Raw genomic sequence first — 49,616 nt, 5'->3', positions numbered from 1 at the left:
GTGTGGCGACGTTGGAGCGGATACCACCGCCGAAGTCGTGTCGAAACGAAACCTCTCGGGATCATGCCGCGCATAACCCTGCCGGTCAGCGGATGCATTGTATGAAACTGCTCGGCCAATCTGTGATCGCAAGGGACTTCGAAAGGCAGGTCGCGGAAATCCAAATCCGCATCGCCGTGCTGAACCGTTACACTGCTCTTGGCATACCTATCACTGAGCCCGTAGGCAAAATCCGTCTGGGGTGAGGGGAAGCACGACCATTAGACGGTTTGTGCAAAAAAGCCGCTCGGTGCTGCAAACGCGGCGAACGGCCGCTTGGTGGCCTCCATGTTCGTAGACAGCGCTACACCGAAAGTCAGCTATCCCGATCCAGCCTTCGAGCCGTTAAGCCCTCTTTGGGCTGACCTCGGACATGTGAAGCGCCTCAAGCCTGTCTCAACGCTGAAAACAGTTTGCTGCAACTATCTGTGTTCCAAATTGAAAAAATCTGTATCGCGCGACAATCAGCACAACTGACCTTTCTCAGGTTGCAATAGTTCTGTAAGAATCACGAAATAAACAGCCGTTCAATTCATTATCACTTGGATCATCACCGGGGAGAAGGCAGCACATGGATTTCGCGCTTACAGAGGAACAGACCGCCATTTTCGATATGGCCTATCAGTTCGGCCAAGAGCACATCGCGCCCTTTGCTCGCCAGTGGGAAGCCGAAGGTACCATCCCGAAGGAACTGTGGCCTCAGGTCGGCGAACTGGGCCTTGGTGGGCTTTACGTATCCGAGGACGCTGGTGGTTCCGGCCTGACCCGTCTGGACGCGACCCTGGTGTTCGAGGCGCTTAGTATGGCCTGCCCGTCTGTCGCGGCCTTCCTGTCGATACACAACATGTGTGCCAAGATGCTCGACAGCTTTGGCGATGAGGCCCTGAAAGAGCGGATCATGCCCGACGTCCTGAGCCTCAACACCGTGCTTAGTTATTGCTTGACGGAACCGGGGTCAGGTTCGGACGCCGCCGCGTTGAAAACGCGCGCAGAACGAACCAACGAGGGGTATACACTCAACGGCACCAAGGCATTCATTTCGGGCGGCGGTTATTCCGACGCCTATGTTTGCATGGTGCGCACGGGTGAGGATGGGCCAAAGGGAGTGTCGACGGTCTATGTCGAAGATGGCACTGACGGCCTCAGCTTTGGTGCGCTAGAGGATAAGATGGGCTGGAAAAGCCAGCCAACCGCGCAGGTGCAATTTGACGATTGTAAAATCCCGTCGGGCAATCTGGTCGGGACCGAAGGCGACGGGTTTAAATACGCGATGATGGGTCTGGATGGTGGGCGTTTGAACATCGCCTCCTGCTCACTTGGTGCGGCGCAGACCGCGATGAACATGACCCTGCAATACATGTCCGAGCGCAAGGCATTCGGCAAATCCATCGACCAGTTCCAAGGCCTGCAATTCCGTCTGGCCGACATGGAGATCGAGCTGCAAGCCGCCCGAGTCTTCCTGCGGCAGGCCGCATGGAAGCTGGACCAGGGCGTGCCGGATGCCTCCAAACATTGCGCCATGGCCAAAAAATTCGTGACCGAGGCTGGGTCAAAGATCGTCGATCAATGCCTGCAACTGCACGGCGGCTATGGCTATCTGGCCGATTACGGGATCGAAAAGCTGGTGCGCGATCTGCGTGTTCACCAGATCCTGGAAGGCACCAACGAGATCATGCGCGTCATCACCGCCCGCCACATGCTGGCCAACCGCTGAAAGACTTGACATGAGCGACATCGACATCCGCGTCACTGGCCGTGCGGGCCGGATCACCCTGACCCGGCCTCAGGCCCTGAATGCGATGAGCTATGACATGTGCATGGCCATTGAAGCCGCCCTGCGCAACTGGCGCGAGGATGATGCAGTTGATCTGGTGATCTTTGATGCCGAGGGAGACAAAGCGTTCTGCGCGGGTGGCGATATTGCCGAGCTTTATGACACCGGCACCAAAGGCAATTTCGATTATGGCCGCACCTTCTGGCGTGATGAATACCGGATGAATGCGGTGCTGTTCGAATACCCCAAGCCGATCGTCAGCTTTCTGCAGGGCTTTACCATGGGCGGCGGGGTCGGCATCGGCTGCCATGGCTCGCACCGGGTTGTTTGTGAAAGTTCCAAGATCGCCATGCCGGAAAATGGCATCGGTCTGGTCCCGGATGTGGGCGGAACATTGATGTTGGCCTTGGCACCGGGCCGTTTGGGTGAATATTTGGGCCTGACTGCTGGTCGTATGGGTCCGGGTGATGCGATCTTTGCCGGGTTTGCCGACCACTATATCCCGCGCGAAAGCTGGGGCGATCTGATCGAGATGCTTGAGGCCTCGGGCGATGCGGCCCACGTCGAAAGCCACGCACAGCCTGCCCCGGACAGCACGCTTGAGGCGATGATGCCGCAGATTGACGAGGCGTTTGGCGGCGAAAGCCTGATCGACATTATTAACACGCTCAAGACGCTAGAGAGCGGTTTTGCCACCGATACGCTCAAAACGATGTCGCGCATCTCTCCACTCTCGATGGCCTGCACGGTTGAAATGCTGCATCGTTTGCGCGGGCCGACATTGACCATCCGCAAGGCGCTGGAACTGGAGTATCGCTTCACCTACCGCGCGATGGAACATGGCGATTTTCTTGAGGGCATTCGCGCGCAGATTATCGACAAAGACCGCAACCCGGCTTGGCAATTTGCCGATCAGAATGTGCCCGTTGCGGCAGTGTCGAAAATGCTGCAGCCGTTGGGCCAAGACGCATTGTCTTTCGAGGAGGAGAAACAGGGTATGAAAATCGGGTTCATTGGACTTGGAAACATGGGTGGTCCCATGGCCGCCAACCTGGCCAAGGCAGGTCACGAGGTCATTGGCTTTGATATGGCCGATGTCACAATAGAGGGCGTCAACATGGCAGACAGCGCAACCGCTGCTGCGGCTGGTGCAGACGTGGTTATCACCATGCTGCCCAACGGCCAGATCTTGCGCGCCGTTGCCGCAGACGTGATCCCGGCCATGGCCTCAGGCGCGGCTCTGGTGGATTGCTCGACCGTTGATGTGGACAGCGCCCGCGCCGTAGATGCGGATGCGGCGGCGGCTGGCCTGCTTTTTGTCGATGCGCCGGTTTCGGGCGGCATTGGGGGCGCGGCTGGCGGCACGCTTACCTTTATGGCGGGCGGCAGTGCGGATGCCTTTGCCAAGGCCGCGCCTTTGTTCGACATCATGGGCCAGAAGGCTGTGCATTGTGGTGATGCAGGTGCCGGACAGGCGGCCAAGATTTGCAACAACATGATCCTTGGCGTCACCATGATCGCCACATGCGAGGCCTTTGCCCTGGCGGACAAACTGGGGCTGGACCGGCAAAAGATGTTCGATGTGGTCTCGACCTCGTCGGGCTACAGCTGGACCATGAACGCATATTGCCCCGCACCCGGCGTCGGCCCGCAAAGCCCCGCCGACAACGACTACACCCCCGGTTTTGCTGCGGATCTGATGCTCAAGGACCTGCGCCTGTCGCAACAAGCTGCGGAAAGCGCGGATGCGGACACGCCGATGGGTCAACTGGCGCAGGCGCTCTATGCGCAATTTGTCGAGGATGAAGACGGCGCGGGCAAAGACTTCAGCGCCATGCTGCCACGCTTCGAGAAACGGACGCGAGACTAACGTCTCTCTACGTGGCCTGGCACCGTCGAGCCGCGCCCGCCCTCCCCCAAGGGAGGGCGCTTTGCACCCACCCAAGGTCGCGCACCGCTCTTTGGGGTGAGCTCTCACACTCTCATGTCACTATCCCGATAATTGCGGGTCTGAGAGTCAGATCGACCAGACCATTTTGTGTCGCAAACAGACAAAGACTCTGACGCCGCCCCCTCTAGGCTCGGTCCAAACGACCGGAGTCCCAGATGCCCACATTCGACCGTTTCGCCGCTGACCTGACCTTCGCTGACCTGTCCGAGCCGGTCCTGCAGGTCCTGCGCCGCAGTTTCCTGGACACCATGGGCGTCGCCGCTGTCGGTTCGACCACACCGCTTGCCGCAATCGCGCGCCAAGGCGCCACAGCGCTGTTTGGCGTGACTAATGCAGGGCCTGCGCGGATGATGATGGATGGCACCCCTGTCAGCCCCGCGGGGGCTGCCATGGCCGGAGCATTCACCATCGACAGCATCGACGCGCATGACGGGACCTCTCCGTGCAAAGGCCACGCAGGATCGGCGATCTTTCCTGCCCTCATGGCTGTTGCAGACGCACAACGCGGCCAAGGCCAGCCTGTCACAGGCGCTGACTTCGCCACCCTGCTCGCCGTCGCTTATGAGGTCAGCTATCGTGCCGGCCTTGCCCAGCACGCGACCTGCGCCGATTACCACACCTCTGGTGCATGGACGGCCGTTGGCGTTGCTGCGGCAGTGGCTCGGCAATTGGGCGCGGACGCAGACACCATCCGCCACGCGGCTGGGGTTGGCGAATATCACGGTCCCCGTAGCCAAATGATGCGCTGCATCGACCACCCCACCATGGTCCGCGACGGTGTCGGTTGGGGCGCGCCTTCGGGTGTGACTGCGGCCTATTTGGCCACCATGGGCTTTACCGGTGCCCCTGCCCTGACGTGCGAGGGAGAAGACGCCGCCGAATTTTGGTCGGATCTTGGTGACAAGTGGCGGCTGGTAGAGGACACGCACTACAAACCCTACCCTTGCTGCCGGTGGGCCCATCCTGCGTTGGACGCCGCGACCGAATTGATGACCACGCACGATCTGACCCACGACCAAGTTGTCGAGATCGAAATCCGCACCTTTCACAATGCCACGCGATTGGCGGGCCATGAACCCGCCACGCCAGACGAGTTCGCCTATTCCATCGCCTTCCCCGTTGCGACGCAGATTGTGCGCGATCAGGTTGGTGTGCCCGAACTAGCTGCTGAAACCCTGACCGACCCCGACATCCTGCGCCTGAGCCGGGCAACGACCCTGATCGACGATCCACACTTCACCAAGATCAGTGTCGGCAAACGATGGGCGCAAGTCACACTGATCCTACAGGACGGCACCCGTCTGACATCGCAACCCCGTACCCCACGCGGTGACGCTGATCTGCCGCTTAGCGATCATGATATTTCCGAAAAGTTCCACCTGTTTGCCGATCCTGTTCTAGGTCGGACCCGAGCAGACGAAATCGAGGATTTGACGGGCCGGTTCGACACGCTTTCGGCACAGGACTTCTCGCGCCTGCTGGACCTGTGCTTAAGCAGCCCCAGCTAGGGCCAAAAGAGTGGCCCTGGTCTGATCATCGGCAGGAAACATCAGTTCGACCTTAAGCTCAGACATCGCCAGATCCCCCGTCGTGCCAAACTGTGCGATGGTGGAAAAGAACGACAGAACTTGATCGCCCAACCGATAGCGCGCGGGAATGACCGCTGGCAGAACCCCGTCATCGGCATCTTTCCGCACCCTTGCCTGTAAGCCCTCGACCGCCTTCTCAATCACCGCGTCACGACCAAAGTGAGAGAGCTCCGTCCTGAGCCGCGCCAACGTATGACGCTCGACCTCTTCCAAATTATCCAAGGACCGGCGCAAGGCCTCATTGTTCGCCAACGCCTCGATCAGATTGTCCCCCAATTGCAACCCTGTCGCGCCAAGCATCATTGCTGCCGGACCATTCATCGCGTCGAGCTGCCAATGCCGGTTCAATGCCATCGCGGGATATGGCGCATGGTTGTCCAACATCCACGTTACCGCCTCTTTCAACGGTTTCAGTTCTTCAGCATCCGGCGATCGAGAGGCATAGGCCGGGGCCATGCCCGCAGCCGTCAACAAGTGGTTGCGGCCCGCATTGGGCACGCTCAACTCATCACACAGCCGCAGAACCATCCCCCGGCTAGGCCGCGCGCGTCCGGTTTCCAGAAAGGAAAGATGGCGCGCCGAGACGCCTGCCGAAAAGGCCAGATCCATCTGGCTCATCCGACGCGTTGTCCGCCATTCCTTTAGCGTGGGTCCAAAATTTGCCATGCGGTACCTCCGTTGCTCAGTTTACCGGGGCCGCGCCGAAATGCACTTACCTCAGAGGTAATTGATTTACTTATGTGGCGGCGATCAGGGTTGAGGAGACAAAACAGGAGACCCTGACATGACCCACATCAAAACAGCCCAATGGCTCAAATCCGCATCCGTATTTTGCATCATCATCGGTCTGGCAATGGCCATGGCCCCATTCACTTTTCTGATACCAGCCCTGAATATTTTTCTCGATCTCGCCCATCTACCCTTGGACGGCACCCAACAGATCGACTCAGACACAGAGGCGTTGCTAAGCGCGATCAGCGGCGGGCTGTTGTGTGGCTTGGGTGTCGCTGTTTGGCTGATCACCGAACATTTCTATGTCCGCGACCCTGCCCTGGCACGGCGTGTGATCGGTACAATTCTGTTGGCTTGGTATATCCCTGACAGCCTTGGCTCGCTGGCGGCTGGCGCCTGGTTCAACGTGGTGATGAACTCTGGCTTTCTGGCATTGTTCCTGGTGCCCATCCTGATGGCGAGCAAAACTCAAAGGGCGGCGGCCTGACCAGCCCTTTCATTCTGTCCAATACTCTCCGGAGTGAATGCTCCAGTGGACGCAGAGGGGCAACGTCCCTCTGCACACATCATTCTGCCGCGACCCGTTCCGGGTTCAGCATCGGTTTCAGGTAGTGCCCGGTGTGGCTGCCCTCACATTCGGCCACCTGCTCCGGCGTACCTTTGGCCACGATCCGACCTCCGCCATCGCCCCCTTCGGGGCCGATATCTATGATGTGGTCGGCTGTTTTCACCACATCCAGGTTGTGTTCGATGACCACCACCGTATTGCCTTGATCGACCAGTTCATGCAGCACTTCCAACAACTTGCGCACATCTTCAAAGTGCAGACCCGTGGTCGGCTCGTCCAGGATATAGAGCGTTCGGCCCGTGGACCGTTTCGACAGTTCTTTGGACAGTTTCACCCGCTGCGCCTCGCCCCCTGACAGCGTCGTGGCCTGCTGGCCGACCTTGATATAGCCCAATCCCACACGTGCCAGAGCATCCATCTTATCCCGGATCGAGGGCACCGCCTTGAAAAAGTCCTGCGCGTCTTCGACCGTCATGTCGAGCACGTCGGCGATAGATTTACCCTTGAACTTGATCTCAAGCGTTTCGCGGTTGTAGCGCGCGCCCTTGCAGGTCTCACACGTTACATAGACGTCCGGCAGAAAGTGCATTTCGATCTTGATCACGCCGTCGCCCTGGCAGGCCTCGCACCGGCCGCCCTTGACGTTGAAGCTGAAACGACCGGGCTTGTAGCCGCGCGCCTTGGCCTCGGGAAGGCCCGCAAACCAGTCGCGGATCGGCGTGAAGGCGCCAGTGTAAGTCGCTGGATTTGAACGTGGAGTTCGCCCGATGGCGCGCTGGTCGATGTCGATGACCTTATCGAGATGCTCCAGCCCTTTGATCGTCTCACAGGGTGCAGGCGTCTGCCGCGCGCCGTTCAGCCGCATCGACGCAGTCTTGAACAAAGTCTCGATCGTAAGCGTGGATTTGCCCCCTCCAGACACGCCGGTCACACACACGAACTTGCCCAAGGGGAAATCCGCCGTGACCTTTTTCAGGTTGTTACCAGTCGCCTTGACCACAGTGAGCGTCTTGCCGTTGCCTGTCCGTCGCTCGGCGGGAACAGCGATCTCTCGCACACCAGACAAATATTGCCCAGTGATCGAAGCCGCATCCGCCGTGATTTCGGAAGGCGTCCCGTGGCTGACCACTTGCCCACCGTGCACCCCAGCACCTGGACCAATGTCAAAGACATAGTCGGCTTCGCGAATGGCCTCTTCGTCGTGTTCGACCACGATCACGGTATTGCCTTGATCGCGCAGGTTCTTGAGCGTACCAAGCAGCCGGTCGTTGTCGCGTTGATGCAGGCCGATGGACGGCTCGTCGAGAACGTACAGAACCCCGGTCAAGCCCGAACCAATCTGACTGGCCAAACGAATACGTTGGCTTTCGCCCCCTGACAGCGTACCACTTGAACGTGACAGCGTAAGGTATTCCAAACCCACGTTATTCAGGAAACCCAACCGCTCGCGTATTTCTTTCAGAATGGCCCGCGCGATCTCATTCTTTTGCTGGCTCATGTGCTCGGGCGCACTGCCGACCCAGGCCAGTGCCTCGCGGATCGACATTTGCACCACGTTGCCCACGTGCAGACCCGCAATCTTGACGGCCAGCGCCTCTTCGCGCAGGCGGTATCCCCGGCAAGACCCACAGGGACGGTTGTTTTGATAACGCTCGAATTCCTCACGAATCCAGTTCGAATCCGTCTCGCGGTATCGCCGCTCCATGTTGGGAATGACGCCTTCGAACACACGCGTCACCTGATAAACGCGGCCGCCCTCGTCATAGCGGAATTCGATCTCTTCCTCGCCCGAACCATAGAGGAACACCTGCTGTACATTCTTAGGCAGGTCTTTCCACGGGATGTTCTTATCAAACTCGAAATGCTTGGCGATCGCCTCGATCGTCTGCAGGAAATAGGGGGATTTGCCCTTGCGCCACGGAGCCAGTGCGCCGTCATAGACTTTCAGCGTTTGATCCGGCACCACCAGGCGTTCGTCAAAGAACAGCTCGACCCCCAACCCATCACAATCCGGACAAGCGCCAAAGGGTGCGTTGAACGAAAACAAGCGCGGTTCGATCTCGGGGATGGTGAAACCACTGACGGGACAGGCGAAATTCTCAGAAAACGTAATCCGCTCTGGATCGCCCTCTTTGGGCGCGGTCTCAAGGATCGCAATGCCCTCAGCCAGATCAAGCGCGGTACGCAGACTGTCGGCCAGGCGGGTTTCCATTCCCTCGCGCACCACCAGACGGTCAACCACAACGTCAATGTCATGTCGGTACTTCTTGTCCAGCTTCGGCGGTTCGTCCAGTTCATAGAACTCCCCGTCGACCTTGACCCGCTGAAAACCTTGTTTGCGCAGCTCCAGGAACTCTTTTTTGTATTCGCCTTTGCGGTCGCGCACGATGGGGGCCAACAGATAGCCGCGCGTGCCATCGTCCATTTTCATGATCCGGTCGACCATATCCTGCACTTGCTGCGCTTCGATCGGCTGTCCGGTGGCCGGGCTGTAAGGAGTGCCGGCTCGGGCAAACAGCAGACGCATATAGTCATAGATTTCTGTCACAGTACCGACGGTTGAACGCGGATTTTTGGACGTCGTCTTCTGCTCGATTGAGATGGCCGGGCTAAGCCCGCTGATGTGGTCCACATCAGGTTTTTCCATCATATCAAGGAATTGGCGGGCGTAAGCCGACAGACTTTCCACGTAGCGCCGTTGCCCTTCGGCGTAAATCGTATCGAACGCAAGCGAGGATTTTCCCGAGCCTGAAAGACCGGTGATCACAACCAGCTGATCCCGCGGGATGTCAACGTCGATGCCTTTGAGGTTGTGTTCGCGCGCGCCACGCACCTCGATATTCTTCAGCTCAGCCATTCGGGCCCCCTGCACTCAAGTGGTTAAGAGATAGTGGAGCGTGGCTGAGTCTCCAACCCAAAAGTGCGAACAAAATGTGAACAAGCGAACTTTTGCATCGGCGGAAATGCCTGTTGTGCGGCATTTTCAAGCCCCGGCACCACTTTGGTCGCCGTCTTTTCCCCTTTGGATTTTGCAAAACGCGGATACACTGTTCGAATAAATCATTTTTGACACTGAATTTTTGAGCATAAGAGAACTGGAGGTAATCATGCGCCTGCCTTTGTTTTTCACCTGTATTCTGGCACTCGGAGCAGCGCCCGTATTGGCCCAAGAGCGCCCTTCCGCAATTCTGGTGCTGGACGGCTCCGGGTCCATGTGGGGGCAGATTGATGGCACCGCCAAGATTACCATCGCTCAGGATGTGGTTCAGGAATTGCTGACGACCCTGCCCGCTGAACAGGCTCTTGGGCTGACTGTCTATGGCCATCGGCGCAAGGGGGATTGCACGGACATCGAAACATTGGTGACGCCTGGCGCAGGAACGCGTGAACAGATCGCGGGTGCGGTGCGTGGCCTCAAACCCAAGGGTAAGACGCCGATGGCCGATGCCGTGGTCGCCGCGGCAAAAGCCCTGCGCCACACCGAAGAATCGGCAACCGTCATTTTGGTGTCGGACGGGATTGAAACCTGCGCGCCGGATGTCTGCGCTGTTGCTCGAACGCTCGAAGAGACCGGGGTGAATTTCACCGCGCATGTGGTGGGCTTCGACGTCTCGGACCCCGAAGCCTTGGCGCAGATGCAGTGTCTGGCAGATGAAACCGGGGGCAGCTTTCGCAGTGCTGCCAACGCGTCGGAACTGGCCGCAGCCCTGACCACAGTGGCAGCCGCCCCGCCAGAGCCCGAACCGGTGCCGATCCAAACAACGTTCCGTGCGGTTGAAGGCGACAGTGCCGAGGCGTTCGATGACCCGGTTCTGTGGTCCCTGACTGGCCAGTCCGGTGCCGTTTTCGACGAGATTCAGGGCAACCCGATAGAGCAGGAATTGGCAGAGGGTTCGTATACGGTGACCGCCTACCGGCTGAGCGCCGAGGCGGAGCTCAGACGCCAATTTGCGGCTGTAGGGGAGGGTCCGATTGACGTGGTGATCAGTTTCCCCAAGGCGCTGCCCAAAGCCCGGATCGTGGCCCCCGACAGCGCGGCGGCCGGGTCGACGCTTTCGGTTGGCTGGAATGGCCCCGACGAGGCCAACGACAACATTCAGATCGGACCTGCGGGAGAGGACCGCTATCGCAGTTACACCTATACCAGCGATGGCAATCCGCTGAACCTGATCCTGCCAGCCCAACCCGGTGCCTATGAACTGCGCTATGTCTTGAATGACAGGCAGGTGATCGCAACGCGCCCCATCACCCTGACCCCGCCCGAACTGGTGTTGCGACACCCGCAATCAGTTCCCGCCGGATCAAGCTTTCAAGTGGACTGGAAAGGGCCGGACCAAAACAGCGACAACATTCAAATCGGGCCTGCCGGTACAGACAGCTACACAAACTATCAATACACCAACAAGGGCACTCCCGTGACATTGATCGCCCCTGCGGAGCCGGGCGAATATGAAATCCGCTACAGCTTTCGTGACCGCGAAAACATCTTGCGCACCCCTATCACGGTGACCGCGGCGGCATTGAACCTAGAGTTTCCAACCGAGGTTCAGGCAGGTCAAAACTTTGATGTCACTTGGACCGGACCTGATCAAGATAGCGACAACATTCAGATCGGGCCGGCAGGTTCGAACAGTTACACCGGCTATCAATACACTAGAAACGGGAATCCGGTCACTTTGATCGCCCCGGCGGAACCCGGTGACTACGAAGTTCGCTACAGTTTCCGCGACCGCGAAAATATCCTGCGGATGCCGCTCACGGTGACGGCCATGGCCCTTAGCCTGAAGTTCCCGGCGACGGTCCAAGGGGGCCAAAACATCCCGGTCACATGGACCGGCCCCAACCAAGGCAGTGACAACATCCAAATCGGGCCAGCGGGCACAGACAAGTACACGCATTATGTCTATACGCGCGACGGCAGCACCGTGAACCTGGTGGCCCCGATCCAACCCGGTGCCTACGAGATCCGTTACAGTTTTCAGGACAGAGAGAACATTTTGCGCATGCCAGTCACGGTAACTGCACCCGATATCTCGCTTGTCGCACCCGACAGTGTCGAGGCCGGAGCGCAGTTTCAGGTCGAATGGAAAGGCCCCGACCAAAGTGGCGACAACATCCAAATCGGACCGAAGGGGACAGAGAGATACACCAACTATGCCTATACCCGCGGTCAATCTCCGGTGACTCTCACCGCGCCGGACACTCCTGGCACTTATGAGCTGCGCTACAAATTCCGCGACCGCGAAACAGCTCTGCGTCAAACCATCATCGTAAAGTAACAAAAAAGGGGGCCAGTCTGGCCCCCTTGTCATCTGCGTCGCTAGCCGCGCAATTTACATGTGAATGACGCGGTCATAGGCGTCGAGCACGCTCTCGTGCATCATTTCGCTCAAGGTCGGATGCGGGAAGACCGTGTTCATCAGATCCTCTTCGGTGGTTTCCAGTTGGCGGCCAACAACATAACCCTGAATCATCTCGGTCACTTCGGCGCCAACCATATGGGCGCCCAGCAACTCGCCGGTTTTGGCATCAAAGATGGTTTTCACCATACCTTCGGCCTCGCCCAATGCGATGGCCTTGCCATTGCCGATGAACGGGAAACGGCCGACCTTGATGTCATAGCCCAGCTCTTTGGCCTTGGCTTCGGTATAGCCGACGCTGGCCACCTGCGGATGGCAATAAGTGCAACCCGCGATGCTTTCTGGTTTTACCGGATGCGCGTGCTTGCCTGCGATCAGATCGGCAACCATGACGCCTTCGTGGGATGCTTTGTGTGCCAGCCAGGGTGCACCTGCGATGTCGCCAATGGCATAAAGACCCTCAATCCCGGTGCGGCAGAATTCATCAGTCACGACGTGGGTGCGGTCTACCTTGACACCCAAAGCCTCAAGCCCCAGCCCTTCGACGTTGCCGACGATACCAACGGCCGAGATCACGGTGTCAAACTCCTGCTTCTGGATCTTGCCGCCCACTTCGATATGCGCGGTGACCTTGCCCTTGCCACGATCCAGCTGCTTGACCATGGCTTTTTCCATGATCTTCATACCCTGTTTGGTGAACGACTTTTTGGCAAACGCGCTGATTTCGGCATCTTCAACCGGCAGCACACGATCCATCACTTCGACCACGGTCGTATCCGCGCCAAGCGTGTTGTAAAAGCTGGCAAATTCGATGCCGATAGCACCCGAACCGATCACCAGCAGTTTCTTGGGCATGCGCACAGGATCAAGGGCGTGCTTGTAGGTCCAGACCAGATCGCCGTCCGCCTCAAGCCCGGGCAGCTCGCGCGCCCGCGCGCCCGTGGCCACGATGATGTTCTTTGCCGTCAGCTCCTCAGAGCCTTTGTCGGTCTTGACGCTTACCTTGCCCTTGGCAGGGATCGTCGCCTGTCCCATCACAACGGTAACTTTGTTCTTTTTCAACAGGTGGCCGATGCCGCCCGACAATTGCCCAGCCACCCCGCGCGAACGTTTGACGACGGCATCCAGGTCATAACCGATGTTCTCGGCTTTTAGGCCAAAGTCTTTGGCGCGCTCCATCAGATGAAACACCTCGGACGAGCGCAACAGCGCCTTGGTTGGGATACAGCCCCAGTTCAAACAGATACCGCCCAGGTGTTCACGCTCGACCACGGCCACCTTCAGGCCCAGTTGTGCGCCGCGGATCGCAGCAACATAGCCGCCGGGACCGGCACCAATAACAATCAGATCAAAGGATTTCGCAGCCATGGTCACTCCTCGCCGAAGGCGTTTTCGAAAACTAGTTTACCGTTAAACTATTTTTTAAAACACATCAATCCCTGCCTCCTGCGACATGTGTGACGCAAGGGAAGGACAAGGTTAGATGTGCAAAAAACAGCCTATACCCCTATTTGCCAAAACGCTAGAAATGCAGCCACGGCGCCTTTTCTGGCGTTAACGATTTGTTTTTGAATTCAAACATTGGATGCATCATGGCCCGAACCCTCAAGGACCTCGCCCTCGCCCTACTGAACGCTACGCTGCTCTTGCTGGCGCTGTGCCTGTTTCTGGCCTGGAAAGTGGGAATGACCGTCGACGGGCTGACGGCCACGTTTTCAGAGAACCTGATCAAGATCACGCCGTTGCGCGACGAGGTGGCTGGCCTGCGCAGCGATCTGTCAGACATTCACGCCGACCTGGCTGCGATCAAGACACAATCAGGCGCATACAGCGCCGTAGCGTTGAACAGGCTACAGCAGAAGGTTGAAGCGTTGGAAACAAACGTACAAGGGGTTCAGTCCCGCGTTCGCCAATTGGTCGATACGCCTGAGCTGTTGATTGATCATACGATCGAAACGGCTGCGGATGCCCTCACCCGCAGCATATCAGATGTCGCAGGATGCGCGCGCCCCAAATAGGGACGTGCGTTAACCCGCAGCCTGCATCTGACGCACGGTCTGACCGTAGCCACCGCCAGAGACATACGTGGCCTCTTGTGCAGTTGGCGTCCGGTGCAGTGCATCATTGCGATACGGGAATCGGCCAAACTGGCGGATCACTTCGCGATGCGCACGCGCGTGCAACATGTTGCTTGCTCCGCTTTCCGGCATGCGTTCACACAACAGGCGGATGCAACGTTCCTGATCACACAGGTTTTCCGAATGCATCATGGGCAGGTAAAAGAACTGCCGTGCCGGTTCATCGATCCGCATGTCCCACCGCTTGTCGACCGCACATTTGGCTGCCGCAAGGGCCGCCTTGTCGGTCTTGAACGCACGGGCATCCCCCCGGAACATGTTTCTGGAAAACTGATCCGTAAGGATGATGTACGCCAAGGCACCGGTTGGATAGGTCAGCCACATAGAAAAGCGACCCTCACGGGCGGCCTCCCACGTCGACATGAACTTTTCGGTGATTTGAGCGTCAAGCGCATCGTCTTGTACATACCACCCAGCCGGACCAATTTCATCCAGCCAGAAACTCAGAATATCTTCGGGACCAACCATTGGCCTCACCCCACTTCTAATTTCCCCCAGGGAACATAGGTATTTAAATATCTTTTACACAATTGTTACAGTAACATATTGCAACATCAGCGACATATTTTGAAGCAAAAAGCGACTTATTGCGTTTCTTGCTCCTCCAATTCGGCCTCGATGGCGACTTCTTGCGCGAATTCAACAGCGACCGAGGTCGACGCCGGGGTCATGACAGTAAAGGTTCCTGTTTCCTCGACCGGGATCGCGGCACGCTGTGTGGTGCGATAGAGCGCATAGGCAGCCATCACAAATAGTAGCGCTGCCATCAGCGCGAAAAAGCCTGGTGGTCCGAGCAGGGCGTCGCCCATTAGCCAACCTGTGATCATCGGCCCGGCAATGGCGCCCAAACCGTTGATGAACACCAACCCGCCCGAGGCCGCGGCCATATCATCATGTTCCAGATAGTCATTGGTATAGGCGATCAGCAGAGAATAGAGCGGGTTCGACATGCCGCCGATCACAAAGGCAGACACCAGCAGCATCGAAAATTGATCGCCAAACATCATGCCCACAACCGCAGCAGCACCACCCACGGCCGCCACCCCCATAATCAGAAAGCGCCGATCCATCCGGTCGCTGACCCAGCCCAAAGGGTACTGCAGGAACAGGGCCCCGATGTAAAAGGTCGCAACGAAAAGCGACAGGTTGCCAAGAGACAGGCCAATCGTTGCGCCATAAACCGAACTCATGCCGAACTGGGCCGAAAAGATGCCTCCCAGCAGAAACATTCCCACACACCCCAGGGGTGAAATCGTCATGATCTCGCGCAGCGTCATTCGCTTGGTGGTGTCAAAGGCAGGCGTCGGTGAAATGGACAGCAAAATCGGACCAAAAGAGATCGAAACCAGAATCGAAGCGATGATGAACGCCTCATACCCGCCGGGATCGCCCACTTGGATCAAACCTTGGGCCGAGATGATGCCAATCATCTGGACAATCATGTAAAGCGACAGCGCCTTGCCCCGGTTCGAGTTGTCTGCGGCGTTGTTCAGCCAGCTTTCCGCTGTGACATACACGCCAGAAAAGCAGAACCCAATGATAACGCGGCCCAAGATCCAGACCCACATGTTGGGCAACGCGGGATACAGGATCATAACAGCAGAGATAAACGAGGCCAGCGCCGCAAAGACACGCACATGTCCTACGCGCCGTATCAATTCGGGGGCCATGCGCGAGCCACCCAGGAAGCCAATGAAATAGGCCGACATCACAATTGACATCTGAAAGGTCGAGAACCCCTCGATCTCTCCTCGCACACCCAAAAGCGTGCCTTGCAGCCCGTTGCCGACGAGCAGCAGACAAATACCCAGAAGCAGCGCCCATGCGCTGGAAAGAACCTGAAGCATCGGGCGTCCTCGCTCGTTTCCGACTTAATTGGCTCTGATGTCTCATCAGACACCAGCCTAGACGCGCTTGTCTACGACATTTGCCGAGTCGGGTTTGGCGTTTTCGCCTAAGCCGGGATCAAAAGCGACGCATCGCCATAAGAGAAGAAGCGATATTCCGACTTCACCGCGTGATCATAGACCCGCGCCATCCGGTCCTGCCCCATCAACGCGGACACCAACATCAGCAGCGTTGACTTGGGGAGATGAAAGTTGGTCATCAGCGCGTCGGTTACGTGGAATTCGAAACCAGGGTAGATAAAGATGTCCGTGTCGCCGTCCCAGGGTTTCAACGTGCCGCTTTGCGCAGCACTTTCGATCAGGCGAAGCGCGGTGGTTCCCACCGGGATCACACGCCCGCCTGTGGCCTTGGTCGCCTCGATCTCGGCCACGGCCTGAGCGCTGACCCGGCCCCATTCGGAATGCATTTTGTGGGTCGTCACGTCCTCGACCTTGACCGGCAGGAAAGTGCCTGCGCCGACGTGTAGCGTGACATAGGTAAAGCCTACGCCCAATTCGTGCAGCTGTTGCAGCAAGCCGTCGTCGAAGTGAAGCGAGGCCGTGGGGGCAGCCACAGCGCCCGAGTTCCTGGCCCAAACGGTCTGATAGTCGGTCTTGTCCTGCTCGTCTGCAGGCCGCTTGGCGGCGATGTAGGGCGGCAGCGGCATCGCACCGGCCTGTGCAATGGCTGCATCGAAGTCGTCGCCTGACAGGTTGAACTGCAACCGCCCCTGCCCGTCCTCAACGCCAACCAATTCGGCGGACAGCTCGTCGGAGAAGATGATGCTTTCGCCCGGCTTCACCTTTTTTAGCGGTTTGATCAGCGCCGACCAGCAACCATCAGCAGCCGGGTCCAACAACGTGACCTCGATCTTTGCCGACACCGGACCTTGGGCACTTTCACGATGGCGCCGTCCGCTTAGCCGTGCTGGAATCACACGTGTGTCGTTCAACACCAGCCGGTCGCCGGGGCGCAGCCAATCCGTCAGGTCGCGCACAATCGCATCTGTAATCGTGTCCCCCTGAGCCACAAGCAGGCGGGCAGAGCTGCGCGGTTGCGCCGGACGGGTGGCGATCAGCGTATCCCGCAAGTCGAAATCAAAATCACTCAGTTTCATGCCCGCGCTATACGTCGCCCGCGCGCGCTTGGCCACACCCCTCAGCGGTCGCCTGCGCCACTGTTGTGGGTCGGGTCCTTTTGTGGCTGTGGTGGCTGTCCCGGCACAGGGGGCGCTTTTGGTGCAGGTTCACGCAGGAAATCACGCAAAAACCCCGGCGCCAGACCCGACAGCGGGTTCACCCAGACCTGCGGCGAGGCCATCGCCCCGGTGAGCGTGTAGTTGAACCCCACCAACCCTTCCCCGCGACGGGTGGAAACAACGCTGCCAATGACATTCAGCAAATAGACGGGCGAGATCACGCCGCGCAGGTTCAGCAATCGCCGCTCGGTATCGACGGTGCCATCCACCGACAGTCCCATCGATGGACCAACTGCGCTGCCTTCGTAAACGGTGACTTTTTCGGGATCCAAGCGGAACCGGCCGTCGATGGCTGAAAACTGGATACCCGCGCCTGCCATTTCATCCAACAGGCCCACGACGCTGATCGCGTTGAGCAACGCGGCCATCGCCGGAGCGTCCTTTATCTGGGTGTTACGTACCCGCAGCGTTCCATCATACGAGCCCGGCCCATCAATCGGCGTCAAGGACAGCTGAAAGGATCCGCCGCGCGCTTGGTTGAGCAGCTGCGCGGAGCGGAACACCCCGCCCGCGTCGTTGGCCTGTACAAAAAACGCGCTGCGGCCCCCCTTGGGCAACACCTGCCCGTTGATGGGCGTTTGTCCATTGATCCGGCCGGCAAAGTTACCGGACATCCCCCCAGCTTGGGTGAATTTGCCCTGAAACCCTGTCAAAGCGATGCTGTCCGTGATCTGCAGTCTAGTCAGGTTCACTGCCATGTTCTGACCTGCGCTGGCGCCCGAAGCACCCGAGGATGCCCCCCCGCCACTGCCGAAGCCAGCCCCTCGCATGTCGAGCGTACCACCTCGGATGACCATGTCTGGAGCCTGGCTGCCACGTCCGATCATGTCCATCTGCACATTCAGCCAGTTGCCGACGCGCAGTGTATTGAACCGGGCAGTCTCCATCGTACCGGTGGCGTTGAAATTCATGCTGCCTACCGCCGTCAGCCCCGCGGCCTGAAGACTGAAGTTCTCGATCGCGTCGCTCTCTCCGAATTCGGCGGCCAGCGACAGCTCTCCGGTTGACGATTGCGGCTTGCTCCATCCCAACTCGGTCACTCGCAGGCCGATCCCGGCCAGATCCGATTGCGCAGTCAAACGCGGAGGCTGCCCCTGTTGCAGATCCAGCGTATAGCGCGCCTGCCCTTTGCCGCTAAGTGCACGCACAGCGAACGTAGAGTCGAATTCTTGCATCAATGCTTTGGACAATTCGATGGTGCCTACCACCTGACTGTTGCGCGCTGTGTCCTTGCCCCCGATGGGCTGTGTCCAGGTCGCGGTCATCGGCACCTTCCCCAGAAAACCACTTCCCGACAGAGTAATCTGCGTCTGGTCCCCGACCGCCATCAACTGCGGCGCGCTCAACTCCAGCCCAGGCACCAAAGCGTCGCTATACACATTAGAAACCTCGCCGGTCAGGTGAAATTCCATGTCATGGATTTTGACCTTGTCTTTGAGCGGCAGTGATAACGTACCTTGCACCGACACCTGCCCCTCGGCCAGTTCGATTGGAAGATTGGCTTTCGACATCAGGCTCAAAGGTGGACGGTCCAGCAATGACAACACTGCGGGAACACTGCCCGTGCCGATGATCCGCGCGATGCCCGGGGCCGCCTTTTTGATCGAGATATCAGGGATGATGAACGATGTCCCGGCTGCGTCGATTTCGTCCCCGTGGTCAGTGATGACCCGGCCCTCATGGGCCAACACCGCAAAGCGCTGCCCTGTCAAACTGGCCTGACCGCGCGCGTCCACGGCGAGTGGCAAGGTCTTGGCATATCTGATCGTCGTCTTGTCGAAATCGAAATCCGCGTAAAGATCCGGCCGCTGCCCCGGCACCAGACGCACCGCAAAATCGCCGTTGGTGAATTCACCTTCGAGCAAATTTTCCTTAACCCATTTGCGGGGCTTGCGCGCAACGGCGCGCGGCCAATAGCTCAACAGCTCGCCCGGTGTCATTCGGTCCAGGGTTCCATCCAGAGAAACACGCCAGCCTTCAGGATCAGCAGCAAAACGACCCCAGGCGTTGAGTAATTTGTTGTCATCCGACACCGACAGGCGACCCACCTGAAGCCGGAACGGGTTCAATTCCAACTTCAGGTCTAATTCAGCGCTGTCCAGAACCACCGGCTCGTCCATCAATTGCGCGGGGTTCAGCGACATGCCAGTCAACCGCAGTTGACCCACAAGGCTGTCGAGCACGCCAGTTTCCACGCCGTTGACGACTGCCTGCCCTTCTGCCGTGACAGAACCCCAAGAGCTGTTGATCGAGAATTCGTTGAAATCCAGCAACTGCGCGGCGGGATCGTAGGTAAAATACGTCCGCGCGCCGGTAAAATGCACCGGGCGCGTTTCGGGGTTGGGCTGAACGACGCCTTTGCCGATTTGCAAGGTCGCCGAGATCTGGCTTGGCTCGCCGTTTGCGTCAATGCCCCCCCGCACGGCACCCGATATCGGCGCTTCGAGTACCTCCAACCACGAGACGGCGGCGTTTTGCAGCGCAATATCTTCAGCGGCGATGTCACTGACCGAAACACCGAACTTGGCTTCAGGCGAGCCAAGAGTGCTGGTGTAGTTCGCCTCGATCGAACTGGAATAATCACGGCCCGACAAAAGCGAGAACCCGGTGGCGATACGAACATCGCGGTCATGTCGGGTGAATTGAATGTGGCCACCATCAAGGGTCCAGGCGCGCGCCTTTCCCAAATCCTCAAGGCTCAAAGTGATTCCCTGAACTTCGATCGCGGTCAGGGCTGACAGCTGCTCGGACAAGAACACCTGGTCTGTTGCCTTGATCATCTGTGCCATGTTGGCCGCTTGCCCGACGGGCGCGGCCCCCTCGCCCAAAGACAGCGACAGATTGCCCAGCGCGTCGCGTTGCATGGTGAAAAAAGCGCCGATCAGCTCTATCTGCTTGGGTTTAACCTGTCCCTGCAACAAGGGTCGCATGGCCAGGCTGGCCTCGGCATGGGCCAGTTGCGCGATCATCTGGCCATCGGCGGCCTTAAGCGCCACGTTCTGCAGGTTGATCCGAGGTCGCCAGCCATCCAGGATGATGAATCTCACCTCACCGAATTCCAGCTGCAGGCCGTTCAAGTTACGCTCGATCCGATCAGCGACGCGCTCCCGCACCCAATCGGGTGCGCTGATGGTCTGACCAATAGCCATGACCGCGGTAACAGAGGCCAGAAAGATCAGGATCAGCACCCCCCTAAAGGTCCAACGCCCTACCTTGGCCCGGCGACGCGGAGCCTTGTCCTGATCGCGCTTTTGATCCTTGCTCACATCAGATCTCTGGGATTTTCTGTCTACGCCTTCCAACTTCTTTCTCGACACCTATTATTCAGGCGAACACTTTTGAAACCCATACCGGAGTTGCCTGATGCCCGAAGTTTCCGATACCGCCCCTGATTTCACCTTGCCCCGTGATGGTGGTGGTACGGTCAGCCTGTCTGATTTGCGGGGCGATATTGTTGTCCTGTTCTTTTACCCCCGTGATGATACGCCGGGGTGTACCAAAGAATCCATTGGCTTTTCTGAACAGTTGCAAGCCTTTGCCGATGCGGGGGCTCAAGTTTTCGGCATCTCCAAGGACAGCGTAGCAAAACATGACAAGTTCGTTGCCAAGCATGACCTCACAACGCCGCTCCTATCCGATGAAAACGACACCATGTGCGAGGACTATGGTGTGTGGAAGGAAAAGAGCATGTACGGCAAGAAATTCCTTGGGATCGAACGATCCACCTTTGTCGTGGATCGCGAGGGCAAGATCGCTCGTGCCTGGCACAAGGTCAAAGTGCCCGGCCACGTAGAGGACGTGCTGGAAGCTGTAAAAGCGCTCTGAGCGTTTCTGACTGATTTTAGCGGGCGTGGTTTACCAACCGCGCCCTTTTTCATGCCTGTGAGGATAGGCACAGCCCCTGTGCAAAGACAGAGATAGGATAAACCTTTCGCCCCTCCCACGTTCTGTGGCGAAAGGAGTGAGACCATGACACAAACCACTTTTGACATCCGAACCCATAACATGCCGGACGAGATGCGTGTCTTGCTCGACAGCTATCCGCGCGACAGTTGGGACGCACACCCCGGTTTCAGCGAAATGACCCGCCATTGGCTGGGCGCGCATCAGATGTTCCGCCGTTTGGCTAAATTGCTGCGCACTGATGCCCAGATCTATCTGGACAAGGACATGTCAGACGAGGATTACGCCGGGCGTCTGTCCTACTATGGCAATGCTCTGGTCGGGAACTTGCACGGTCATCACGGATGGGAAGACCACAGTTACTTCCCTGAACTGTCGCAGGCCGATCCACGCTTTGATCAGGGGTTGGAGGTGCTGGAACAGGACCATGCCGATCTGGACAGGGTTCTGGACAGCTACACAAAGGGCGCAAATCGTGCGATCAAACTGATGCAGCTTGATCCCGGTCAGGCGCGCGACGAAGTGGGCGCCCTGCATGAAACCTTGGAAACGATCGAGGCGTTTCTGCAGCGTCATCTAAGCGATGAAGAGGAACTGGCCGTTCCGATCATCCTGCACCACCGGCTGAGAGGATAAGCCCATGGGCGACCGCTCGACCCAAGAAGACCAGACCGGCGCCAAAACGCGACGCGCACAAGGTGAATTTGTGCGCGGCGTCAGCGGGTTCCGCCATTCCATTGGGGATTCCGAGTTTCCCGCAGAGCCCGGTCGATATCACCTGTTCGTGGCACTCAACTGTCCCTGGTGTCACCGCGTGACACTGGCCCGCAATGTTCTGGGATTGCAGGATGCAATCGCGTTGGACGTGGCCTTTCCCAATCGAACAGATGAAGACGATCCAGACGGCCCCAACAATTGGCAGTTCGCTCCGGAAACGGTGGCCATGCTCACAGGCACCACCTTACCGGAATGCACAGAAGAAACCGGCACGGGACAAGGGTATCGTGTGGTCAAACAGATCTACGCCGCCGAGGGCGCGACGGAACGGTCGGTTCCTATCCTCTACGACAAGCTGCAAAAGCGCATCGTGAACAACGAAAGCGCCGAGATTGTGCGGATGTTGGGGATTCACGCCGGGGCACTTGGTGGCGCCAATGCGGGTCTTAGCCTTTACCCTGATGATGCAGCGCTTCGCTCTGAGATCGACGCATTGAACGAAACGATCTACGTCGCCATCAACAATGGCGCCTACAAAGCAGGTTTCTCTTCGGACCAATCGGTCTATGCCACGGCCTATACCGTCTACTTCCAGACCCTCGACAAATTGGAGCGCCGCCTAAGTGATGGTCGGCCCTATCTAATGGGTGACCACTTTACCGAAGCTGACTTGCGTCTTTTCCCCACGCTCTATCGTCATGATCCTGTCTATTACCTGCGGATGAAGCTAAATGAGGCCAAAATCCTGGACTATCCGCATCTGTGGCGATGGCTTTGCCGGGTGCATGCGCTGCCGGGTGTGGCGGACAGCTGTTCCCTGATCCATTGCCGTCAGGGCTACTTTGGTCGCAGTTGGAATGGTGTCGTTCCGCTGGGACCGGCCAAGCCGATGCCCTACCCTAAAGCTTATGCGCATCCCGAGTTGGCGAGACTGCCCCGGTAAAGCGGTTGGCTTGATGGCGAAACCTGATATTCACCCCGCTACACCCCAAAAGTGATGGAGCAACAGCCCTTGTCCCAACAGACCGCAGACACCGCAAAGACATTGGCGGGCATGGCCGTCGATGTTCTGACCACAGCAAACGGGCGTGAGAAAACGCGCAAATCCCGTGACTATGCGGCACAATGGAAAGCGGCGCGCGCAGAAGGGAAACTCATTGAGATCGGACAGGCAGCGCCGCCCGATCATCCGGCCCGCCCAGACAAGCCCGACCTGCTCAGCCCCCGTGACGTGCCAAAGCGCAAACCAGGCTCGACTGCGGGGCGCATCGCTCTGCTTCATGCTGTTGCACATATCGAATTGAACGCCGTTGACCTGCATTGGGACATCATCGCGCGGTTCACGGATGTTCCGATGCCCATGGGGTTTTATGACGACTGGGTGCAGGCGGCGGATGAGGAATCGAACCACTTTAACATGATGTGCGACTGCCTTGAGGCGATGGACAGCCACTATGGCGCGCTTCCCGCACATGCAGGCATGTGGCGCGCGGCCATCGACACGTCCCAGGATTTGCTGGGGCGGCTGGCGATTGTCCCCATGGTGCTCGAGGCGCGTGGCCTGGACGTGACCCCTGGCATGATCAAGATATTCCAGAATGCCAAAGAGACCCAAGCCGTTGGTTGTCTTGAGACGATATATGCCGAAGAGGTGAGCCATGTGGCCTATGGCTCGAAATGGTTCAACTTCCTTTGCGGGCGCAGCGACATCGACCCCAAAGAAGAATTCCACAAGCTGGTGCGCCATTACTTCAAAGGCGGGCTCAAGCCCCCGTTCAACGAAGAGAAACGCGCCGACGCTGGGCTGCCGCCCGATTTCTACTGGCCGCTGGCCGACCAATACCCGGCTCATGTCCGCTGAGAGTACAATCCCCAGCCGCCTTACGATTTCGTGATGCTGCTTAGGGGCAACCGACTGAACAACAGCGGAAAAACCGACATAATCGGCGAAATTCCGCTCACGTTCAGCGCGAAACCCCGTCAGAATCGACCATCTGGTTAACAAACTTGCCCAAACGGTCCTGTCTGGCTATTCAGTCGCCTCAAGGCTGACGGTCACTCACCGAAAAGCCGTAAGTGGGGTAAGACAAGGAAAGACGCGTGCGAACACGTCTGGCAATCAAAATACACGCGTTTCTGGAGAGGATCTTTCCCGAACGCCGCCTGTTTCTAAAATCCGATACGGACACCAGGTTCATCCGGCTTCGACCGGAGACGCAGCTGCTCGCCTATGCCGGCGTCACTGTGGTTGTGGCCTGGGCCATTATGGCCACTGCAATCCTATTGATGGACAGCATTGGCTCTGGCAATTTCCGAGAACAGGCCAAACGCGATCAGATGACTTATCAAGAGCGGCTCAACGCCTTGTCTGACGAACGCGACTCGCGCGCCGAAGAGGCGCTGGCCGCACAGGCGCGTTTCAACGCGGCACTGGAACAGATTTCCGTCATGCAGTCGGAACTGCTTGAATCTGAAACCCATCGCCGCGAGTTGGAAACCGGGATCGACGTGATCCAAAGCACGCTGCGCAACACGATGAAGGACCGCGAAGCGGCCCGCGATGCGCTGGCCCAGCTTGAGACCCAGAATCAGGACGAAGCGACGGTTCACCACGTGGCCGCTGCGGCTCCTGTTCAGATGACCTTTATGGCCGATGCCCTGGAACGCACGGCACAACAGCGCGATCAGGTGATCACCGACGCGCAATCGGCGCTGGATCAGCGCGACGCGCTGGAACTTGAAATCCGCCTGATGCGGGAACAAAACGACCAGATCTTCCGTCAATTGGAAGAGGCTATGACCGTCTCGGTCGAACCGCTGGACAAGATGTTCCGCAGCGCAGGCATGCCCACCGACCGCATCATCGAGCAGGTTCGGCGGGGTTACAGCGGTCAGGGCGGTCCGCTGACCCCTTTATCCTTAAGCACGCGCGGTGAAGAACCCTCGGCAGACGAGGCCCGCGCGAACCATCTGCTACAGCAGATGGACCAGTTGAACCTTTATCGCATTGCTGCCCAAAAAGCGCCATTTGCCAGCCCCGTGCGTGCTGCTGTTCGCTATACCAGCGGCTATGGTTATCGCCGCGATCCTAAGACCGGCGGTCGGCGCATGCACAACGGGTCAGACTTTGCCGGCCCTCACGGCACCGACATCTTTTCCACCGCTGATGGCGTCGTGACTCATGCAGGCTGGCAATCAGGTTTTGGTCGTTTGGTGAAAATCCAACATGCCTTTGGAATTGAGACGCTTTATGCTCATAACACGCGGATTCGCGTGAAGAAGGGTCAAAGGGTCTCGCGCGGGGATCATATTGCTGATATGGGTAGCACCGGACGGTCGACTGGAACCCACCTCCATTATGAGGTACGCGTGAACGGAAGACCCGTAAACCCCATGATCTACATCAAGGCTGCAAGAAATGTTTTCTAAGAGCAAAATCAACGAGCCGGGCGCAAAAGCTCCCGAAGCTACCGCCAAGCCGGCGGCCCCGACGTCTGCACCGGCAGCGCCTGCCCAAAGCGATTTCAAAGCCAGCGCCCCCAAGGCCAAGCCGCCCGCATCCGTGCTGTCGTCTGATCTGCACATCACCGGGAATCTGAAGACCACCGGTGACATCCAGGTTGAAGGCACGGTCGAGGGCGACATCCGCGCGCACCTGCTGACCATTGGCGAAAGCGCAACAATCAAAGGCGAAGTGACCGCAGATGACGTGGTCATCAACGGTCGTATCGTGGGCCGCGTGCGCGGCCTTAAAGTACGCCTGACTTCGACCGCTCGCGTCGAAGGCGACATCATCCACAAAACCATCGCAATCGAAAGCGGTGCGCACTTTGAGGGTTCTGTGCAGCGTCAGGACGATCCGCTGAATCCTGGTCGTGCAGCCAAGCCTGCCGCCAACCCGGCAGCTGCGGCGCCTGCAAAGGCCCCCGGCGAAAGCAAGTAATTCCGCGCCATTTGCGCCGAGAAAACAGAATACGCCGATACGGGATCACCGTGTCGGCGTTTTTTTTGAGCACCCGATCCAAGATTCGCCGGATTTGAACATAGCCCCTTCCCTCCTCGGCGGAATTCCGCACAATAGAGAGTGTGCAGCCAATGCGAAACGCACGACCGGCGGCATCATCATGTAGGGGAACTTTATGAAGCGAATTCTTCTTGGGGCCGCGTTGGCCACTCTCACTATCGGTTCAGCAGCTTTGGCCGAAGACCTGGAATTCTTTCTGATCAACGAATCCAGTGCTGACCTAATCGGCTTTAACATCAGCGCTGCTTCGTCCGACGCATGGGAAGACAACCTGCTCGATGGTGCGTATCTGGCACCCGGCTATGAAATCGGCGTTATGATCGCAGATGGGCTTAGCACTTGCGTCTATGACATCCGCGGTCAGTTCTCGGATGGGGCCGAATTCGAAGACTATGGGCTCGATCTGTGTGACATGGGGTCATACACTTTTAGCGACGGTTAACGCCCTAGCATCCAGTGACCGTCAGGCCAAAAGGCGTGGTAAGCAAAGGCGAACATGACATCGTGGGGCAAATCCCGCCCCTGCGCGTCCGTTACACGGATGCTGCCCACGTCTTTGCCGCGTGCAATTGTCCCTGTGTCCAGGGCCGAGGCCTGCCCGGCCTTCCACGTAAGCACAACGCCCGACTCACGCAGCTCTGTCGCGTCCCGCAGGCGGGATAGGGGCCATGCACGATCATCAACACGGACCACGCGCACCAGCGGCGGGATGCCGTGTGGTGGAAGCTCACCATTGTAAAGGAACGGTTGGCTGAGACTGTCGTAGCCTTCGTAGGGATTGCGGCCATAAGAACGGTTGTAATTAGGCTGCGCCATTACCAGACCCTGCGGATTACGGGTCTTGAATTCGTCCCAGCTTTCCATCCAGGTCGGAAGCGTCTTGAGCTTTGTTCCAGTGAGGTCACCAACGATCGCCTCGCCAACAGCCTGCTGCCACCAGCTTTGTGTTTCATGGTCGTACATCACCATGTCCGAATTGCGCAGCTTGCCCGAGACGCCAAAAGTCAACACCCGCCCACTGACCCGCCGGTCAAAAGACAGGCCAGAATTGCAGAGCGGACAGAACGTCACCGCCACGGGAATGCCACCCACAGTGTCGTTCACAATCTCATGCCACATCAGATAGCGGATCGGATAGGCGCGCGGCTCAGTGCCGTCGATTTCCACCGTTATCACGGGTTCGCGGCCCTTGATCCGGCGTTCATCATCGACACGCAAAAAGTTAGGGCCACTCAGGGCCGGAATACCATCTTTTGGCGGGCCACCAGACAAGACTTCACCCCAATTCTTTACGCTACTGCGAGAAAAATCAGTGTCTGGCCATTCGCTGCGCCAGAATTCGGGGCTGGCCAAAACAGCAGTGGCAATCAGGGAGAAGACAGCAGCAAGCAATCCGCGCATGGGTCACACCTTTGAAGTGTTATGACGCGGAAAGTCTGCAGGCGTGCGGCGCGACTGAACAGCCCAATACACGCAGATTTGACCAATGGTGCGGTGCCCCAGCGTGGGGCACCGCCAAAAGCATCACTTGGTCACGGTGACCTTTTTCATCACGTCGGGCTGGCCGACGACCGCGCCGTTCTGACCTTTGCCAAGCTTGATTTGATCCACCACGTCCATGCCGCCGGTGACTTTGCCCACAACGGTGTACTGACCGTTCAGGAAATGGCCCGCGTCAAACATGATGAAGAACTGCGAGTTGGCAGAATTCGGGTTCTGCGACCGCGCCATGCCCACGACGCCACGATCAAACGGAATGTCCGAGAACTCGGCCGGGAGATCCGGGCGGCTAGACCCACCACGACCTGCCGCTGACATGTCGCCGCCCAGCTTGCCAAATTCGACATCGCCAGTCTGCGCCATGAAACCGTCGATCACACGGTGAAACACCACGCCGTCATACTGACCTTCGCCAGCCAGAGCGGCGATCTGTTCCACATGTTTGGGTGCCACGTCATCCAGCAGGTCGACGGTGATCGTGCCGTTGGCCTCGCCTTCGACCTCGATCTGCAATCCTGTGGCCAGCGCAGGGCTGGCCATCAGGGCAAAAACAGCTGCAAGCTTACGCATCTGCAGCAACCTTGACGCTGATCATGCGGTCGGGGGTCGCAGGCGGCTCGCCGCGCACGATGGCGTCGACATGCTCCATACCTTCGATGACACGACCATAAACGGTGTACTGACCGTTCAAGAAGTGGTTGTCCTTGAAGTTGATGAAGAACTGCGAGTTTGCGCTGTCGGGGCTGGCCGAGCGCGCCGCACCCAAGGTGCCACGATCGTGCGGCAGTTTGGAAAACTCGGCCGGCAGGTTCGGCATCGAGGACCCGCCTGTACCCGCCATGCGGATGTTAAAGCCGTCTTCCATGTCGCCGTGCTGTACATCGCCGGTCTGCGCCATGAAGCCGTCAATCACGCGGTGGAACGCGACGTTGTCGTATTCACCTGCGCGTGCCAGTTCCTTCATCCGCTCGGCGTGCTTGGGCGCGACGTCCGCCAGCAGTTCGATGACGACATTGCCACCTGTCAGTTCGACGATGACGGTGTTTTCTGGATCCTTGATCTCGGCCATTGGGCTCTCCTGTAGAATGTTGTTGGGCGAATACCTAAGCGCCCCCTGCCCGATTGCCAAGTCGCGCATTGACCTGAAGGCCGATTCCGGGGAAAGAGCAGCAAGTTTTGTTGATTTTGAGCGGAGCATACGATGGCCTGGAAAACACTCGACGACATGGATCTGAACGGCAAACGCGTTTTGGTGCGCGTGGACATCAACGTGCCCATCGTAGATGGCACGGTGACCGACTCGACCCGTATCCGCCGCATTGCCCCATCGGTTCGCGATATCCTGGCCGCAGGCGGACGCCCGATCCTGTTGGCGCACTTTGGCCGTCCGGGTGGTGAACGCCGCGAGAACTTGTCGCTGAACCAGCTGGTGCCCACACTCGAACGCGCGTTTGAAACCAAAGTACGCTTCGCCGCTGACTGTGTCGGCACCGAGGCCGAGTTGGCCGCCGAACAATTGCAGCCGGGCGAGGTTTTGTTGTTGGAAAATACCCGCTTTCATGCCGCTGAAACCAAGAACGATCCCGATCTGGCGGCGGGAATGGCGCGTTTGGGCGACGTCTATTGCAACGATGCCTTTTCGGCTGCACACCGTGCTCATTCATCGACCGAGGCGCTTGCGCGCCTGCTGCCCGCTTGCGCTGGCCGTTTGATGCAAGCCGAGCTTGAGGCGTTGGAAAGCGCATTGGGTCAGCCCGAGCGCCCGGTAACGGCAGTTGTAGGTGGTGCCAAAGTGTCCACCAAGCTGGAACTGCTGAGCAATCTGATCGAAAAGGTGGATTACCTGGTGATCGGTGGCGGCATGGCCAATACGTTTCTTGTGGCCAAAGGCCTGGATGTCGGCAAATCGCTGGCCGAACGCATCATGAAGGACACCGCAGCAGAGATCATCGCCAAGGCAGAGACGCTGGGATGCCAGATCGTTTTACCGTCCGACATCGTTGTGGCCGAAAAGTTCGAAAGCCACGCCCCACATCAGGTGCTGCCTGCCGATCAGTGCCCTGGCGACGGTATGATCCTGGATGCAGGCCCCGACAGCGTTGCCCGCATCACCGAAATCTTTGGTCAAAGCAGGACTGTCATCTGGAATGGCCCCCTGGGTGCGTTCGAGCTGGAACCCTTTGACGCAGCCACGAATGCCGCAGCGCTCAAAGTTGCGGCGATGACGCGTGCCGGACAGCTGACATCGGTTGCAGGCGGCGGAGATACGGTTGCTGCTTTGAACGCATCTGGTGCGGCCCGCGACTTTACTTACATTTCAACCGCTGGCGGCGCGTTCCTGGAGTGGATGGAAGGCAAAGCCCTGCCCGGTGTTGCCGCGTTGGAAACCGCAGGCTGATCCACGCGACCTTACCGGCTGAAATCATTGTGAATTTCCGCATTTAGGGGATTCACAAGGTGATTCGCCTATGCCATACTGCAGACAGACGTCCGCAAAGGGCGCGAGCAGGATAACATCCAGAGGCAAGTTTTCGGCGTGACCCGTTCCAACAGACCTAGTTTTGGTGCTTTGATTTTTTTCGCAGTGGCATTTGCCCTGGGCACCTATTTCACCTTTGCTGCCGTGCAAGGGGATTTTGGTCTGTTCCGCCGGGCCGAGATCGCGGCAGAGGCAGACGCCTTGTCGCGTGATCTAGGTCGACTAAACGCCGAAATCGACGAGATGAGCAACCTGACCCTTCGTCTGTCTGACAGCTATCTGGACCTGGATCTGCTGGATCAACAGGCACGTTCGATTCTGGGTCTGCTGCGGGCCGACGAAATCGTCATCCGCTGATCCAATTCCCATCCAAATTAGGCAACGAGTGGCGCAACCTTCCCCGGCGTCACAATTTCACTCGCCATGCTGCGGGAAATGCTCTATTAGATAGTTTAACGCTAAACTATCTTGCCGGAAGGGGGAGATCGCCACGATGGCCGCGCGAAAAAGCACAAAGAAACCAAACGTTTCTGCCGAAGAGCTACTTACCTATTACCGTGAAATGTTGTTGATCCGTCGATTCGAAGAAAAGGCCGGTCAGCTTTATGGCATGGGTTTGATCGGTGGTTTCTGTCACCTTTACATTGGACAAGAAGCCGTTGTTGTCGGCCTTGAGGCTGCAGCCGAAGAAGGCGACAAACGCATCACATCTTATCGCGATCACGGCCACATGCTGGCCTGTGGCATGGACCCAGGCGGCGTTATGGCCGAACTGACGGGCCGCGAGGGTGGTCTGTCCAAGGGTAAGGGCGGCTCGATGCACATGTTCTCGAAAGAGAAGCATTTCTATGGTGGCCACGGCATCGTGGGCGCGCAGGTGCCTTTGGGCGCAGGTCTGGCATTTGCCGACAAATACAAGGGCAACGGTCGTGTGACCTTCACCTATTTCGGGGATGGCGCAGCCAACCAGGGCCAGGTGTACGAGGCCTTTAACATGGCCGCGATCTGGGATCTGCCGGTGATCTTTGTGATCGAGAACAATCAGTATGCCATGGGCACTGCACAATCACGCTCGACCTCGACACCTGACATTTACACCCGAGGCGAAGCTTTTGGCATCCCCGGTGAAGCTGTGGATGGCATGAACGTATTGGCGGTCAAAGAAGCCAGCGAGAAGGCCGTAGCCCACTGCCGGGCGGGCAAAGGCCCCTACATTCTGGAAATTAAGACCTATCGCTATCGTGGCCACTCGATGTCGGACCCGGCAAAATACCGGACCCGCGAAGAGGTGCAGAAGATGCGCGAAGAGCGCGATCCGATTGAACAGGTCCGTTCAATGCTGTTGACCGGCAAACACGCCAGCGAAGATGACCTCAAGGCCATCGACAAGGAAATCAAGGACGTGGTGAACGCGGCCGCCGATTTCGCCAAGGAAAGCCCCGAGCCTGCTGTTGAAGAGCTCTGGACCGACATTTACGCCTGAGGGGAAAGATAGACATGGCAACCGAAATTCTCATGCCCGCCCTGTCGCCGACCATGGAGGAAGGCACGCTGGCCAAATGGCTCGTCAAAGAGGGCGATACTGTATCCTCGGGCGATATCATGGCCGAGATCGAAACCGATAAGGCCACGATGGAGTTCGAAGCAGTGGACGAAGGCACCATCGGTAAGATCCTGATTGCCGAGGGCACCGAAGGGGTCAAGGTGAACACCCCGATCGCAGTGCTGCTGGAAGAAGGCGAAAGCGCCGACGCCATCGTCAGCGCGCCGACGGCAGCCGCAGCGGGCAACGATGCCGCGCCTGTCGCGGTTGAGGCGCCCGCCCCTGCCGCGGCCGCTGCTCCCGCAGCGCCGCAAGTCGATCTGACGCCAGAATGGCCCGAAGGCACCGAGATGAAACAGCAGACCGTGCGCGAAGCGCTGCGTGACGCCATGGCCGAAGAAATGCGCCGCGACGAGGACGTCTATCTGATGGGCGAAGAAGTCGCCGAATATCAGGGCGCCTACAAGGTCTCGCAGGGTATGCTGGACGAGTTCGGATCCAAGCGCGTCATCGACACGCCGATCACCGAGCACGGCTTTGCCGGCATCGCCACGGGTTCCGCCATGGCAGGTCTGCGCCCGATCGTGGAATTCATGACCTTCAACTTCGCCATGCAGGCGATCGATCACATCCTGAACTCGGCTGCCAAGACGCTTTACATGTCTGGTGGTCAGATGGGTGCTCCCATGGTGTTTCGTGGTCCCAACGGCGCCGCCGCCCGCGTGGGTGCGCAGCACAGTCAGGACTACGCTGCCTGGTACATGCAGATCCCTGGCTTGAAAGTGGTCATGCCCTATTCGGCCTCTGACGCCAAAGGCCTGATGAAAACCGCCATCCGCGATGACAACCCGGTGATCTTCCTGGAAAACGAGATCCTCTACGGCCGTTCATTCGACGTGCCCTCGATGGATGATTTCACCGTCCCCTTCGGCAAGGCCCGCATCTGGCGCGAAGGCACAGACGTCACCATCGTCTCCTTCGGCATCGGCATGCAGTATGCATTGGAAGCAGCTGATAAGCTGGCCGAAGAAGGGATCTCGGCCGAGGTCATCGACCTGCGCACCCTGCGCCCGATGGACACGGGCAGCATCATCAATTCGGTGATGAAAACCAACCGCCTGGTGACGGTCGAAGAAGGCTGGCCCCAAGGGTCTGTTGGCAGCTACATCTCTTCGGTGGTGATGCAGGAGGCGTTCGATTACCTGGACGCGCCCGTTATCAACCTTACTGGCAAGGATGTCCCGATGCCCTACGCAGCCAACCTCGAAAAGCTGGCACTGGTGACTACGGACGAGGTGATCGCCGCAGTCAAACAAGTAACCTACCGCTGAGCGAATGGAGGTCCGCGGCCGTGATCCAGGAACCGAAAGCTATCGCGTCACACATGATGTGGATGGGCGCGAAGTGACAGCTCTGGTTCCAGAACGACTTGCCGCTGACCTCCGACTCTTCGGTTCCAGGCCTTCCCATCAGATCGCTTACGTCTGGATGGCCGAGAACAAAGTTAAAATCGAAGCCGCAATTGCCAGATTGGCACGCGGCAAGGGGGCTCCCCGGCCCCCATTTGACCAAATCACATTGATTGAGGAGCGCTGACATGCCCACCGAAATCCTGATGCCTGCCCTCTCCCCCACGATGGAGGAAGGCACGCTCGCAAAATGGCTCGTCAAAGAGGGTGATACCGTTTCCTCCGGCGATCTTCTGGCCGAGATCGAAACCGACAAAGCCACGATGGAATTCGAAGCCGTCGACGAAGGCACCATCGGCAAGATCCTGATCGCTGAAGGCACCGAAGGCGTCAAGGTGAACACCCTGATCGCCGTCCTGCTCGAAGAGGGCGAAAGCGCGGACGATATCGGCGCAACGCCAGCGGCTGCGCCTGCAGCCGCCGCGGGCAACGAGGCGGCCCCCGCAGGGGGCTCCGAGGCGCCCGCCCCTGCCGCCAGCCCTGCACCAGCTGCTCCGGCCAAAGCTGACGGCGGCCGTATATTCGCCTCACCTCTGGCCCGCCGCATCGCTGCGCAAAAGGGCCTCGATCTGGCACAGCTCAGCGGTTCCGGCCCGCATGGCCGTATCGTAAAGGCCGACGTCGAAGGCGCCACAGCGACTGCTCCGACCCCGGTCCCAGCAGCCGTTTCTCCTGCAGCAGCACCTGCCGTGGCACCCGCGACCGGCCCGTCGGCCGATATGGTGGCCCGCATGTACGAAGGTCGCGAGTACGAAGAAATCAAACTCGACGGCATGCGCAAAACCATCGCGGCGCGCCTGTCTGAGGCCAAACAGACCATCCCGCATTTCTACCTGCGTCGTGACATCCAACTGGACGCGCTGCTCAAGTTCCGCAGCCAGCTCAACAAACAGCTCGAAGGGCGTGGCGTGAAACTCAGCGTCAACGACTTCATCATCAAGGCCGTTGCCAACGCTTTGCAGCAGGTGCCGGAATGCAACGCAGTCTGGGCCGGTGACCGGGTACTGCAGCTTAAACCTTCGGACGTGGCCGTCGCCGTCGCGATCGAAGGCGGTCTGTTCACGCCGGTCCTGCAGGACGCCGACACCAAATCGCTCTCGGCGCTCTCGACGGAGATGAAAGACCTGGCTGGCCGCGCCCGCGAGCGCAAACTGGCACCGCATGAATACCAGGGCGGCACCTTTGCCATCTCGAACTTGGGCATGTTCGGCATCGACAATTTTGACGCCATCGTGAACCCGCCCCACGCAGGCATCCTGGCCGTCGGTTCCGGCGTCAAAAAACCGGTTGTGGGCGCGGATGGCGAGCTGACTGTGGCCACCGTCATGTCAGTCACCATGTCGGTTGATCACCGTGTCATCGATGGTGCACTTGGCGCAAATCTGCTGAAAGCAATCGTCGAGAACCTGGAAAACCCAATGATGATGCTGGCCTGATCCAGCACCAGATCACAAAAAAGGGGCGGCCTGATATCTCAGGCCGCCCCTTTTACTATCAATCTCTCAGTTGGCGTTTGGGCCGAGCATGTGATCCATGCTGACGGCTGGTTGTTCACAGCCCGCCTCGCCCACGATTTTCGCCGGAATGCCGGCCACGGTCTTGCAAGGGGGCACTTCGGACAGCACCACCGAGCCTGCCGCAATGCGGCTGCAATGGCCCACGCGAATGTTGCCCAGCACCTTGGCACCAGCACCGATCAACACCCCATCTTCGATTTTGGGGTGGCGGTCCTCTTCTTCCTTGCCGGTGCCGCCAAGTGTCACCGAATGCAGCATTGAGACGTTGTCGCCCACCACAGCCGTTTCGCCAATTACGATGGAATGGGCATGGTCGATCATGATGCCGCGACCGATCCGGGCACCGGGGTGAATGTCGATGCCAAAAATTTCGGAAATTCGCATCTGGAAAAAATAGGCCAGATCCCGTTTGCCTTGGGTCCAAAGCCAGTGTGCCACGCGATAGCCTTGCATCGCCTGATACCCTTTGAAGTACAGGATCGGTTGCAGCAGCCGGTAGCAAGCTGGATCGCGTTCATAGACCGCAACCAGATCGGCCCGCGCCGCTTCCAGCAGATCGGGGTTCTCCTGATAAGCAGAGTCAGCAATTTCGCGCAGCACAACCATCGACATCTCATTGGATGCCAGCTTGGCCGCGATACGATAGGACAGCGCCTTCTCCAGCGATTTGTGGTGCAGGATACAAGCGTGAACCAGCCCGCCCATCAGGGGCTCGGAACGAACTGCATCATGGGCTTCGGTGGTAATTTGATCCCAAACCGGATCAACCGTCGAAATCTTTGCGCGTGTTTCTACCATGGCTCAATGTCCTAGCGTTATGCGAGACACTCTATGTAACGCACAATGCCCCCCCCGCAAAGGGATCGACCATGAAATATATTGACCGTGTTGATCACGGTTTGAAAAGGATTCTCACATATACCAGAGTGAACGCCGTTCGAATTCAGCGCCCGCTCCGGCTCATACGATTTGTGGACACCCTACCCAGACAGGTCAATGCGCGTTCCTGGACCCGTCCCAAAGCGCGACGAGATTTGTGCCACCTCGAGACTTAGCAGATTTATTCCCCCGTCCGAGATCTGCTGCGCTGAGGTATAAGTCCAGTCCGCGGAACCAACTGTGATTTCACGCACCACTGTGTCGCCGTTCATCACACGCACCAGATAGCTTTCGCTTTCCTCGCCCAGTGGAACATCTAATCCGGTCCAGTCATCCCCCTCGATCCGGGTTCGGCGAATCCAGCTGAACTCAATATCACCCGAGTCCACTTGGACAGCCCGCAGATGTGTCGGCGAGTAGGGACGTAAACCGTTGCCGTCAAAGGCCTCGACCCGGTGCAGATAGGACGGATCATCATATCCACGCCGCGCGGGACCAATGCGATAATGTCGTGCGATACGACGTTGTGCGCTTTTCAACGGGATCTGGTCTACCCGATCGTCAAGCAGGACAACCACTGACCCTTCGGGCCAGACGTCCGGCATCAGGGCATCGGTGCCCGACTGCCCTCGCAACCGTCCCTTCAGAACATAGGTTTTAGATCCGACCAATTCGGCGGTCTGGAACTGGAACAACTCCCAATTCCCACTGGTGCCATCGCCGATGGCACAAAGGTTCCCACCGCCCAAAACCGCCTCAGTCGACTTGCTTTCCAAATCGCCTGAAATGAGTTTGATCTGTAGCCCGTCGCCACGGTCCCAAAGCCCCGGCGCAGCTTTGCGCAGAACCGTCTCAGTCGTTCCGATGACAGCACGCGCCGCAATGATCTCGTCCAAAACATAGTCCGCATCACTGGCTGAAGAATAGACCGCAGCCGTGCCTGGCCATGGATCAGCCGTGACCGCTATATGGGGCGCGTGAGGTTCCTCGTCACCACTTAGCAGAGGTAAATCCAAAAAGTATGGCAACACCGGCAGTGGTGGCACAAACTCTCGCAAGCTTGGTTGATCGTCGGCCATTTCGGACGGCTCATACAGCTTGGGCTCGGTGCGAACGGCGTCGAATATCTGGCTTTCTGCCTGTTCGACCCGGTCGATCCGGTAGAGCCCCGGCTCTGCAACTTGCGCTCCGTTCAACTCGACCACGTCGCCCGCGCCCAAGTGCAGCTTGGACAGCGGCAGGGCAAAACGTACCTTATCGCGCGATACACGCGCCTCGGCCAGCCAGCGTTCAACCGTCTGGCGCCCGTCTGCGCGTGACATAGTCAAGGAAAACTCGCTGGTTGACACCGCATGAGTTGCATCGTCCGCCAGGACCGCTTCTTCCGAGACCACATCATGATCGGCACCTGCCTGCACAAAACGCAGACGCACGCGGCCGCTCATTTCCGCATCCGCATCCCGACCGTGTTCGACCGATGCCGACAGATCTCCGGAAACGGCGAAGTCAGCGTCCGTGATTTTGACCGGCTTGCGCGAGCCACGCAATACGAAATGCAGCTTGCCATCCCGGTCAATCGCATCAAACCCGTACTTAAGCATAAGCGGCTGCAACGCCGAACGCGCGTCCCCCACTGCATCCATGCTATAGCCCTGAACAACACCATGAAGCTCGCTGACATCAAAGGCGACTAATCCAGAGCGTCGGCAAATTTCGGACACGACCGAGGATAATGTCCGGCTACCGCTGCGCCCATTGAGCCAATGCCCGCGAGAGTAGTTCTCACCATCGCTCCAAAGTTTGGAGTTGTTGGGAAACGCCGGATAAGGCCGCGCATCCCAAGACCACACAAAGGCATTTCTCATGTCGATCATGGTTCCGTCATACTCGCTCGATGCCGGGTTGTTTTCCGATTCCAACCAATAACCCAACATCGCTTTCAGATATTGATGCTGGATCAGATCATCCCGGAACCCATTCGAGAAATAGGGCAAACTTGATTCCGACGACTTTGGATCAAGGAACTTGTTAGGCTGGTTGGTCCCTTTATCGACCGCCCCACAGCCCAGTTCGGTGAACCAGATCGGTTTCGACTGCGGAACCCAATCAGTGGAATCCGCCTGGCGCACGCCATCCACCCGCTCGTGGTGCGGGTTCGACCACCAACCACGCAAGTCCTTGTAGCGCCAGATCCAATGCTCTTGATGCGCCTGGTCCTCAATCGTGGTGCGGATCTGAGCCGCGCGCGCCTCAGGCGAGTGATAGTACCAATCGAACCCCTCACCGCCTTCAATATTGGCGCGCAGATAGGCTTCGTCATAGATGCTTTTCCAGCCTGCTTCCGCGTCGCGGTGATCCTCATCATCGCGCCAATCTGACAGCGGCATGTAGTTATCGATACCAATAAAATCGATGTTGTCATCGGCCCAAAGTGGATCAAGATGGAAATACCGGCTGTCCGGCTCGGACACGGGTTTGTACCCGAAATACTCCGACCAATCCGCTGCATAGCCTATCTTGGTCTCTGCCCCCAGCAGAACGCGAGCCTGCGCCGCCAGCTCCTTGAGCGCGGCAACCATCGGAAAACCACTCGCGCCGCGGATCTGAGTCAGTCCACGCAGCTCAGAACCGATACAGAACGAAGCCACACCACCAGCTGCCGCACAAAGCGCCGCATAATGCAAAATGAAGCGACTAAAGGTCCATTCGTCCGGGCCAGAATAGGTCACCACACCGTCGTCCACAGTAAACTCAGACGCCGTGGCTGTGCCCACAAAGGTCGCAACTTGCGCGTCTGCATCTGCGGTTTTATCGGGGCTGTCGTCCTGCCCCGGAGCCTTGCTAAGGGTGATCCGCCCGCGCCATGGCAATTTTGCCTGGTTATCCGCCGTGCTCCACGGATCTGGCAATCCGTTGTTGGCCAATTGATCCATAAGAATGAAGGGGTAGAACATCACCCGTTTTCCACCTTCATTGAGGTGCCGGATCGCCTCAACCACCGAGGCATCAGCAGGGGTCGCGCCATAGATTGGGCGATCTTCAACACGGGTGATTTCCTTGGCATCGTCACGCACAAGACCAGCAACAGTCCAGGGCATATTGGACCCTTCGATGGTCTTCTTGCCCACCTTTGGCTCAAGATCACAAAGCCCGCACCGCAGATCGCCCCCAAACCAGGACACCACAAGAGAGGTCGCCTGACATTGCGACAGCTCGTCTGACAAAGCATCCATCGACGTCACAAAATCGCTCTTGCCCGATGGCGAGTTCACATTAGCGGCCCAGGTGCTGCCTGGCCCATCCGAATAGTTCACTTGCGAGGTCGCCAATGCATATTCACCCGTGCCCGGTATAATCGCGACGCCCTTGATGGCCTGAGCGACGCCGTCTGAAAACTTCGGATCATCGCGCTGCTCTTGACGGACCACTTCGAACGAAAACTGTGGCACACGGTTGCCAAATTGCTCCAGCGACAGGTCTTCCAAAACAACATAGGCCGTTCCACGATACGCCGGAACTTCTCCCTCGCCCTCAATGGCCTCGATCACTGGGTCGGGAAACTGATCAACCGACCCCGGATAGACGCGCATGTTCAGGTCTTCGATGGCCACCTCTTCACCATCTGCCCAGACCCGGCCAATCGACGCGATCTCACCTTCACAGACGGCGACGGCAAGCGAAACACTGTAACTAAATGAGGTGGTCTTTGGCTGCGGACGCGAGCCTTTGCCCCCGCCACCGGACGTGGTCGAGCTCTCCTTAAAATCCGAGGCCCAAATCACTTGCCCTCCGGTTCGCACGCGCCCAAAGACGCGCGCGACTGACGCCCCCTCGCCTGTTTGGGTCAGGCGGAACCGATCAACTCGGCCCGTCTCGACGGCCTCGCCGCCACTGCCCAACAATCGCTGATCTATAACCCGGCCAACAGTTGCACCCACGGCGCGCCCAACAATGCCGCTGGCAATGCCTGCAACCGTGCCGCCAACAGAACCGCCAAGTGCAGCACCTGCCGCAGAAAGAAGAATGGTCGCCATCAGTTACCCTCCTGTGGAAATTTGAAACGCGTGACCAGCCGTTTGGCCCAGGGTAGGCTCAAACGGCTTTCGACAACGCCGTGGCCAGAATAGGCATGCACAAACCGGGCACTTTCGGCCTCAGTGACGATACCCACGTGCTTGGCAACCGATCCTTGACGCATGCGAAAAAGCAAAACATCACCAGACTCGATCCCATCTGAACGAACTTCGGTCAAATGCCTGCACGCCGCCGCCCACAACTGCTCTTCGCCCTGAGGCTCGGACCAATCCATCGAATAGGCTGGAACCAGCTCGGGCTCTTGCCCGAACAGTTCCCGCCAGACACCTCGCACCAGCCCAAGGCAATCGCTGCCCGCCCCCTTGGTCGAGGCTTGATGCACATACGGTGTGCCAATCCACGATCTGGTGACCGACACAATCTTGCTTTGTTCAGGTGTCACCGGAGGCTCCCCCCAGTGTTTTGGCCGGTCTGCTTGGGTACAGCCAACACCCAATCCTCGGATGGGATGTCGGGGAAACCCTGAAAGTTCAGCACGTTATTGAACTTCAAACGACAAGTCTCTAATCGCTTGTCGCACCCGGCCAACAGTTTTACGGTATCGCCCACCTGTAAGCCGCCACGCATAGGTTCCCACAAATGGATGGCACGCATGTCCCCGTCATTGAGATCGCGTTTGATCAACCCCCACAGGCCATTGGCAGAACCCGACAAAACATTCAGCCGTCCACGCTCGAACCAACCGGGTTCGAACCCAGGCAGTTCTTTCCACCGCAGGACCAACCCGTCTTCAAAGGCCTCAACCTCAAGCTCGACGGCATAACCCGGCTCGTTTGTGTCAAAGCGGCAAGCGCCATCGCCTAGAACCGCAGTGCAGGGCTTCTGAAAAATGCGCCCGGTCGGCTGGTTCAGGGCTTCAGTCAGGCCACGCAGTTCCGCCTGAAATGCATTACCCGTCCGCCGCAGTTCGCCAATCGTACCGCGAAACTGCATCCAGCGCATGTCCGTGTCCGCCCAGTTGACCAGCCACGCTGTCACCTCGGCCCCATCAAAGCGGCCCGCTTCGATGTCCTCAGCCCGGACCGACAAGTCGCTGATCGCGCCCAAGGCTTCAGTGTTGTCAACAGACAGCCCCGTGCTCTGTTCAACCGCCAAAGCCGTCAGCCCTGTGTCAGCCTTGAACTCCAACCCATCAAAACTCAACGACCGGTCATGATCGGTGAAACCGTATTCCCGGCCATCCGATCTGCGAATGGCCCAGCACCGCGCCAAAGTGGTCATGCCGGTGCGCAAATGTGATTTGAAACGTTCATCCATTGGCCTGCTCACACTCTCACTTCGACGACGGGCACATTCGGTACATCGCCTGCTTGAAAACTCGCGACACTCGTCTGGATCCCGTCGGTGTCAAAGCGCACTGGCACATCAAATTCGAACCCCGCCACAATCTGCAACTGCTCTGTCGGGGGATGGACAAAAACAACCTCACCCGTGGTCAAGTCCAACGTGTAGTCCACTGTCTCTTTCAACTCGTCCTGTTCGATACCAATTCGAACGGAACCCAGAACCGGCTTGGTGATCGGTCGCTGATAAGTATATTCGCCCGACCGATAAGTCTTGCTCAGTTGAAAGCGTGTGGTATGGCCGTCTCCCGTTGCGATCACCTGGTCGTCAAAAGACACCTCCTCCGTCGCTTTCGAAGTTTTGAAATCCGACCAATCTTTCCAGCGGAACCCGAACATCTGCCCCTGGCGCGCCTCGTAGAACGCAATCAGTGTCTCAATGTCGTCCAGCGACCGCATCCCCAGCCCCGCGTCGTAACGACGGCGTGAATGCGCCCATGGAGTGTTTCGCTCCTCGAACCCATTCGCCAGAGTCACGACTTCGGTCCGACGCACTGGTCCACCAACCGAACCAAAACTCAAGTTGGCGGGAAATCTCACCTCGTGAAAATTCATGTCTCTCTCCCCGTCTTAACGATTGCGGTTGCCGCGGTTCAACGCGCGCGCCATCTGCGCCGCGATTTGCCCCTGCGAGCGCTGAAAGCTCTGCGCGTCCGGTGTCGAAATATTCATGACCACGCTCACAGGGCGTCCACCGCCCGCGCTGCGCACGCCAAGCTTGCCGTCGGCACCGCGTGTCAACGGCATGATCGCCTCAGGACCTGCTTCGCCCATCAACCCGGTGCCGCCACGCATGGGAAAGGTCACTGGGCCATTGACGACGCCACCATTGGCAAATGGCATGACACGGCCTTGGGAAAAGCTGCCGCCATTGGCAAATCCAAACAGGCCGCCGACAAAATCGCCTATGTCGCTGGACAGCGACCCCGCGATACCGTCGATGGCCGGGTTCACCGCAGCGTTGTAGGTCGAGCGTACAACAGAGTTAGCCGCATCTTTCAGCACATCCGAAAGCTTGCCGCCCTCGAACACCAGATCCTCGAACGCGCCTTTCAGGCCCGAGCGCATACCGCGCTCCAGACCCGACATATCCTTGACCAGATGCGCCAAAGCTTTGTCGGTCGTTTCAGACGCGCGACCCAACTCAGCCAAGCTCAGGTTGGTTCCACGCACCGCCTGGGATGCATTCTCGCTGGCTTCTTCCAGCTCGATTAAGCTCTCACTCTCCGCCATCACATTCTCCATCTTTCTGGCCTAGGTACTGGTCCGGATATGCCGCAAGCAGCGCATCCAGGCCGGCCCGATTCAGCGGGGCCAAGGCACCGCCCTGTCCCAGCATCAACCTCAATTCGGCAGGTGTCAGACGCCAGAATTGCTCTGGCGTCAGTTTCAGCCCGTACAACCCCGCCTGCATAAGGGCGGGCCAGTCGAACCTGTTCATGCCTGTTCCGGTAGAACAAAGGCTCGCGCCAGCAGGGTTCCCGCTGCACGCGCCGCCGCCAGCGGTCCGCCCTCAATCTCGGCCTGCAGCAAGTCGGCCTTTGCGACATTCGCGCCGCCGCCCCGCAATCCGGCTAAGACCAGAGCCAGCACATCACGGCTGGAAAACTCTGCCTCTTCAAACCGTTGCACCAGCTCGATTAACGAACCGCACTCCAGGCTGCCTTCCAACTCGGCCAATGCACCCAACGTCAACTTGAGCACCCGCCGCTCTCCATCGATGGTCAAAGCCACCTCTCCCGTCCACGGATTGGCCATCGGATTACAGCGCCGTAAAGTTCAGCGCGCCGGCACTTGCCAGGCTCAGTTCATAGGTTGCTTCGCCATTGTGCGAGCCCGCGTATTCGATTGCGGTCACCTGGAACGGCCCCTCGACGGTGCCAAAGTCCGGGATGATCACTTGGAACGCCGGAGTCATACCGTCAAAAAACAGCTGACGTGTACGTTCATCGGTGCTTTCGTCTTTGAACACACCCGAGCCCGAGATCGAAGCCGATTTCACACCGGCGCCCGACAGCAATTCACGCCAACCTCCCTGACTCTCCAGGCTTGTCACATCCACGCTCTCGGCGTTGAAACTGACCCGCGTGGCCCGCAGACCAGCAACTGTTTCGAACTGGCCAGCGCCGTTCATGTCCACCTTGATCAGCAAGTCTTTACCGTTTTGAGCACCCATATCGTCTCTCCAATGATAGGTTGATTAGTTGTCTTCCACGCGGGCGTGGAACCTCAGGTCGATCTGACGGAATTGCCCGGTCGAACCGGTTTTCTTGGCCGTGGCCCGATCAAACCACAGGCCCACGACACGCCCCCGTGTCAGGGTTAGCGAGGTTGCTCGCAGCGCGTCACCAATGGCCACGGCCAATTCCTTGGCCGCCGCAAAACCCGACACCTCAGACATCACCGTGACGGTGAAACGATGCCGTGCGCCCTGCCCGGTCTGATCAGATGCATCGCGCACGTCCTCAGGCCCCAGCAGCACGTAGGTTTGCGGCAAGGTGCCCGTAGGCAACGCGTCATAGATCGCATCGCCGATCAAACTATCTACTTGGCTATCAGCCTGCAAAACCTGATACACAGCGCTTTGCAACGCCGCCGCCGCTCCATAGCTCATACCGCCACCTCTTCATCTGCAAAACATGTCAGGTACATTCCGGCCGGATCGCGCTCGGCCACGGCCCGGATCACAAACACCCGATCGCCTTCACGAAAGCGCTGGTCCGGTGAAGGACGGCTGGCCGCCCCCATAGGCGCGTTCCGAACCACAATCTTGAACCTCATCTGCGAGCGGGCGGCACCGCCCACGCGGCGCTCGGCCCCTGTTCGGGCTGCCACCTCGGCCCATAGCTGCCCGACTGTGGTCCAGGTTTCAGTGAACCCCCCGGCGCCATCTGCAGCGCGCGCAGGGCGCTCCAACGTCAATCGACGGTTCAGGTGTGGCCGCTTCATTGCGCCGCCCCCAGGCCAAAGCGAACCGTGCGATACCGCTGGATCAGGCTGGTCACGCCAAAGGGCATGCACCCGTCGCTCAGCGCCGTTTCGTCGCGATATTCATAGTAATGCGCTGCCAACAACAGCACCGCATGCCCAAGATCCGCAGGCAAACCACCCCAGTCCGCCGCCATACCCGCGTTGAAGGTGATCTTTGCTGATCCTCCGGTCAAAATCACCGGCAGCAAGGCACCATCCGGGCGCAAGCGCGGGCGCTGACTATCTTTTTCCAACCGGTAATCTTCCGGAGCAACAACCGTTTCTGCTCCAACTGCGCTCGACAACACCAGGGTCGAGATCTCCCGCACGGGCGACACTGGCAGCGCTTCACCTGAACGGTCACGCCAGGAGTTTACACTCCAGGAAAACTCCCGCGTGATCAGAACCTTACCAATGCGGGCCTCAATCGCCGCAATCGCGGCCACCAGAAACCCGCGCAGCGTGCCATCCTGAACCGTGTCATCGGCAAAGCCGCTGCCCAACCGCATATGCGCCTTGAATTGTTCCACCGGCAGCGCCGTCACCGGGATCGTGGTTTCTTCGATCAACATCATCGCTTCTCTCCGCAAGCTCGGGGCCGCAAACGGGCCAAATCCTTCGGATAACTGCGGGCATACGCCGCCTCACGTTGCTCGGACGGAGGGGAGCAGCTAGACAACGCAAGGACCCATTCCCGACGCATGCCCGCCCCGGAACCGGCGAACCGGCCCCAGCATCAACACCGCTTACGCGGTGCCGAATTTCAGCAGCTTGATCGCAGCAAAGTCGCTCACGTCACCGCCTACACGCTTGGTGGCATAAAACAGGACGTGGGGCTTGGCGCTGAACGGATCACGCAAAACGCGCAGATCAGGACGCTCGGCCACGGTGTACCCGGCAGCAAAGTCGCCAAAAGCGACGGAATAACTGTCAGTGCCCGCATCCGGCATGTCCTCGGCAATGACCACCGGGTAGCCCATCAAGCGTGCAGGCTCAGCCGCGGCCAGACCATCGGACCACAGGAAGCGGCCATCGGCATCCTTCAGCTTGCGGATCAGGCCGGCAGTCTTCGAATTCATCACAAAGGCGCCGTTGGCGCGGTACTGCGCACCCAGGGCATAGACCAGGTCGACAATGTCGTCCGCGTCGACACCACCGGCCACGCCAGACGCGACATAGCCGATGTTGCCCCAGCTCCAGCTGTCGTTTTCAACTGCCGTGTGATTTAGAAAGCCGCGCGGCTTGTCTGCGCCGTCACCGTTGACGAACGCATCCGCCTCGGCACGGGCAAACTTGTCCGCAATACGGCCCGCCAACCACCCTTCGATATCGAACGCACTGTCATCCAACAGACGCTGCGACGCCTTGGGCAGAGCCGACAGTTCGTGCAGCGGGATCGAGATACGGTCGATGGACGGCGTGCCGGTTTCTGCAGTGGCCGAGGTTTCATCAGCCCAACCGGCACTGACGTCGGTGTGGTCAATCAGCACGTCGAACGAGTTCGACTCGACGTTCACCACATTGGCAATCGACCGGATTGATGCCGTCGATTTCAGAACCGACTTGACGGTGTCCGCAGTCTGTGGATCGACCAGGTAGCCGCCATCGCTGTTTACGGACGTTGACAACGATTTGCCTTCCATGTTCAAGCCACGCAAGGCGTCGTCGTCACCTGAACGCACATAGGCGTTGAACGCCTTTTGATGCGGCGCACCCTCGTCGATCGAGGCGGCCAGATGCGGACGTGCCGCGAATTGAGATTTACGATCCAGCATGGTCAGTCGCTCTTCTGTCTGTTTCAGTTTGAATTGCACTTCGTCTTGAAAGCCCTTGAATTCACTCACAAAGCCGGTCACTGCCTGCTTCACATCCTGAACCAGGGGCGCACCCTCTCCGGCCAAGGCCGCGATATCGGTCTTGCTCATCAGCACGTCCTTTTCTTGGGTGTGTTTGCCGCGCCGTTACCTGCGCGCCATTTCACGCCGGGCGTTGTCAAACACCTCGACAATACTGCGCCAGGTGTCCTCGACTTCGGGGATCGTCCCCTTTGCCGCAACTCGCGCACTGGGAAGCATCGGGAACGTCACCAGTGACACCTCCCACAGCTCCAGTTCGGTCAAGAGCCGCTGGCCCTTGTCATTCTTCGTCGCCCGTTTGGTGCGATAGCCAATCGACAGCCCGTCAATGGCACCAGCCTGAATCAAAGCCGCTGCTTCGCGCCCTTTCTGGGTGGTCTCCAACAACCGCCCCTTGACCCAAAGACCCCTGTCGTCCTCGCGCACCTCGTCCCAGACCCCGATGGGTTGCGCCGGGTCGTGCTGCCACAGCATCTTGACCCGCTGACCCGAAGAACTCAAAGTTTTGAGGGAGCCCCTATAGGCCCCTTTTCGCACACTATCGCCGCCCTGATCGGTCTCCCCAAACAGGCTCGCATAGCCTTCGATCACGGCGTCATCGGATACGGTCAAACCGTCACCGAAACGCGCGAATTTGTGTTCAAGTCCAGTATCAATTTCCATAAGATACTCCTCGTAACTCACTGATGTTTCAATTTGCGGCGGCCGTCAGAACCGATTGGAATGCTTGAGCCAGAATTACCGCGACCACGCCGTACACCGTCAGCCACAGACGTTTTTCCAGCCGTTCTATTACCTCTTCTAGCTGCTCGAGTCGGCGGTTGATGTGCTCCAGTTGAATGGTCACCACTCGTTCATGCGCGGCCAGTTTCAAACCCGGCGCACATTCGAACGTCGGATGCCCATTGCCATCAACCATCCGAGTCACCACTCACCGCTGGCAACCCCAACAGGGCACGTTTTTCGGCATCCGTCAGGAAACCCGCACCGGTCACCCGCGACCACTGCGCATCCCGCTCCGAGGCCAAGGCAGGCACCTGATCAAGGTCCGGCTTCAACGTCAGTTCCTCGCCATTGAACCCCGACAGCCACTCTACCAGCGCTGCCGCCACCCGCGTCACCAGGGGCAGAACCGTCAGGCGGTAAAACGCCCGGTTGGCCTCCTGATAGTTCGAATAGGTCGCGTCGCCCTGGATGCCCAGCAACATAGGCGGCACCCCAAAGGCCAAAGCGATCTCGCGGGCGGCGGCTTCCTTGGTCTTTTGAAACTCCATATCCGAGGGCGAAAAGCCCATCGGCTTCCAATCCAATCCGCCCTCCAACACCATCGGACGCCCCGCATTGCGTGCACCCTGATAATTGGCTTCGATCTCGTCACTCAAACGGCGGAACTGATCCTCGGCCATAACCCCCTGACCGTCGCCACCATTCCAAACCAGAGCACCAGAAGGGCGCGCCGCGTTATCCAACAGCGACTTGGACCAGCGCGAGGCACTATTGTGCACATCCACCGCCATCGCCGCCGCCTGCATCGGTGCAAAGCCGTAATGATCATCCTGCGGATGGAACGACTTGATATGGCAGATCGCCTGCGCATCAAACCGATGCTTCTTGGCCCCCACCGTATAATCAAACGCCACCGGCCAACCGTCCGTACCCGGCACCACCGACATCCGGTCCGAACGCAGTACATGCAGCTCCAACGGCAGACCATCCTCGGCCTGCACTGCCTCGACATAGGCGTTGCCCGACAACAGCAGCTGACCAAACAGCGCCTCCATCAATTCGGCCCGACCTTGCGCGCCGTTTGGCCGCTTGATCAGCGACAGCAGCGGATGCACCTCAAAGCGTTGTTCACGATCCTGCAACACCAGCGGCAACGCCGCCGCTGCCTCGGCGATCAGCTTGACGGACCGGAACCCCACCGGATTGCCAGCAAACCCTGTCCGCGTCAGCGATGCCGTGTCCCGCGGGCTCCACGCCACACGGCCGCCGGTCTGCCAGGCTACAATCGGACCTGCTGCGCTTGCCTTGCTTTCGGGCGCTTTGCCCCCGGCCCCATTCCCGGCACCACGTCGCAAGAAATCGAAAACCATATCTGATGCTCCTATCTGCTCACCGCTGCGCCGGACGCGCTGCTCGGCCTGTTGATGAGAGTTATCGCTAAAGATTGTTGAAGGCTTGGAAACAGTGCGAACGCTACTGCCGCAACACCTGGGTCACAGCACCCGCACACGCGGACGTCGGAACTGCGACGCAGGGGCAATCATCAGCTCATGCATGGCCCATACCAACGCATCCACGCGGTCGGGCGATCCCTGCCCCTCGAACCCATGCGCTGTCATCTGGCACATCTGTTCCTCCAATTCGGACAGATCCCCTACATGGCGCACCTTGTCCTGCTCATACAAAGCCGCCACAGGTTCCGCCCGTGCGACCTTGCCCCGCGAGGCATGGACCCCCTTGTACGGCACCAAAGGATCGATCTGGCGCACAACCTCCTCAACCAACTGTCCGCCCTGATTCACCTCGGCCACCAGCCGCTCGGCTCCGAACTCATCCATCGCCGCGATCGCTGCAGCAGCCCAGCCAGACGGCCCCTTGCCGCGCACCGTGCGATCTGCCAGCACATATCCGCGCCAGTCCTGCGGTGGGCCTTTCATCTGCACACCCGCGACAACGATCCCGCATTCATCCGCCCGCGCGCCGGACGTCACAGACGGGTCAATCGCCACCACAACCCGATCCAACGCAGGAGGCTCTGATTTGCGCGCCCGTTCCAACTGTTCCGATGACCACAAGGCCCCCTCAGCGTCCTGCAACAAAACCCCATCCAGCTCTTGCCGCCCCAACCGCGTCCCCGCATAGCGCGCCCGCACTTCTTCCAGAAAAGACGCTGCCAGATTGGCCCGGTTGGCTTCGGTCGGCGCGCGGGTCGTCACCGTCGACGGCGACTCAAGCAACTGTTTCAAAACGCCAACATTGCGCGGCGTGGTCGTCACGCACACCTGCGGCCGGTCCCCCAACCGCAGCGCAAACTGCAGCATGTCCCAAGTCTCACCTGCCTTTTTCCACTTCGCCAACTCATCGACCCAAGCCCCGTCAAACTGCGGCCCGCGCAGCCCCTCGGGGTCATGCGCCGAAAACGCCTGCGCCTCGGCCCCATTGGGCCAGGTTAACTTGCGCTCTGACGCTTTCCACACCGGACGCCGATCCGGCGGCGAACACTGCAAAATGCCACTGTCGCCAAAAATCATCACGTCTCGCAGCTGATCAAACGTCTCGCCAATCAGAGCGATGCGTTTGCACCGCCCTTCGTCCAGCGGTTTGCTCCCCTCAGTGATCGAACGCACCCATTCGGCCCCGGCGCGCGTCTTGCCGGCACCTCGCCCGCCCATGATCACCCAGGACCGCCAATCCCCCTCAGGCGGCAGCTGATGTGGCAGCGCCCAGAACTCAAATAGGAAAGGGAGGGCACATAGCCCTCCCTCCCCGATCTCACTCAGAAATGTCTCGCGTGTCGCAGCAGGTGCGGAGGCGAGCCAACCTGCACCCGATCTCAAACCGAGCTCGGTCAAGGTCGAGCGCATAGCCTCCTTGGGCAATTCCGGCCTGTCTGTTGTGTTGTTCGACAAAACTCGTCTCCACTTTCTGACAGTTTCGGATCAGCCCCTCGACCGATCCCAACTGCTTGCTGGTTCCAGCAAGATTTGCATCCTCCCCGGTCTCGATCTGCTTGCGCAGGTCTTCCGCCGCTTGCCGCAAATCGCGAATGGAATTCTCCAGGGACTGCAAAAGTTCAGCCGTCTGCGAAATCCGCTCCTCCGGGGTAATCAAAGTCATGTGTGCTTTTGACCTCATGCGTGAGTGATCTCCGCACGAGAGAAACGAAAAAACGGCCTCCGGATCATCTCCGGGGCCGTTTGCCCACTTCTTCTAGCATGACACAACCTATAGCCGAAACAGCGCGCTCTGTCAAGGTTTCACGCAACAGGCGCAACACCTAAGCGTTCGATATCATTAAG

At 58.7% G+C, this 49,616-nt stretch carries 46 protein-coding genes and 2 pseudogenes; 20 read left to right on the top strand and 28 right to left on the bottom strand.

Annotated features, from left to right (window positions below):
* The 5 genes and pseudogenes from G6R15_RS17610 to G6R15_RS17595 form a co-directional block, all read left to right on the top strand.
* Positions 1-245: pseudogene (locus G6R15_RS17610) on the top strand (hypothetical protein); the annotation flags it as partial.
* A gap of 365 nt (positions 246-610) precedes the next feature.
* Positions 611-1,753, top strand: a complete 1,143-nt coding sequence (locus G6R15_RS17605; protein ID WP_164661284.1) for an acyl-CoA dehydrogenase family protein — start codon at positions 611-613, stop codon at positions 1,751-1,753.
* A 10-nt stretch (positions 1,754-1,763) separates the two neighbouring features.
* A pseudogene (locus G6R15_RS23065) lies at positions 1,764-2,777 on the top strand (enoyl-CoA hydratase/isomerase family protein); the annotation flags it as partial.
* Positions 2,757-3,683: a 3-hydroxyisobutyrate dehydrogenase gene (mmsB, locus tag G6R15_RS23060; RefSeq protein ID WP_306432353.1), complete on the top strand. Its 927-nt coding sequence runs from the start codon at positions 2,757-2,759 to the stop codon at positions 3,681-3,683. The pseudogene G6R15_RS23065 and the gene mmsB, both read left to right, overlap by 21 nt.
* A 236-nt stretch (positions 3,684-3,919) precedes the next feature.
* The gene (locus tag G6R15_RS17595; RefSeq protein ID WP_164661282.1) at positions 3,920-5,272 is read left to right on the top strand and encodes an MmgE/PrpD family protein; all 1,353 of its coding nucleotides are present in this window, start codon (positions 3,920-3,922) and stop codon (positions 5,270-5,272) included.
* On the opposite strand, the gene G6R15_RS17590 is transcribed toward G6R15_RS17595, so the two are convergent.
* Positions 5,255-6,019, bottom strand: coding sequence for a helix-turn-helix domain-containing protein (locus G6R15_RS17590; RefSeq protein ID WP_164661281.1), 765 nt, complete (start codon positions 6,017-6,019; stop codon positions 5,255-5,257). The two genes, G6R15_RS17595 and G6R15_RS17590, sit on opposite strands and share 18 nt — an antisense overlap.
* Positions 6,020-6,137: 118 nt before the next feature.
* Between G6R15_RS17590 and G6R15_RS17585 the strand changes: the two genes are divergently transcribed.
* Positions 6,138-6,572, top strand: coding sequence for an excinuclease ABC subunit A (locus tag G6R15_RS17585; protein WP_164661280.1), 435 nt, complete (start codon positions 6,138-6,140; stop codon positions 6,570-6,572).
* A 79-nt stretch (positions 6,573-6,651) separates the two neighbouring features.
* Here the strand turns inward: G6R15_RS17585 and uvrA are convergent, their stop codons facing one another.
* A complete protein-coding gene (gene uvrA / locus G6R15_RS17580; protein ID WP_164661279.1) occupies positions 6,652-9,510 on the bottom strand; it encodes an excinuclease ABC subunit UvrA in 2,859 nt (952 codons plus the stop codon).
* Between the two features lie 250 nt (positions 9,511-9,760).
* On the opposite strand from uvrA, the gene G6R15_RS17575 reads away from it, so the two are divergent.
* Positions 9,761-11,932 (top strand): VWA domain-containing protein, encoded by a 2,172-nt coding sequence (locus G6R15_RS17575; protein WP_164661278.1) that lies wholly within the window; start codon positions 9,761-9,763, stop codon positions 11,930-11,932.
* Positions 11,933-11,986: 54 nt separating this feature from the next.
* Here G6R15_RS17575 and lpdA read toward each other — a convergent pair whose 3' ends face one another.
* Positions 11,987-13,381, bottom strand: coding sequence for a dihydrolipoyl dehydrogenase (lpdA, locus tag G6R15_RS17570; protein WP_164661277.1), 1,395 nt, complete (start codon positions 13,379-13,381; stop codon positions 11,987-11,989).
* A 224-nt stretch (positions 13,382-13,605) separates the two neighbouring features.
* Between lpdA and G6R15_RS17565 the strand changes: the two genes are divergently transcribed.
* Positions 13,606-14,031: a hypothetical protein gene (locus G6R15_RS17565; protein WP_164661276.1), complete on the top strand. Its 426-nt coding sequence runs from the start codon at positions 13,606-13,608 to the stop codon at positions 14,029-14,031.
* Between the two features lie 9 nt (positions 14,032-14,040).
* Here G6R15_RS17565 and G6R15_RS17560 read toward each other — a convergent pair whose 3' ends face one another.
* The 4 genes from G6R15_RS17560 to G6R15_RS17545 form a co-directional block, all read right to left on the bottom strand.
* The gene (locus G6R15_RS17560) at positions 14,041-14,619 is read right to left on the bottom strand and encodes a DUF924 family protein (protein WP_164661275.1); all 579 of its coding nucleotides are present in this window, start codon (positions 14,617-14,619) and stop codon (positions 14,041-14,043) included.
* A 116-nt stretch (positions 14,620-14,735) separates the two neighbouring features.
* Positions 14,736-15,998 (bottom strand): MFS transporter, encoded by a 1,263-nt coding sequence (locus G6R15_RS17555; RefSeq protein ID WP_164661274.1) that lies wholly within the window; start codon positions 15,996-15,998, stop codon positions 14,736-14,738.
* Positions 15,999-16,105: 107 nt separating this feature from the next.
* Positions 16,106-17,155 carry a tRNA preQ1(34) S-adenosylmethionine ribosyltransferase-isomerase QueA gene (gene queA / locus G6R15_RS17550; RefSeq protein WP_164661273.1) on the bottom strand — a complete coding sequence of 350 codons (1,050 nt, stop codon included), beginning with the start codon at positions 17,153-17,155 and terminating at the stop codon, positions 16,106-16,108.
* 41 nt (positions 17,156-17,196) lie between these two features.
* On the bottom strand, positions 17,197-20,562 hold the full coding sequence (locus tag G6R15_RS17545; RefSeq protein ID WP_164661272.1) for a DUF3971 domain-containing protein: 3,366 nt from the start codon (positions 20,560-20,562) through the stop codon (positions 17,197-17,199).
* A gap of 97 nt (positions 20,563-20,659) precedes the next feature.
* On the opposite strand from G6R15_RS17545, the gene G6R15_RS17540 reads away from it, so the two are divergent.
* From G6R15_RS17540 to G6R15_RS17510, 7 genes are all read left to right on the top strand, one after another.
* Positions 20,660-21,121 carry a peroxiredoxin gene (locus G6R15_RS17540; RefSeq protein ID WP_164661271.1) on the top strand — a complete coding sequence of 154 codons (462 nt, stop codon included), beginning with the start codon at positions 20,660-20,662 and terminating at the stop codon, positions 21,119-21,121.
* Positions 21,122-21,265: 144 nt separating this feature from the next.
* Positions 21,266-21,835 (top strand): hemerythrin domain-containing protein, encoded by a 570-nt coding sequence (locus G6R15_RS17535; RefSeq protein ID WP_164661270.1) that lies wholly within the window; start codon positions 21,266-21,268, stop codon positions 21,833-21,835.
* A 4-nt stretch (positions 21,836-21,839) separates the two neighbouring features.
* Positions 21,840-22,859, top strand: coding sequence for a glutathione S-transferase C-terminal domain-containing protein (locus G6R15_RS17530; protein ID WP_164661269.1), 1,020 nt, complete (start codon positions 21,840-21,842; stop codon positions 22,857-22,859).
* Positions 22,860-22,970: 111 nt separating this feature from the next.
* The gene (locus G6R15_RS17525) at positions 22,971-23,777 is read left to right on the top strand and encodes a ferritin-like domain-containing protein (RefSeq protein ID WP_240336800.1); all 807 of its coding nucleotides are present in this window, start codon (positions 22,971-22,973) and stop codon (positions 23,775-23,777) included.
* Positions 23,778-24,016: 239 nt separating this feature from the next.
* The gene (locus G6R15_RS17520; RefSeq protein ID WP_164661267.1) at positions 24,017-25,345 is read left to right on the top strand and encodes a M23 family metallopeptidase; all 1,329 of its coding nucleotides are present in this window, start codon (positions 24,017-24,019) and stop codon (positions 25,343-25,345) included.
* Positions 25,335-25,859: a polymer-forming cytoskeletal protein gene (locus G6R15_RS17515; protein ID WP_164661266.1), complete on the top strand. Its 525-nt coding sequence runs from the start codon at positions 25,335-25,337 to the stop codon at positions 25,857-25,859. Before G6R15_RS17520 ends, G6R15_RS17515 begins: the two co-directional genes overlap by 11 nt.
* Positions 25,860-26,055: 196 nt before the next feature.
* Positions 26,056-26,382, top strand: a complete 327-nt coding sequence (locus G6R15_RS17510; protein ID WP_164661265.1) for a hypothetical protein — start codon at positions 26,056-26,058, stop codon at positions 26,380-26,382.
* Here the strand turns inward: G6R15_RS17510 and G6R15_RS17505 are convergent.
* The 3 genes from G6R15_RS17505 to G6R15_RS17495 all read right to left on the bottom strand — a co-directional run bounded on the left by G6R15_RS17505 (position 26,379) and on the right by G6R15_RS17495 (position 28,509).
* Entirely contained in the window at positions 26,379-27,341 is a 963-nt protein-coding gene (locus G6R15_RS17505; RefSeq protein WP_164661264.1) for a DUF3179 domain-containing protein, read from the bottom strand. The genes G6R15_RS17510 and G6R15_RS17505 overlap by 4 nt on opposite strands.
* Positions 27,342-27,464: 123 nt before the next feature.
* A complete protein-coding gene (locus G6R15_RS17500) occupies positions 27,465-28,010 on the bottom strand; it encodes a peptidylprolyl isomerase (protein ID WP_164661263.1) in 546 nt (181 codons plus the stop codon).
* Positions 28,003-28,509 carry a peptidylprolyl isomerase gene (locus tag G6R15_RS17495; RefSeq protein ID WP_164661262.1) on the bottom strand — a complete coding sequence of 169 codons (507 nt, stop codon included), beginning with the start codon at positions 28,507-28,509 and terminating at the stop codon, positions 28,003-28,005. The genes G6R15_RS17500 and G6R15_RS17495 overlap by 8 nt, the downstream gene beginning before the upstream one ends.
* Before the next feature lie 132 nt (positions 28,510-28,641).
* Here G6R15_RS17495 and pgk point away from each other — a divergent pair, with 132 nt between their 5' ends.
* The 5 genes from pgk to G6R15_RS17470 all read left to right on the top strand — a co-directional run bounded on the left by pgk (position 28,642) and on the right by G6R15_RS17470 (position 34,367).
* Positions 28,642-29,838 carry a phosphoglycerate kinase gene (pgk, locus tag G6R15_RS17490; protein WP_164661261.1) on the top strand — a complete coding sequence of 399 codons (1,197 nt, stop codon included), beginning with the start codon at positions 28,642-28,644 and terminating at the stop codon, positions 29,836-29,838.
* 138 nt (positions 29,839-29,976) lie between these two features.
* Positions 29,977-30,276: a septum formation initiator family protein gene (locus G6R15_RS17485; RefSeq protein ID WP_164661260.1), complete on the top strand. Its 300-nt coding sequence runs from the start codon at positions 29,977-29,979 to the stop codon at positions 30,274-30,276.
* A gap of 136 nt (positions 30,277-30,412) precedes the next feature.
* Positions 30,413-31,402: a pyruvate dehydrogenase (acetyl-transferring) E1 component subunit alpha gene (gene pdhA / locus G6R15_RS17480; RefSeq protein ID WP_164661259.1), complete on the top strand. Its 990-nt coding sequence runs from the start codon at positions 30,413-30,415 to the stop codon at positions 31,400-31,402.
* 14 nt (positions 31,403-31,416) lie between these two features.
* Positions 31,417-32,793, top strand: a complete 1,377-nt coding sequence (locus tag G6R15_RS17475; RefSeq protein ID WP_164661258.1) for a pyruvate dehydrogenase complex E1 component subunit beta — start codon at positions 31,417-31,419, stop codon at positions 32,791-32,793.
* Positions 32,794-33,059: 266 nt separating this feature from the next.
* A complete protein-coding gene (locus G6R15_RS17470; protein WP_164661257.1) occupies positions 33,060-34,367 on the top strand; it encodes a pyruvate dehydrogenase complex dihydrolipoamide acetyltransferase in 1,308 nt (435 codons plus the stop codon).
* Between the two features lie 66 nt (positions 34,368-34,433).
* Here G6R15_RS17470 and cysE read toward each other — a convergent pair whose 3' ends face one another.
* The 18 genes from cysE to G6R15_RS17380 all read right to left on the bottom strand — a co-directional run bounded on the left by cysE (position 34,434) and on the right by G6R15_RS17380 (position 49,434).
* Positions 34,434-35,246: a serine O-acetyltransferase gene (cysE, locus tag G6R15_RS17465; RefSeq protein WP_164661256.1), complete on the bottom strand. Its 813-nt coding sequence runs from the start codon at positions 35,244-35,246 to the stop codon at positions 34,434-34,436.
* Between the two features lie 182 nt (positions 35,247-35,428).
* Complete coding sequence (locus G6R15_RS17460; RefSeq protein WP_164661255.1) at positions 35,429-39,361, bottom strand: glycoside hydrolase TIM-barrel-like domain-containing protein; 3,933 nt, start codon at positions 39,359-39,361, stop codon at positions 35,429-35,431.
* Positions 39,361-39,804, bottom strand: coding sequence for an NlpC/P60 family protein (locus tag G6R15_RS17455; protein ID WP_164661254.1), 444 nt, complete (start codon positions 39,802-39,804; stop codon positions 39,361-39,363). Before G6R15_RS17455 ends, G6R15_RS17460 begins: the two co-directional genes overlap by 1 nt.
* Positions 39,801-40,679, bottom strand: coding sequence for a DUF2163 domain-containing protein (locus G6R15_RS17450; protein ID WP_164661253.1), 879 nt, complete (start codon positions 40,677-40,679; stop codon positions 39,801-39,803). The genes G6R15_RS17455 and G6R15_RS17450 overlap by 4 nt, the downstream gene beginning before the upstream one ends.
* A gap of 8 nt (positions 40,680-40,687) precedes the next feature.
* The gene (locus G6R15_RS17445) at positions 40,688-41,320 is read right to left on the bottom strand and encodes a DUF2460 domain-containing protein (RefSeq protein WP_164661252.1); all 633 of its coding nucleotides are present in this window, start codon (positions 41,318-41,320) and stop codon (positions 40,688-40,690) included.
* 15 nt (positions 41,321-41,335) lie between these two features.
* Positions 41,336-41,998 (bottom strand): phage tail tape measure protein, encoded by a 663-nt coding sequence (locus G6R15_RS17440; protein ID WP_164661251.1) that lies wholly within the window; start codon positions 41,996-41,998, stop codon positions 41,336-41,338.
* The gene (locus G6R15_RS17435; protein ID WP_164661250.1) at positions 41,985-42,206 is read right to left on the bottom strand and encodes a rcc01693 family protein; all 222 of its coding nucleotides are present in this window, start codon (positions 42,204-42,206) and stop codon (positions 41,985-41,987) included. The genes G6R15_RS17440 and G6R15_RS17435 overlap by 14 nt, the downstream gene beginning before the upstream one ends.
* Complete coding sequence (locus G6R15_RS17430) at positions 42,203-42,523, bottom strand: gene transfer agent family protein (protein WP_164661249.1); 321 nt, start codon at positions 42,521-42,523, stop codon at positions 42,203-42,205. Before G6R15_RS17430 ends, G6R15_RS17435 begins: the two co-directional genes overlap by 4 nt.
* A gap of 4 nt (positions 42,524-42,527) precedes the next feature.
* The gene (locus G6R15_RS17425; protein WP_164661248.1) at positions 42,528-42,941 is read right to left on the bottom strand and encodes a phage major tail protein, TP901-1 family; all 414 of its coding nucleotides are present in this window, start codon (positions 42,939-42,941) and stop codon (positions 42,528-42,530) included.
* Positions 42,942-42,965: 24 nt separating this feature from the next.
* Positions 42,966-43,379, bottom strand: coding sequence for a DUF3168 domain-containing protein (locus G6R15_RS17420; protein ID WP_164661247.1), 414 nt, complete (start codon positions 43,377-43,379; stop codon positions 42,966-42,968).
* Entirely contained in the window at positions 43,376-43,714 is a 339-nt protein-coding gene (locus G6R15_RS17415; protein ID WP_164661246.1) for a phage head closure protein, read from the bottom strand. Before G6R15_RS17415 ends, G6R15_RS17420 begins: the two co-directional genes overlap by 4 nt.
* Entirely contained in the window at positions 43,711-44,310 is a 600-nt protein-coding gene (locus G6R15_RS17410) for a head-tail connector protein (protein WP_164661245.1), read from the bottom strand. The genes G6R15_RS17415 and G6R15_RS17410 overlap by 4 nt, the downstream gene beginning before the upstream one ends.
* 171 nt (positions 44,311-44,481) lie before the next feature.
* Positions 44,482-45,660, bottom strand: a complete 1,179-nt coding sequence (locus G6R15_RS17405; RefSeq protein WP_164661244.1) for a phage major capsid protein — start codon at positions 45,658-45,660, stop codon at positions 44,482-44,484.
* Positions 45,661-45,696: 36 nt separating this feature from the next.
* The gene (locus tag G6R15_RS17400; protein ID WP_164661243.1) at positions 45,697-46,254 is read right to left on the bottom strand and encodes an HK97 family phage prohead protease; all 558 of its coding nucleotides are present in this window, start codon (positions 46,252-46,254) and stop codon (positions 45,697-45,699) included.
* Between the two features lie 28 nt (positions 46,255-46,282).
* Positions 46,283-46,510 carry a hypothetical protein gene (locus tag G6R15_RS17395; protein WP_164661242.1) on the bottom strand — a complete coding sequence of 76 codons (228 nt, stop codon included), beginning with the start codon at positions 46,508-46,510 and terminating at the stop codon, positions 46,283-46,285.
* The gene (locus tag G6R15_RS17390) at positions 46,503-47,687 is read right to left on the bottom strand and encodes a phage portal protein (protein ID WP_164661241.1); all 1,185 of its coding nucleotides are present in this window, start codon (positions 47,685-47,687) and stop codon (positions 46,503-46,505) included. Before G6R15_RS17390 ends, G6R15_RS17395 begins: the two co-directional genes overlap by 8 nt.
* A 123-nt stretch (positions 47,688-47,810) precedes the next feature.
* On the bottom strand, positions 47,811-49,181 hold the full coding sequence (locus tag G6R15_RS17385) for a DNA-packaging protein (RefSeq protein ID WP_164661240.1): 1,371 nt from the start codon (positions 49,179-49,181) through the stop codon (positions 47,811-47,813).
* Positions 49,090-49,434, bottom strand: coding sequence for a hypothetical protein (locus G6R15_RS17380; protein WP_164661239.1), 345 nt, complete (start codon positions 49,432-49,434; stop codon positions 49,090-49,092). The genes G6R15_RS17385 and G6R15_RS17380 overlap by 92 nt, the downstream gene beginning before the upstream one ends.
* Between the last annotated feature and the right edge of the window lie 182 nt (positions 49,435-49,616).

The sequence above is a fragment of the Tropicibacter sp. Alg240-R139 genome (assembly GCF_900537075.1).
Lineage (GTDB): Bacteria > Pseudomonadota > Alphaproteobacteria > Rhodobacterales > Rhodobacteraceae > Falsiruegeria.
This window is presented reverse-complemented; position numbering and strand designations above follow the sequence as displayed.

What these genes read in the sequence shown, in the direction of transcription:
- G6R15_RS17605 (WP_164661284.1), top strand. Translation starts at nt 611, where the DNA reads ATGGATTTCGCGCTTACAGAGGAACAGACCGCCATTTTCGATATGGCC.
- mmsB (WP_306432353.1), top strand. Translation starts at nt 2,757, where the DNA reads ATGCTGCAGCCGTTGGGCCAAGACGCATTGTCTTTCGAGGAGGAGAAA.
- G6R15_RS17595 (WP_164661282.1), top strand. Translation starts at nt 3,920, where the DNA reads ATGCCCACATTCGACCGTTTCGCCGCTGACCTGACCTTCGCTGACCTG.
- G6R15_RS17590 (WP_164661281.1), bottom strand. Translation starts at nt 6,019, where the DNA reads ATGGCAAATTTTGGACCCACGCTAAAGGAATGGCGGACAACGCGTCGG.
- G6R15_RS17585 (WP_164661280.1), top strand. Translation starts at nt 6,138, where the DNA reads ATGACCCACATCAAAACAGCCCAATGGCTCAAATCCGCATCCGTATTT.
- uvrA (WP_164661279.1), bottom strand. Translation starts at nt 9,510, where the DNA reads ATGGCTGAGCTGAAGAATATCGAGGTGCGTGGCGCGCGCGAACACAAC.
- G6R15_RS17575 (WP_164661278.1), top strand. Translation starts at nt 9,761, where the DNA reads ATGCGCCTGCCTTTGTTTTTCACCTGTATTCTGGCACTCGGAGCAGCG.
- lpdA (WP_164661277.1), bottom strand. Translation starts at nt 13,381, where the DNA reads ATGGCTGCGAAATCCTTTGATCTGATTGTTATTGGTGCCGGTCCCGGC.
- G6R15_RS17565 (WP_164661276.1), top strand. Translation starts at nt 13,606, where the DNA reads ATGGCCCGAACCCTCAAGGACCTCGCCCTCGCCCTACTGAACGCTACG.
- G6R15_RS17560 (WP_164661275.1), bottom strand. Translation starts at nt 14,619, where the DNA reads ATGGTTGGTCCCGAAGATATTCTGAGTTTCTGGCTGGATGAAATTGGT.
- G6R15_RS17555 (WP_164661274.1), bottom strand. Translation starts at nt 15,998, where the DNA reads ATGCTTCAGGTTCTTTCCAGCGCATGGGCGCTGCTTCTGGGTATTTGT.
- queA (WP_164661273.1), bottom strand. Translation starts at nt 17,155, where the DNA reads ATGAAACTGAGTGATTTTGATTTCGACTTGCGGGATACGCTGATCGCC.
- G6R15_RS17540 (WP_164661271.1), top strand. Translation starts at nt 20,660, where the DNA reads ATGCCCGAAGTTTCCGATACCGCCCCTGATTTCACCTTGCCCCGTGAT.
- G6R15_RS17535 (WP_164661270.1), top strand. Translation starts at nt 21,266, where the DNA reads ATGACACAAACCACTTTTGACATCCGAACCCATAACATGCCGGACGAG.
- G6R15_RS17530 (WP_164661269.1), top strand. Translation starts at nt 21,840, where the DNA reads ATGGGCGACCGCTCGACCCAAGAAGACCAGACCGGCGCCAAAACGCGA.
- G6R15_RS17525 (WP_240336800.1), top strand. Translation starts at nt 22,971, where the DNA reads ATGGCCGTCGATGTTCTGACCACAGCAAACGGGCGTGAGAAAACGCGC.
- G6R15_RS17515 (WP_164661266.1), top strand. Translation starts at nt 25,335, where the DNA reads ATGTTTTCTAAGAGCAAAATCAACGAGCCGGGCGCAAAAGCTCCCGAA.
- G6R15_RS17510 (WP_164661265.1), top strand. Translation starts at nt 26,056, where the DNA reads ATGAAGCGAATTCTTCTTGGGGCCGCGTTGGCCACTCTCACTATCGGT.
- G6R15_RS17505 (WP_164661264.1), bottom strand. Translation starts at nt 27,341, where the DNA reads ATGCGCGGATTGCTTGCTGCTGTCTTCTCCCTGATTGCCACTGCTGTT.
- G6R15_RS17500 (WP_164661263.1), bottom strand. Translation starts at nt 28,010, where the DNA reads ATGCGTAAGCTTGCAGCTGTTTTTGCCCTGATGGCCAGCCCTGCGCTG.
- G6R15_RS17495 (WP_164661262.1), bottom strand. Translation starts at nt 28,509, where the DNA reads ATGGCCGAGATCAAGGATCCAGAAAACACCGTCATCGTCGAACTGACA.
- pgk (WP_164661261.1), top strand. Translation starts at nt 28,642, where the DNA reads ATGGCCTGGAAAACACTCGACGACATGGATCTGAACGGCAAACGCGTT.
- pdhA (WP_164661259.1), top strand. Translation starts at nt 30,413, where the DNA reads ATGGCCGCGCGAAAAAGCACAAAGAAACCAAACGTTTCTGCCGAAGAG.
- G6R15_RS17475 (WP_164661258.1), top strand. Translation starts at nt 31,417, where the DNA reads ATGGCAACCGAAATTCTCATGCCCGCCCTGTCGCCGACCATGGAGGAA.
- G6R15_RS17470 (WP_164661257.1), top strand. Translation starts at nt 33,060, where the DNA reads ATGCCCACCGAAATCCTGATGCCTGCCCTCTCCCCCACGATGGAGGAA.
- cysE (WP_164661256.1), bottom strand. Translation starts at nt 35,246, where the DNA reads ATGGTAGAAACACGCGCAAAGATTTCGACGGTTGATCCGGTTTGGGAT.
- G6R15_RS17460 (WP_164661255.1), bottom strand. Translation starts at nt 39,361, where the DNA reads ATGGCGACCATTCTTCTTTCTGCGGCAGGTGCTGCACTTGGCGGTTCT.
- G6R15_RS17450 (WP_164661253.1), bottom strand. Translation starts at nt 40,679, where the DNA reads ATGGATGAACGTTTCAAATCACATTTGCGCACCGGCATGACCACTTTG.
- G6R15_RS17445 (WP_164661252.1), bottom strand. Translation starts at nt 41,320, where the DNA reads ATGAATTTTCACGAGGTGAGATTTCCCGCCAACTTGAGTTTTGGTTCG.
- G6R15_RS17440 (WP_164661251.1), bottom strand. Translation starts at nt 41,998, where the DNA reads ATGGCGGAGAGTGAGAGCTTAATCGAGCTGGAAGAAGCCAGCGAGAAT.
- G6R15_RS17435 (WP_164661250.1), bottom strand. Translation starts at nt 42,206, where the DNA reads ATGAACAGGTTCGACTGGCCCGCCCTTATGCAGGCGGGGTTGTACGGG.
- G6R15_RS17430 (WP_164661249.1), bottom strand. Translation starts at nt 42,523, where the DNA reads ATGGCCAATCCGTGGACGGGAGAGGTGGCTTTGACCATCGATGGAGAG.
- G6R15_RS17425 (WP_164661248.1), bottom strand. Translation starts at nt 42,941, where the DNA reads ATGGGTGCTCAAAACGGTAAAGACTTGCTGATCAAGGTGGACATGAAC.
- G6R15_RS17420 (WP_164661247.1), bottom strand. Translation starts at nt 43,379, where the DNA reads ATGAGCTATGGAGCGGCGGCGGCGTTGCAAAGCGCTGTGTATCAGGTT.
- G6R15_RS17415 (WP_164661246.1), bottom strand. Translation starts at nt 43,714, where the DNA reads ATGAAGCGGCCACACCTGAACCGTCGATTGACGTTGGAGCGCCCTGCG.
- G6R15_RS17410 (WP_164661245.1), bottom strand. Translation starts at nt 44,310, where the DNA reads ATGATGTTGATCGAAGAAACCACGATCCCGGTGACGGCGCTGCCGGTG.
- G6R15_RS17405 (WP_164661244.1), bottom strand. Translation starts at nt 45,660, where the DNA reads ATGAGCAAGACCGATATCGCGGCCTTGGCCGGAGAGGGTGCGCCCCTG.
- G6R15_RS17400 (WP_164661243.1), bottom strand. Translation starts at nt 46,254, where the DNA reads ATGGAAATTGATACTGGACTTGAACACAAATTCGCGCGTTTCGGTGAC.
- G6R15_RS17395 (WP_164661242.1), bottom strand. Translation starts at nt 46,510, where the DNA reads ATGGTTGATGGCAATGGGCATCCGACGTTCGAATGTGCGCCGGGTTTG.
- G6R15_RS17390 (WP_164661241.1), bottom strand. Translation starts at nt 47,687, where the DNA reads ATGGTTTTCGATTTCTTGCGACGTGGTGCCGGGAATGGGGCCGGGGGC.
- G6R15_RS17385 (WP_164661240.1), bottom strand. Translation starts at nt 49,181, where the DNA reads ATGCGCTCGACCTTGACCGAGCTCGGTTTGAGATCGGGTGCAGGTTGG.
- G6R15_RS17380 (WP_164661239.1), bottom strand. Translation starts at nt 49,434, where the DNA reads ATGACTTTGATTACCCCGGAGGAGCGGATTTCGCAGACGGCTGAACTT.